This window comes from Vibrio cincinnatiensis, from assembly GCF_022113815.1.
GTDB lineage: Bacteria > Pseudomonadota > Gammaproteobacteria > Enterobacterales > Vibrionaceae > Vibrio > Vibrio cincinnatiensis_A.
This window is the reverse complement of record NZ_SGOM01000007.1, coordinates 57,672-115,342: the sequence shown is the minus strand read 5'-3', so window position 1 is coordinate 115,342 and position 57,671 is coordinate 57,672. Positions and strand designations below refer to the sequence as shown.

Annotated in this window: 49 protein-coding genes (2 of these 49 cut by a window edge); 19 read left to right on the top strand and 30 right to left on the bottom strand. The window is 44.9% G+C overall.

Annotation, left to right across the window (positions count from 1 at the left end; all coding sequences use genetic code 11):
- From EXA13_RS10595 to EXA13_RS10550, 10 genes are all read right to left on the bottom strand, one after another.
- On the bottom strand, positions 1–103 hold the beginning of the coding sequence (locus EXA13_RS10595; protein ID WP_238133155.1) for a Fe(3+) ABC transporter substrate-binding protein. 911 nt of this gene lie to the left of the window's left edge; 103 of the gene's 1,014 nt are visible here — the first part of the coding sequence; it begins with the start codon at positions 101–103; the stop codon falls past the left edge of the window.
- A gap of 138 nt (positions 104–241) precedes the next feature.
- Entirely contained in the window at positions 242–1,471 is a 1,230-nt protein-coding gene (locus EXA13_RS10590; protein WP_238133154.1) for an ammonium transporter, read from the bottom strand.
- Between the two features lie 26 nt (positions 1,472–1,497).
- Positions 1,498–1,836, bottom strand: coding sequence for a P-II family nitrogen regulator (glnK, locus tag EXA13_RS10585; RefSeq protein WP_078926064.1), 339 nt, complete (start codon positions 1,834–1,836; stop codon positions 1,498–1,500).
- Positions 1,837–2,033: 197 nt separating this feature from the next.
- Positions 2,034–2,405: a YacL family protein gene (locus tag EXA13_RS10580; protein WP_238133153.1), complete on the bottom strand. Its 372-nt coding sequence runs from the start codon at positions 2,403–2,405 to the stop codon at positions 2,034–2,036.
- A gap of 124 nt (positions 2,406–2,529) precedes the next feature.
- On the bottom strand, positions 2,530–5,127 hold the full coding sequence (gene acnB, locus EXA13_RS10575) for a bifunctional aconitate hydratase 2/2-methylisocitrate dehydratase (RefSeq protein ID WP_238133152.1): 2,598 nt from the start codon (positions 5,125–5,127) through the stop codon (positions 2,530–2,532).
- Between the two features lie 238 nt (positions 5,128–5,365).
- Positions 5,366–7,636: a patatin-like phospholipase family protein gene (locus EXA13_RS10570; RefSeq protein ID WP_269136922.1), complete on the bottom strand. Its 2,271-nt coding sequence runs from the start codon at positions 7,634–7,636 to the stop codon at positions 5,366–5,368.
- A gap of 79 nt (positions 7,637–7,715) precedes the next feature.
- Positions 7,716–10,043 (bottom strand): penicillin-binding protein 1B, encoded by a 2,328-nt coding sequence (gene mrcB / locus EXA13_RS10565; RefSeq protein ID WP_238133151.1) that lies wholly within the window; start codon positions 10,041–10,043, stop codon positions 7,716–7,718.
- Positions 10,040–12,502, bottom strand: a complete 2,463-nt coding sequence (gene hrpB, locus EXA13_RS10560; protein WP_238133150.1) for an ATP-dependent helicase HrpB — start codon at positions 12,500–12,502, stop codon at positions 10,040–10,042. The genes mrcB and hrpB overlap by 4 nt, the downstream gene beginning before the upstream one ends.
- A gap of 127 nt (positions 12,503–12,629) precedes the next feature.
- The gene (locus EXA13_RS10555; protein WP_238133149.1) at positions 12,630–12,947 is read right to left on the bottom strand and encodes a universal stress protein; all 318 of its coding nucleotides are present in this window, start codon (positions 12,945–12,947) and stop codon (positions 12,630–12,632) included.
- Positions 12,899–13,570 carry a universal stress protein gene (locus EXA13_RS10550; RefSeq protein ID WP_238133148.1) on the bottom strand — a complete coding sequence of 224 codons (672 nt, stop codon included), beginning with the start codon at positions 13,568–13,570 and terminating at the stop codon, positions 12,899–12,901. The genes EXA13_RS10555 and EXA13_RS10550 overlap by 49 nt, the downstream gene beginning before the upstream one ends.
- Positions 13,571–13,719: 149 nt before the next feature.
- Between EXA13_RS10550 and sfsA the strand changes: the two genes are divergently transcribed.
- The 7 genes from sfsA (at position 13,720) to panC (ending at position 19,721) form a co-directional block, all read left to right on the top strand.
- A complete protein-coding gene (gene sfsA / locus EXA13_RS10545; RefSeq protein ID WP_238133147.1) occupies positions 13,720–14,463 on the top strand; it encodes a DNA/RNA nuclease SfsA in 744 nt (247 codons plus the stop codon).
- Positions 14,464–14,599: 136 nt separating this feature from the next.
- Entirely contained in the window at positions 14,600–15,046 is a 447-nt protein-coding gene (dksA, locus tag EXA13_RS10540) for an RNA polymerase-binding protein DksA (protein WP_238133146.1), read from the top strand.
- 130 nt (positions 15,047–15,176) lie between these two features.
- Entirely contained in the window at positions 15,177–16,046 is an 870-nt protein-coding gene (gluQRS, locus tag EXA13_RS10535) for a tRNA glutamyl-Q(34) synthetase GluQRS (protein WP_238133145.1), read from the top strand.
- A gap of 111 nt (positions 16,047–16,157) precedes the next feature.
- Complete coding sequence (gene pcnB, locus EXA13_RS10530; RefSeq protein ID WP_238133144.1) at positions 16,158–17,531, top strand: polynucleotide adenylyltransferase PcnB; 1,374 nt, start codon at positions 16,158–16,160, stop codon at positions 17,529–17,531.
- Positions 17,528–18,037 (top strand): 2-amino-4-hydroxy-6-hydroxymethyldihydropteridine diphosphokinase, encoded by a 510-nt coding sequence (gene folK, locus EXA13_RS10525; protein WP_238133143.1) that lies wholly within the window; start codon positions 17,528–17,530, stop codon positions 18,035–18,037. The genes pcnB and folK overlap by 4 nt, the downstream gene beginning before the upstream one ends.
- Positions 18,034–18,828, top strand: coding sequence for a 3-methyl-2-oxobutanoate hydroxymethyltransferase (gene panB, locus EXA13_RS10520; protein ID WP_238133142.1), 795 nt, complete (start codon positions 18,034–18,036; stop codon positions 18,826–18,828). Before folK ends, panB begins: the two co-directional genes overlap by 4 nt.
- An 11-nt stretch (positions 18,829–18,839) precedes the next feature.
- Positions 18,840–19,721: a pantoate--beta-alanine ligase gene (gene panC / locus EXA13_RS10515; RefSeq protein WP_238133141.1), complete on the top strand. Its 882-nt coding sequence runs from the start codon at positions 18,840–18,842 to the stop codon at positions 19,719–19,721.
- A 131-nt stretch (positions 19,722–19,852) separates the two neighbouring features.
- On the opposite strand, the gene EXA13_RS10510 is transcribed toward panC, so the two are convergent.
- Positions 19,853–20,623, bottom strand: coding sequence for an ABC transporter permease (locus EXA13_RS10510; protein WP_238133140.1), 771 nt, complete (start codon positions 20,621–20,623; stop codon positions 19,853–19,855).
- Entirely contained in the window at positions 20,623–21,546 is a 924-nt protein-coding gene (locus EXA13_RS10505; RefSeq protein ID WP_238133139.1) for an ABC transporter ATP-binding protein, read from the bottom strand. Before EXA13_RS10505 ends, EXA13_RS10510 begins: the two co-directional genes overlap by 1 nt.
- Before the next feature lie 330 nt (positions 21,547–21,876).
- On the opposite strand from EXA13_RS10505, the gene can reads away from it, so the two are divergent.
- Positions 21,877–22,545 carry a carbonate dehydratase gene (gene can / locus EXA13_RS10500; RefSeq protein ID WP_238133138.1) on the top strand — a complete coding sequence of 223 codons (669 nt, stop codon included), beginning with the start codon at positions 21,877–21,879 and terminating at the stop codon, positions 22,543–22,545.
- A gap of 77 nt (positions 22,546–22,622) precedes the next feature.
- On the opposite strand, the gene hpt is transcribed toward can, so the two are convergent.
- The gene (gene hpt, locus EXA13_RS10495; RefSeq protein WP_238133137.1) at positions 22,623–23,153 is read right to left on the bottom strand and encodes a hypoxanthine phosphoribosyltransferase; all 531 of its coding nucleotides are present in this window, start codon (positions 23,151–23,153) and stop codon (positions 22,623–22,625) included.
- A gap of 361 nt (positions 23,154–23,514) precedes the next feature.
- Here hpt and EXA13_RS10490 point away from each other — a divergent pair, with 361 nt between their 5' ends.
- Positions 23,515–24,147 (top strand): LuxR/HapR/OpaR family quorum-sensing transcriptional regulator, encoded by a 633-nt coding sequence (locus tag EXA13_RS10490; protein ID WP_238133136.1) that lies wholly within the window; start codon positions 23,515–23,517, stop codon positions 24,145–24,147.
- Positions 24,148–24,210: 63 nt separating this feature from the next.
- Here the strand turns inward: EXA13_RS10490 and lpdA are convergent, their stop codons facing one another.
- The 7 genes from lpdA to xerD all read right to left on the bottom strand — a co-directional run bounded on the left by lpdA (position 24,211) and on the right by xerD (position 35,064).
- Complete coding sequence (gene lpdA / locus EXA13_RS10485) at positions 24,211–25,638, bottom strand: dihydrolipoyl dehydrogenase (RefSeq protein WP_238133135.1); 1,428 nt, start codon at positions 25,636–25,638, stop codon at positions 24,211–24,213.
- Between the two features lie 251 nt (positions 25,639–25,889).
- Positions 25,890–27,764, bottom strand: coding sequence for a pyruvate dehydrogenase complex dihydrolipoyllysine-residue acetyltransferase (aceF, locus tag EXA13_RS10480; RefSeq protein ID WP_238133134.1), 1,875 nt, complete (start codon positions 27,762–27,764; stop codon positions 25,890–25,892).
- 19 nt (positions 27,765–27,783) lie between these two features.
- Positions 27,784–30,444 (bottom strand): pyruvate dehydrogenase (acetyl-transferring), homodimeric type, encoded by a 2,661-nt coding sequence (aceE, locus tag EXA13_RS10475; RefSeq protein WP_238133133.1) that lies wholly within the window; start codon positions 30,442–30,444, stop codon positions 27,784–27,786.
- Between the two features lie 50 nt (positions 30,445–30,494).
- A complete protein-coding gene (pdhR, locus tag EXA13_RS10470) occupies positions 30,495–31,265 on the bottom strand; it encodes a pyruvate dehydrogenase complex transcriptional repressor PdhR (protein WP_238133132.1) in 771 nt (256 codons plus the stop codon).
- 329 nt (positions 31,266–31,594) lie between these two features.
- Positions 31,595–33,334 carry a single-stranded-DNA-specific exonuclease RecJ gene (gene recJ, locus EXA13_RS10465; RefSeq protein ID WP_238133229.1) on the bottom strand — a complete coding sequence of 580 codons (1,740 nt, stop codon included), beginning with the start codon at positions 33,332–33,334 and terminating at the stop codon, positions 31,595–31,597.
- 62 nt (positions 33,335–33,396) lie between these two features.
- Positions 33,397–34,140, bottom strand: coding sequence for a bifunctional protein-disulfide isomerase/oxidoreductase DsbC (dsbC, locus tag EXA13_RS10460; RefSeq protein WP_238133131.1), 744 nt, complete (start codon positions 34,138–34,140; stop codon positions 33,397–33,399).
- Positions 34,141–34,155: 15 nt separating this feature from the next.
- Positions 34,156–35,064, bottom strand: a complete 909-nt coding sequence (gene xerD / locus EXA13_RS10455) for a site-specific tyrosine recombinase XerD (RefSeq protein ID WP_238133130.1) — start codon at positions 35,062–35,064, stop codon at positions 34,156–34,158.
- Between the two features lie 143 nt (positions 35,065–35,207).
- Between xerD and fldB the strand changes: the two genes are divergently transcribed.
- Positions 35,208–35,726: a flavodoxin FldB gene (gene fldB, locus EXA13_RS10450; protein ID WP_238133129.1), complete on the top strand. Its 519-nt coding sequence runs from the start codon at positions 35,208–35,210 to the stop codon at positions 35,724–35,726.
- Between the two features lie 6 nt (positions 35,727–35,732).
- Here fldB and ampD read toward each other — a convergent pair whose 3' ends face one another.
- Positions 35,733–36,278 carry a 1,6-anhydro-N-acetylmuramyl-L-alanine amidase AmpD gene (gene ampD / locus EXA13_RS10445; RefSeq protein WP_238133128.1) on the bottom strand — a complete coding sequence of 182 codons (546 nt, stop codon included), beginning with the start codon at positions 36,276–36,278 and terminating at the stop codon, positions 35,733–35,735.
- Positions 36,279–36,474: 196 nt separating this feature from the next.
- On the opposite strand from ampD, the gene nadC reads away from it, so the two are divergent.
- The 8 genes from nadC to yacG all read left to right on the top strand — a co-directional run bounded on the left by nadC (position 36,475) and on the right by yacG (position 43,473).
- The gene (nadC, locus tag EXA13_RS10440) at positions 36,475–37,365 is read left to right on the top strand and encodes a carboxylating nicotinate-nucleotide diphosphorylase (protein WP_238133127.1); all 891 of its coding nucleotides are present in this window, start codon (positions 36,475–36,477) and stop codon (positions 37,363–37,365) included.
- A gap of 196 nt (positions 37,366–37,561) precedes the next feature.
- Complete coding sequence (locus EXA13_RS10435; RefSeq protein ID WP_238133126.1) at positions 37,562–37,987, top strand: pilin; 426 nt, start codon at positions 37,562–37,564, stop codon at positions 37,985–37,987.
- A gap of 2 nt (positions 37,988–37,989) precedes the next feature.
- Positions 37,990–39,678: a type IV-A pilus assembly ATPase PilB gene (gene pilB, locus EXA13_RS10430; protein ID WP_238133125.1), complete on the top strand. Its 1,689-nt coding sequence runs from the start codon at positions 37,990–37,992 to the stop codon at positions 39,676–39,678.
- Positions 39,679–39,698: 20 nt separating this feature from the next.
- Positions 39,699–40,925 (top strand): type II secretion system F family protein, encoded by a 1,227-nt coding sequence (locus EXA13_RS10425; protein ID WP_238133124.1) that lies wholly within the window; start codon positions 39,699–39,701, stop codon positions 40,923–40,925.
- 40 nt (positions 40,926–40,965) lie between these two features.
- Complete coding sequence (locus EXA13_RS10420) at positions 40,966–41,832, top strand: prepilin peptidase (RefSeq protein WP_238133123.1); 867 nt, start codon at positions 40,966–40,968, stop codon at positions 41,830–41,832.
- A gap of 5 nt (positions 41,833–41,837) precedes the next feature.
- Positions 41,838–42,452 (top strand): dephospho-CoA kinase, encoded by a 615-nt coding sequence (gene coaE / locus EXA13_RS10415; RefSeq protein ID WP_238133122.1) that lies wholly within the window; start codon positions 41,838–41,840, stop codon positions 42,450–42,452.
- Positions 42,453–42,477: 25 nt separating this feature from the next.
- Positions 42,478–43,218, top strand: a complete 741-nt coding sequence (zapD, locus tag EXA13_RS10410) for a cell division protein ZapD (protein ID WP_238133121.1) — start codon at positions 42,478–42,480, stop codon at positions 43,216–43,218.
- Between the two features lie 57 nt (positions 43,219–43,275).
- Positions 43,276–43,473 (top strand): DNA gyrase inhibitor YacG, encoded by a 198-nt coding sequence (gene yacG, locus EXA13_RS10405; RefSeq protein WP_238133120.1) that lies wholly within the window; start codon positions 43,276–43,278, stop codon positions 43,471–43,473.
- Between the two features lie 61 nt (positions 43,474–43,534).
- Here the strand turns inward: yacG and parC are convergent, their stop codons facing one another.
- The 6 genes from parC to nudF all read right to left on the bottom strand — a co-directional run bounded on the left by parC (position 43,535) and on the right by nudF (position 50,434).
- Positions 43,535–45,808: a DNA topoisomerase IV subunit A gene (parC, locus tag EXA13_RS10400; RefSeq protein ID WP_238133119.1), complete on the bottom strand. Its 2,274-nt coding sequence runs from the start codon at positions 45,806–45,808 to the stop codon at positions 43,535–43,537.
- Positions 45,809–47,701 (bottom strand): DNA topoisomerase IV subunit B, encoded by a 1,893-nt coding sequence (gene parE / locus EXA13_RS10395; RefSeq protein WP_238133118.1) that lies wholly within the window; start codon positions 47,699–47,701, stop codon positions 45,809–45,811. It abuts the gene before it with no gap.
- Between the two features lie 216 nt (positions 47,702–47,917).
- Complete coding sequence (yqiA, locus tag EXA13_RS10390; protein WP_238133117.1) at positions 47,918–48,505, bottom strand: esterase YqiA; 588 nt, start codon at positions 48,503–48,505, stop codon at positions 47,918–47,920.
- 4 nt (positions 48,506–48,509) lie between these two features.
- Positions 48,510–49,331 carry a 3',5'-cyclic-AMP phosphodiesterase gene (gene cpdA, locus EXA13_RS10385; RefSeq protein WP_238133116.1) on the bottom strand — a complete coding sequence of 274 codons (822 nt, stop codon included), beginning with the start codon at positions 49,329–49,331 and terminating at the stop codon, positions 48,510–48,512.
- Between the two features lie 10 nt (positions 49,332–49,341).
- Positions 49,342–49,797, bottom strand: coding sequence for a DUF1249 family protein (locus tag EXA13_RS10380; protein WP_238133115.1), 456 nt, complete (start codon positions 49,795–49,797; stop codon positions 49,342–49,344).
- 1 nt (position 49,798) lies between these two features.
- The gene (gene nudF / locus EXA13_RS10375) at positions 49,799–50,434 is read right to left on the bottom strand and encodes an ADP-ribose diphosphatase (protein ID WP_238133114.1); all 636 of its coding nucleotides are present in this window, start codon (positions 50,432–50,434) and stop codon (positions 49,799–49,801) included.
- 319 nt (positions 50,435–50,753) lie between these two features.
- Between nudF and tolC the strand changes: the two genes are divergently transcribed.
- The gene (gene tolC, locus EXA13_RS10370; RefSeq protein WP_238133113.1) at positions 50,754–52,076 is read left to right on the top strand and encodes an outer membrane channel protein TolC; all 1,323 of its coding nucleotides are present in this window, start codon (positions 50,754–50,756) and stop codon (positions 52,074–52,076) included.
- A gap of 132 nt (positions 52,077–52,208) precedes the next feature.
- On the opposite strand, the gene hldE is transcribed toward tolC, so the two are convergent.
- The 3 genes from hldE to EXA13_RS10355 form a co-directional block, all read right to left on the bottom strand.
- Positions 52,209–53,639, bottom strand: coding sequence for a bifunctional D-glycero-beta-D-manno-heptose-7-phosphate kinase/D-glycero-beta-D-manno-heptose 1-phosphate adenylyltransferase HldE (gene hldE / locus EXA13_RS10365; protein WP_238133112.1), 1,431 nt, complete (start codon positions 53,637–53,639; stop codon positions 52,209–52,211).
- 64 nt (positions 53,640–53,703) lie between these two features.
- Complete coding sequence (gene glnE, locus EXA13_RS10360; protein ID WP_238133111.1) at positions 53,704–56,550, bottom strand: bifunctional [glutamate--ammonia ligase]-adenylyl-L-tyrosine phosphorylase/[glutamate--ammonia-ligase] adenylyltransferase; 2,847 nt, start codon at positions 56,548–56,550, stop codon at positions 53,704–53,706.
- A gap of 121 nt (positions 56,551–56,671) precedes the next feature.
- On the bottom strand, positions 56,672–57,671 hold the 3' portion of the coding sequence (locus EXA13_RS10355; protein WP_238133110.1) for a methyl-accepting chemotaxis protein. Its footprint extends 257 nt past the window's final position; 1,000 of the gene's 1,257 nt are visible here — the last part of the coding sequence; its start codon lies off the right edge, out of view; the stop codon is at positions 56,672–56,674.

Genomic DNA, 57,671 nt, shown 5'->3' with positions numbered 1-57,671 from the left:
GAAAAGGCTGACGATAGGAGTAGACGTTCACTTCCTGCGCAGCCATGACCATCGGCGATAAGGTACTGCATGCAATAGCAGTGAGAGTGAGCAGTTTTTTCATGGTTCAGTCCCTTAAGATTAGTAATGATAACACTTATCAATTTCACTTATTATATTACCCAAACCAGATAAAACAATCATGAGAAATAAAAAACCTGCCACAAAAGGCAGGTTTTTTAGATGCATTTGTAACTAATTATTACTTAACTGTAACAAACTCAGGATAAGCATCAACACCACAATCATGCATGTCCATCCCTTCCATCTCTTCTTCCTCAGAGACACGAATTCCCATGGTGGCTTTAAGAATTCCCCATATCACTAAGCTTGCAATGAATACCCATACAAAAATGGTGGCAGCCCCCAAGAATTGAGCACTGAACGTTGTCTCACTATTGCTAAGTGGAACAACCATCAAACCAAAGAAGCCACACACACCATGTACAGAAATCGCCCCAACAGGGTCATCAATTTTTAACTTATCGAGAGCGATAATGCTAAAGACAACAATCACACCAGAAACAGCACCAATGGCCACAGAATAAAGTGGTGATGGCGACAGAGGATCCGCAGTAATGGCGACTAAACCAGCCAATGCACCATTGAGAACCATAGTTAAATCCGCTTTACCCCAAGTGGTTTTACATACCAACAGAGAGGCAATCGCACCCGCTGCTGCTGCTGCATTAGTATTCAGGAAAACTTGCCCTACCGCTGTGGCATTCTCAAAATCTGACACCATCAGTTGTGAGCCACCATTGAAACCAAACCAGCCAAACCACAAAATGAAGGTACCTAATGTTGCAAGTGGCATATTTGAGCCTGGAATTGGATAGATTTCGCCATTTTTACCGTACTTGCCTTTACGAGCCCCCAGCAATAATACGCCAGCCAGTGCAGCCGAAGCTCCAGCCATATGTACAATGCCTGAACCAGCAAAGTCACTAAACCCAGCCTCCGCTAAGAAACCGCCACCCCATGTCCAATAACCATGTATTGGGTAAATGAAAGATGTCAGTACAACGGCAAAAATCAAGAATGCCCACAACTTCATGCGTTCAGCTACCGCACCTGAGACAACCGACATAGCTGTTGCAACAAACACCACTTGAAAGAAGAAGTCTGATTCTAACGAGTGATCAGCCCCTGCATCTTGGCTACCGATAAGCGTACCAATTGAAGGTAACCACCCCCCTTCACTGTTCCCTATATACATGATGTTGTAGCCAACAATCAGGTACGTTGTACATGCTATTGCATATAGAACAAAGTTTTTCGTTAAAATTTCTGTCGTGTTTTTTGAACGAACTAATCCGGCTTCTAACATGGCAAATCCGGCTGCCATCCACATGACTAACGCGCCTGAAATCAGGAAAAAGAAGGTATCCAGTGCATAGCGCAGTTCTGTTACTGTCACTGACAAGTCCATAGTTATTATCTCCAATCCTTTGAATCTTAAAGTGCTTCGCCATCAGTTTCGCCAGTACGGATGCGAACTGCGTGGCTTAAGTCGTAAACAAATATTTTTCCGTCACCAATTTTTCCCGTATGAGCGGCTTTAATGATCGCTTCTAATACTCGATCAACATTATCCGCTTGGGTGGCGATTTCGATTTTGACTTTGGGAAGAAAGTCCACTTGGTACTCAGCTCCACGATAAAGCTCAGTGTGTCCTTTCTGGCGTCCAAAACCTTTGACTTCAGAAACCGTCATGCCTTCAATGCCAACATCGGCTAAGGCTTCACGTACATCATCTAATTTGAAGGGTTTAATTATGGCGTTAATCAGTTTCATCGTATCCTCTCTGAAGCAGTAGTCCATTTACTCTTCAGTTAATCCAAGGTGCGTGCCAACTTATTAACTGATTGAATATAAATAAAAATATGATTTTTTATTGTCAGTAAAAATAACAAACGCACCATCATAGTGCGTCCATTTCCCTGATATAAAGCAAGGTAGTTCATTTTCACCACACGAGTGCAAGCTTTTGCTCAACGCCCCGTGACAAACTCTCGCCATTGATCCAATAATTGCTGAAAATCATGTAAGCCACATTGAGCAAAACTTTCACAATCATAGAAATCAAACGCTTCTTCACTGGGTAATTCCTGCTCTTGTAGCAAGGTATTTTCTTGAACCGTTACTTCATCATCACTAAACAACAAGGAGATTTCTCGTCCAAGCCAACGTAATTCTTGGTTAGGTTGCTGTTGGGCTCGCTTAATTAGGTGCATAACTTGATCGATCTTTGTGCAATCTGTCGCTATTTCTTCTTGCAACCAACGAGCAATAACTTCAAACCCCATCTCACAGCGTACACTGTACTGATCCAGTAACGTATTACGGGTAAATTGATATTCCATCGTTTATCGCCATCATCATAAATTGAATGCACATCATACAAAAAACCCTTGTCTATGTAGACAAGGGGAAAATTAAAATCAAAAAAAACCGCCTTCAAAGAAGGCGGCTGGATTGAAAGTGAGCTTATACCGCTTGTTGAATAATGACACTGTCTGCTTTATCGGTATAACTCGGCATCAAGTGGAAATTCAAATAACGATAAGTATCAGCGGCGGTAGCATCAATTTGCTTTGCGTACTCAAGGTATTCATCCATGGTCGGAATTCGGCCAAGAATTGCACCAACAGCAGATAATTCCGCTGAAGCTAGGTAGACGTTTGCTCCTGTTCCAAGTCGGTTCGGGAAGTTACGCGTTGATGTTGACATAACCGTTGCTTTATCAGCAACACGTGCTTGGTTACCCATGCAGAGTGAACATCCCGGCGTTTCAATACGAACCCCTGCACGCCCAAAGATGCCGTAATAACCCTCTTCAGTCAGTTGATCTCGGTCCATCTTAGTCGGCGGCGCAACCCAAAGGCGCGTCTCAAGCTGGCCATTATATTTTTCAATTAACTTTCCGGCGGCACGGAAATGACCGATGTTTGTCATACAAGAACCGATAAAAACTTCATCAATTTCAGTTCCAGCACAATCTGACAGCAAACGTGCATCATCAGGATCATTCGGCGCACACAGAATCGGCTCTTTAATCTCAGCCAAGTCTATCTCGACGACATGCGCATATTCTGCATCTTTATCGGCTTCCATCAACTGTGGATTGGCCAACCATTCTTCCATCGCTTTAATTCGGCGTTCTATCGTACGACGATCGCCATACCCTTCTGCAATCATCCACTTAAGCATGGTAATGTTGGAGTTAAGGTACTCAGCAATGGATTCTTTGGATAACTTGACGGTACACCCCGCAGCGGAACGCTCAGCAGAAGCATCAGATAGCTCAAACGCTTGCTCAACAGTTAAATGTTCCACCCCTTCAATTTCTAGCACTCGACCAGAAAACTCATTGATTTTTCCGGCTTTTTCAACAGTCAGTAACCCTTGCTTTATCCCGTAATAAGGGATCGCATGGACTAAATCACGCAGGGTAATACCTGGCTGCATCTTTCCTTTAAAGCGGACCAAAATCGATTCTGGCATATCCAACGGCATCACACCCGTTGCAGCTGCAAACGCCACTAAACCCGAGCCTGCTGGGAATGAAATCCCCAGAGGGAAACGAGTATGAGAGTCTCCCCCCGTACCAACCGTATCTGGCAGTAGCATACGGTTTAACCAAGAGTGGATAACGCCATCCCCTGGACGTAGTGAAACCCCACCACGATTCATAATAAAATCCAGTAACGTATGGTGTGTATTCACATCAACAGGTTTAGGATAAGCTGAAGTATGACAGAAAGACTGCATCACAAGATCAGCTGAGAAGCCCAGACAAGCAAGATCTTTGAGTTCATCACGAGTCATAGGCCCTGTTGTATCTTGTGAACCGACGGTCGTCATCTTAGGTTCGCAGTAAGTGCCGGGACGAATTCCCGCGACACCACACGCTTTACCCACCATTTTCTGCGCTAGAGTGAACCCTTTGTTGCTTTCTGCAACGGGTGATGGGCGACGAAATACTGTCGAAGGTTCAAGGCCCAATGACTCACGTGCTTTATCGGTTAAACCACGGCCGATAATCAACGGAATACGACCACCAGCACGCACTTCATCAATTAACACATCGGTTTTTAGTTTAAAACGAGCCAGTTCTTCACCCGTTTGGTGATGGCAAACTTTTCCTTCATAAGGATAGATATCAATCACATCCCCCATATTGAGCTTAGAAACATCCACCTCAATAGGTAGAGCGCCAGCATCTTCCATCGTATTAAAGAAAATAGGCGCGATTTTTCCACCTAGGACATACCCGCCTGCCCGTTTATTAGGCACAAATGGGATATCATCGCCCATAAACCAAAGCACGGAGTTTGTGGCTGATTTCCGTGAAGAGCCTGTACCAACCACATCGCCCACATAAACCAACTGATGGCCCTGCTCTTTTAAGGTTTCAATCTGTTTGATTGGTCCCACTTTTCCGGCGTCATCAGGCTCAATCCCCTCACGCTCATTTTTCAGCATGGCTAATGCGTGCACAGGAATATCAGGACGAGACCAAGCATCTGGAGCTGGTGATAAATCATCAGTATTCGTTTCGCCCGTTACTTTAAATACGGTCAGTGTGATTTTTTCAGCTAATGCCGGTTTGGAGAGAAACCATTCTGCTTCAGCCCATGATTGCATCACCTGTTTGGCGAAGGTATTTCCATTTTGAGCTTTCTCTTCGACATCGTAGAAGGCATCAAACATTAATAAGGTGTGAGAAAGTGCAGTGGTGGCAATCGGTGCAAGCTCGTTATCATCAAGCAGTGAAACCAAGGGTTCAATATTATAACCACCTTGCATGGTGCCAAGCAGTTGTGCTGCTTTTTCACGACTTACCAAAGGAGAGGAGACCTCACCTTTTACTACTGCTGTTAAAAATCCGGCTTTTACGTAAGCAGCTTCGTCAACACCAGGGGGAATACGGTTTTCAAGCAGGTCAAGAATAAACGCTTCTTCACCTTGTGGGGGATTTTTCAGTAATTCAACAAGTCCAGCAACTTGCTCAGCGTCTAAAGGTCTAGGTACAACTCCTTCAGCAGCACGCTCTGCGACGTGTTTACGATAGGCTTCAAGCACGACTTTTTCCTCTCATTGCGGTTCACCCAAATTATTATTGAAAGGTGAGTGAACATCCTTGGAAACTTGGCTCTCCGTTGCCCATGTTTTCATTCAAATTGACTGAGAAACAGCGCCCTAGAGGCCAAACTGTGGGCCACAGAATAGCAAAATTAACGATAAATTAAAATCTCATCATGTTGACCAACATAGCAAGTTAAGACGAAAGTTTAATCTTGTCGCTTCCTATTTATCTGAATTAAAACGTGGTCCCGACAATCAGATAGATAGAATCAAAATTTTGTTCTGTGCGCCCATAACCAAACATCACGGGACCAATGGGTGAATCGACTCCGGTAAAAATAGAGCCAGCAAGATACATAGGAGCCGTATCAACATTCAATTCTGGATCAGACCAGATCCCCCCATATTCTAATGAGGTCCCCAAATACACGGGGGAGGTAAATAAGCCGAAATCGTTATCAAACCAACGATAGCGATAAACTAAACTCGTATACGCCTTATTCTGCCCCATTAGACTATTACGAGGGATCCCTGATAGGTTTAAAAAACCACCAATCGTTTTGGGATCAATAGGGGTGAGGGAGTTTTTACTTCTTACTTCTCCATAATCTAAATTTGCGACCAAAGTATGGCGTCCAAAGCTATGCGCCCCCATCAATTTTGCCGACATTTCGAATACGGTATCGGTTGAATGTTCAACTAATCCATCCACATCTGCATCAATATCATCATGGGAAACGACATATTCTAAATTCAGATAGAGCCCTTCACGTGGCAAACTAAAATCGTCTAACGTATCAACTCGATAATTAAAGAAGACTCCTTTACGTTTAAATTTCACATCCGCATAATCAGGCAATGTCGCATAACCCGCTGACCCATCCGTGTAGCGCCCCCCCATCTTAAACTCTCGCCAAAGGGTGTGCTGGTAACCGAGTGCCAATTCTGTAGTAAAGGTTCGATAACTGGTTGGAATATAATTACGAGAAGCCGACAAACTCGTGTCATCAAAACCGGAATACGGTACATTTCGATTGTCGTCCGTATAACGTACAGCCAGCGTTGTGAAGGTTTTTTGGCTCGATAAAAACGGGGAATACAGTTCAGCTTCGAGCTTTTTATCCGTGCCAATATCCATATTCAGAGCCAACTCTGCCCCATGGGTATTGATGTCGGTAAAGTTGAGTGAAGCGCCGATGGAATACTGGCTATCTACATTAAAATCATCTTCTAAGAAAAAGCGGAAATTCAGGTAATTGGGGCCCCACGGTTTCTCATGGACATCAATCAGCAGGTTGGTTTCCTCATCTTGCTGCTCATACTGATAGCGCACCAACTTAAAACGATCCAAAGCATAAAGATCTTGTACGCTAGACTCAATATCCTCTGTCGATGGGGTATCTTCTGCCCTTAGGTTGAGCCGATTTTGCAGTAAACGATCACTGTAGTGGGAGTGATTACGAATGTTCACATTATTGATGGTTAATGCGTCAGTATAGTGAAGCTGGCTGCGTCGAACAGCTTTCGCATTTTGATACGCTTGATATTGTTCGGAACTGAGAGCTAATGCTTTCAAACGTGCTTGATTTTCAATCGCAACCTGAAAACCCTCAGCAAAGGCATCCGGCATTTTGTCAAACTCCGTTGTTTCCATCAAGCCAACATCGGGATGAAGTAAAATATCGTGCTCGGTTAAGGTGTTAGCCTGACGCTCTGTTGTTCTACGGACTAAGTAATTGGAGATTTGATTCGCCGCACTCAAAAAACTACTGAACGTATCTTGCTGCTTATAATCTGAACTAATATCCACCGCAATAACAATGTCAGCCCCCATCTGGCGGGCAATATCGACGGGCATATTATTGGTTATGCCACCATCGACTAACCAGCGTCCATCCATCTCATAAGGTGGCAGAGCTCCGGGTACAGACATACTGGCCATCATTGCATCAACTAAATAACCGTGATCCAACACCACTTGTTGCATCTGAATAATATCGGTTGCAACCGCTCGATAAGGTATGACTAAGTCATCAAATGAGGCAAAGGGCAGTAAATTTCCTGATGTTTCCCGCAAAATACGCAGCATACTCTGCCCTTGCACCACTCCACGAGGCACACGGATCCCATCCCAACTGACACCAAGATCCGTGGTTAATTGATAACGGTCTTCATACTCTTTATCTCTAACTCGGCGTTGACTACGACTAACGCGATCACGATAACCTGAATTCCAGTTAACACTGTAGATAACATCTTCAATCTCATCGGCCGACATGCCAGTAGCATAAAGCCCCGCGACATATGCCCCCATACTGGTTCCCAGTACAATATCCACGGGTACCTTCATCTCTTCCAGCGCTTTGATAACGCCCATATGGGCAGCCCCCTTAGCACCGCCTCCAGCCAGAACCAGAGCAATCACCGGACGAGGGTGACTTAAGGGCGTTTGTTGAACATTCTTCGCTTGAGCCCAAGAATGCCAAGGAAACATGATAACCATCATCCCTATGATACCGAGTTGCCAACGCCTCACATCGAGTTCCTCTAATCCTTTAAAATCAAGTTACTATAAACGCGCCCATCTACCACCGGAAGAGATTTTTCAACCATTCTTTGGGGCGATTCTCACACTGTTGTTTCAAAGCGCCCGACGTATCCCAAACTGGCAAAGTAAAACGATTATCACAATCCAGTTTCAATGCTCCAGATGGTGTTTTCTCAAACCCAAAGGTACTCATCCCTTGCGGCCAAGGGAGCAGTAATTTTTCCGGAATTCTATGCTGTAAATATTCCGCATAGACTCGCAAAGCTCCGCTCGATCCAGTTAACTGAGTTGGTTGGTTATCATCTCGCCCAAGCCAAATGGTGGTCACTTCCCGCCCATCGACTCCGACAAACCAACTATCACGACGATCACTACTGGTGCCTGTTTTTCCCGCTAAAGCGGCCCAAGCGAACTGATTATTCAAATAGCGCCCAGTTCCTTGTATCACCCCTTGTTTCATTGCATAAGTGGTAAGCCACGCAGCTTGCTGATCCACCACCGGTGACGCTTTGGGAATGGATTGATAAAGCACATTTCCCTGTATATCTAACACCGATCTCAGCGCTGAAAGCGGCGCTTTTTTACCCGAATTGGTGATAGCTTGGTACATCTGAGCAACCTGATAAGGCGTAAGAGAGAAGGATCCCAAAAACATAGAAGGGACCGGGCGAATTTCATTTCGATTCACCCCTAACTGTTGCAATGTTTTAGAAACAGCATCGATTCCAAGAGACATTCCTAGCCGCACCGTAGGGACATTCAAGGACTGAGCAAGAGCCTGATACAAAGGCACTTCGCCTCGATATTGGCGATCAAAATTGCGGGGCGTCCATACGGTGCCGCCACTGCCTTTTAGGCTGATCGGCTTATCCATTAAGGTCGTCGCAAGGTGATATTTTTCTGGCTGTGCTAATGCGGTGAGGTAAACCGCCGGTTTTACGAGTGACCCAATCGGACGGCTGGCATTCAATGCCCGGTTAAAACCATCATATCCAGTACGCTTTCCTCCGACCATCGCACGAATTTCACCACTGGAACGATCGACCGCGATCGCTGCGGCTTCTAACTCATTTCCTGCTTTTTTGGCCAATAGTGAGACTTGATGAGAAATAGCTTGTTCCAATTTTGCCTGTGAAACAGGATCTAAAGAGGTAAACACTCGTAACCCTTTATCTGTTTGAAACCGCTCACCAACCTTCTCTTTCAATTCAATAGACAGTTGTTGGAAGTAAGCCGGCTGTCGGCTGGCAATATGGGGATGCTTTTGTACATCCAGTGAGCGAGAAACGGCCTGTTCATACTGCTTCGCGGTGAGGATATTTTGTTCCAACATCAGCTTTAATACTAAATCCCGTCGTTCTTTGGCTCGTTCAGGATAGCGTAGCGGATGGTAATAAGAAGGTCCTTTTACCATCCCCACTAACAGAGCAAGCTGATCAATACGTAACTCTTGCAGAGGCTGACCAAAATAAAGCCGAGAGGCAAGTCCAAAACCGTGAATGGCTTCTTTCCCATTCTGTCCCAAATAGACTTCGTTTAGGTAAGCCTCCAAAATACGATCTTTGCTGTAACGGTAATCAATGATCAAAGCCATATAAGCTTCGCGCAATTTACGCCATAACGTTCGATCACTAGACAAAAAGATATTCTTCGCCAACTGTTGAGTCAGGGTACTCCCGCCTTGTACCGTTCGCCCCGCCTTAATATTGGCTAACATGGCCCGAGCAATCGAGAAAGGAGAGATACCATCATGCTGATAGAAATAGCGATCTTCCGTGGCTAATAACGCATCAACCATCACTTCAGGAAATTGTTCACGCCGTAAAAAGAGCCGCTGCTCAATCACATCTCTTTCTAACATGCCCAACATTTTCGGATCGAGACGCAGGTAACCAAGCTGACCTCGCTGTTCAAGAGATTGAATATGGGTTAATGCTTGTTGATCAAAAGAGAGCATGACATGGCGATCCGGCTCCGGGCCATCAGAAAATTCAAATGGGCGACGAATCAACTCGATCTTAGTCGAGGATGAAGAGTACTCTCCGGGAAAGCGAGGATGCGCGACTTTTCGATAATTCAACACATCCAATTCATTACGCACTTCCATCAAGGTAACTTGATCCCCAGGCTGTAAGGTTAAGATCCGAGCATAAACAACGGTTGGCAAATCGAATAATTGCCCTTCAAAGCGTTGCTTAACCACACTGTTTAGGTACAAGCCACTAAACAGCAGCACCGCCGCAAGTGCGAATGATCCTTTCCAAACCACTCCCCATAAACGTAACCACCATGAGGTTTTCTTGGCTTTCGAATGGGGCTTTTTTCTGCTGCTCGACCGTTTGGTCGGCGTTTTTTTCTGTGTCATTGGTTTAAGTGCCGTTTGGTTTTTGTTGTTGCACTGTGATTGGCTGGGTCATCTGGCCAAACATGTTTAGGATAGCGACCTTTCATCTCTTTTTGGACCTCACGATACGCCCCTTGCCAAAAACTGGCTAAATCACGCGTCACTTGTAAAGGCCGTTGAGCCGGTGATAATAACTCCATCACAATCGCAACTCGTCCTTTCGCTATCAGCGGTGAACTTTGCTCCCCAAACACCTCTTGCATACGAACCGACAGTATTGGATCGCAGCCGGCTTGGTAGCGAATCTTCTTTCGATTTCCCGTCGGCAGTTGATGATGAGTCGGTAACCAATCATCTAATTGCTGATTCAACGGCCAAGCCACATAGGCTATCAAGGCATCAAGCACGGAGACGCTATGTAGCTCTTTTACTGAGCGAATACCTATTAAATAAGGCGCTAACCACTGCTCTAATGCCGTTAACAACCCTTCATCACTCATATCAGGCCATGCTTCTTCGGGTAACCATTCACAAGCACAACGCGCTCTTGCTAGCCACTCTTGGCTTTCTGGATTCCAATTCAACACGGAAAGCCCTTTGCGTTGGACATAATTAAGCAAAGCTTGGGTCATTTTTTCTAAACTGGGCTCAGCAAGAGCATGACGATGAATGACCAAACGCCCAATGCGTCGTTGACATTCAGCGACTAAACGCCCTTGTTTCTCATCCCAATCAACCCATTCTTGTTCAGAAAAGAGCGTGGGAATTTCTTTAAAAAGTTGTTCAATATCGACCGTTAATGCGGAGAATATCTGACTCGATTGTTGCTGGCCTCGCATCAAGTCTACGGCCAGTAAGTAACGCTGGCTGCCTAGCGGGTGGGTTTCATGAACAAATGCACCATGCCCATTCGCCAGTAAATAATGCCCATACTGTCCCCGCTGTTGTGCAATACGTTCAGAAAAAGCAAAACAAGCCGCCATGGTCATTCGATCAGGATCAACCTTCTGCAGTGAAAACTGACCTTGTAACTGCTGCGCTAATGTTTGGGCTCGTTGCTCCATAGGTTGACTTTTACGGTGCTCCCCTTGTTGCCAGCGATGTAGGCTATGTTGAAGGTCTAAAACTTGATGCTCAGGTTCTTCCACTAAAACGGCCAGCGCCAAAGCAGAGTGTAAATATTGAGAGCCTTTTTCCTTCGCCCACAACAACATAGCAGCCATACGGGGTTCAATACCTAAGCGATGAGCCGCTTGTCCATTTGACGTTAACTGACCTCGTCCATCCATCAGTTGTAATGCCGTTAATACATCACGCGCCTGACTTAAGGCGGCAGATGGCGGTAAATTTAACCACTTAAGTTCACTGGCTTGTTGCGCCCCCCATTGAGCTAACTCTAAAGCGAAAGCGGTTAAGTCACTGTGTAAAATTTCTGGAGCCGGAACCGATGGCTGCTGATTAAATTGCGCTTCGCTATAAAGCCGAACACACAACCCGGCTTCCAACCGCCCAGCACGCCCAGCTCTTTGCTGCGCAGAAGATTGTGCAATGCGAACTTGCTCTAAGCGCGTGATCCCGGTTTTGGGGTCAAAACGAGCACGACGTTCCCATCCGCTGTCGACAACCAGTCGAATGCCTTCTATCGTCAATGAGGTTTCAGCAATATTGGTAGCAAGAACCACTTTACGCCGTCCATGAAGCGCTGGGGTTATCGCTTGTTGTTGCAGAGCAAACGGTAATTGACCATATAAGGGGCAAACATCAATATCACTCGGGAGATCATTCAATCGCTCTTGCAGTTGGCGAATCAGCCCACTCCCCGGTAAAAATACCAATAACGATCCCGGTTGCTGAGCCAGCAAGGCCCGGATCTGCTGTTCAACACCATGAATCAGTGGGAAATGTTCTTTCAGTGGTTGGTAGCGAATCTCTACCGGATAACAGCGGCCTTGAGATTCAATATAACGCGCTTCTGGTAGGAGGCCTTGTAAGGCTTGCTGATCTAACGTAGCCGACATCACCACAATGGTTAGCGTTTCTCGTAGTGCCATTTGCACTTCTAAACTTAAGGCCAGCGCCATGTCAGCATGTAGACTACGCTCGTGAAATTCATCAAAGATTAAAAGGTCAATCCCAGTCAATTCAGGGTCATGTTGAATCATCCGAGTCAGGATCCCTTCTGTGACGATCTCCAATCGAGTCTTCGCGCTGACCTGACTTTCTCCTCGAATTCGATAACCGACACTTTCCCCCACATTCTCACCCAATTGTTGAGCCAGATAGCGAGCAATATTACGAACGGCTAATCGTCGAGGTTCCAGCATCACAACCTTTCCCTTCACTTGCGCAGAACGCAGTAAAGCTAAAGGAAATTGCGTCGATTTACCCGCACCGGGAGGCGCTTTAAGAATCACTTGTGGAAAATGTTGAATCGCCGTCAATAACTCAGGGATCACAACATCAATGGGCAGATCTGACAAAGTGGCGTCCTTTCTAAAATGGGCGTCACATTGTACATAAGAAGCTTAGGGAATAAATAGCCTCACGTTCCTTATCAAATAAAAGATCCACACTATTTGCGCCGCAAGAAGCTCGCCCACAAACGATTTAACTTGAATAGGGAGGCTCTAGCGTAACTGGTGTTTCAAAGTGATCCGGTTTTAAGGCCAAAACAGAACAATTTAACTGACTGATGATCTCTTCTGAGGTATTGCCAATTAACATGCCGCTGATTCCGGTGCGAGAAAGCGTCCCCATCACCACCAAATCAATCTCATGAGCGGCGATTAAAGGAGGAAGAACATCTACGGGTTTTCCTTGTGGCAAATGCACTTGTGTCTGAGCGAACCCTTCTGTTTGTGATACCAAAGGCTGAATCAGTTGCTCAATCTGCTGATAGCGACGCTGCTGCTCTCCTTGCCACATCCGAGCTTCACTTTCTTTGTTTTCCGCCCCCAAATGCTGGCAAAACCGGCATAAGGGATATCCCAAGCATTCGCAACGTGTAGTTGAGCAAACTCTCCTAATGCAAGCTGAAAGGCCATCTGGCAAATTTTGTTATTAAGATGGTTCTGTTGCTCAAACACCCCAAAGTCAACGGTCGCAAGAATATTTTTATACCCAGATAAGGGCAGGTTCGGTTTGGTCAATAACAGAGGACACGGACACTTTCTCAACAGATGAATATCATTACTTCCAAATAAACTGTCTGACCAATGCGGGTTTTCGGCTTCCTTAATGACTAAATCGACCTGTTCTCTTAATGCTGCACGAATCACTTCTAGATACAACTTGCCCATCACTAAATGAACTTGCACAGAGGGATCCAGTGCCAAGTGTTGACATTGTCGGGTAATCTTGTCTCTTTGAAAGACAAGGATGCTGTGCTCAATTTCATCCAATTTACCAAAATCATGGTTATCTTTTTCTAGCACATAAATAATGGATAACTTGGCTTGTGAATTCGAGGCTAAATGGGCGGCATGAGCTAAAGCTTGTTCATCAGCCTGCTCAGTACAGACATACAAAATATGATTAAAAGGATACATAATGCCCTCCTGCTCAGGCCTGTATATCACTCTCCATTACCTTGTACCTTGCGTCTATTTTTGTCCAGCATCTCGGTTCAGGATTGTGGAACAATCCGCGATATTATGGTTAAACTCCCTCTTATTCTTCTTAGTCACAGGCCGACCCGATGCAGTTTATTCCTCCACTGAAAAAAGCACTATTAATTCAGCGTTATAAGCGTTTTCTTGCTGATATTACATTAAGTAACGGAGATCAATGCACCATTCACTGTGCCAACACCGGAGCCATGACTGGATGTGCCGAAGTAGGAAGCACCGTCTGGTATTCCACTTCCGATAACCCTAAACGTAAATATCCTCATAGCTGGGAGTTGACAGAAACCACCGCCGGACATCGTATTTGTGTCAATACCACCCGCGCAAATGCCTTAGCCGTTGAGGCCATTCACAGTGGGACGATAAAAGAATTACAAGGCTATGAACAGCTACTCACAGAAGTGAAATATGGCCAAGAAAATAGCCGAATTGATATCTTGCTCACCGCACCACAACGACCCAATTGCTATATAGAAGTGAAAAGTGTCACCTTGCTGGACGGGCATTCTTTCACGAACAATGGGCTCGAATCATCCATGGGCCAAGGCTATTTTCCCGATACGGTCACCACTCGAGGTCAAAAACATTTACGTGAATTGGCAGAAATGGCGAAAAATGGAAGCAGAGCCGTACTTTTATTTGCTGTTTTACATTCAGGGATTGAAAAAGTCTCTGCTGCTCACCATATAGACGCGAACTATTCACAATTATTAACAATGGCTCAAGAAGCGGGCGTAGAAGTACTGTGTTACAAAGCACAACTTTCAGAGCAAGAAATCCGTTTAATATCACCAATAGAATTTGTACATCCATAGTAAAAAAATGATGTCACCTTCACATTGACGATAACTTTACGATTCAGTGTTTGCCTCGCCCACTTCTTTTTGCTATAGATACCCGCCTTAAATTAACTGCTCTCGCAGTTGACTAGGTGTTAGTAGGAGATGCTGTATGCCAGAATCCAAAAAGAAAACGCTAGGCATCCTAGCCATTGCAGGTGTTGAGCCGTATCAAGAGAAAGCCGGTGAAGAGTATATGTCACCGGATCAGATCGCTCATTTTACAAAAATCTTAGAAGCTTGGCGTAACCAGCTTAGGGAAGAGGTCGATCGTACGGTCCACCACATGCAGGATGAAGCGGCAAACTTTCCCGATCCCGTGGATCGCGCATCTCAGGAAGAAGAATTCAGCCTGGAACTGCGTAACCGAGATCGTGAACGCCGTTTAATCAAGAAAATTGAAAAAACGCTCGATAAGATCAAAGAAGACGATTTCGGCTTTTGCGAATCTTGTGGCGTGGAAATCGGTGTTCGTCGCTTAGAGGCCCGTCCAACGGCTGATTTGTGTATCGATTGTAAAACACTGGCTGAAATCAAAGAAAAACAGATGATGGGTTAACCTCTTCTGTGAGGATGGTCAATAATAAAAAGGGAGCAAAATGCTCCCTTTTTGCTTGTATTACAGGCTACAATCCCTGCGCTTTCGATGAGTTAGCCCTATCTTTTCATTGAATTTGATTGTGACAACTATGAATTATCTTGGTCGTTTTGCCCCATCACCATCTGGCCCATTGCATTTTGGCTCACTGATTGCAGCACTAGGCAGTTACTTTCAGGCGCGCAGCCAACAAGGTCAATGGATTGTACGTATTGAAGATCTCGATCCCCCCAGAGAAATGCCCGGTTCCGCACAATGGATTTTACAAGCGTTAGAGGCTTATGGTTTACACTGGGATGGCGAAGTGGTTTATCAGAGTCAACGCCATGAACTTTATCAAACCCAAATAGAGACATGGTTACAATCGGGACAAGCTTACTATTGTCAGTGCTCTCGTAAAGAGGTAAAACAGGCAGGAGGCTACTACCTTGGCACGTGTCGCCATTTAGCGCTAGATAAAACGCCATCGAGTGCGATTCGTTTGCGAATGGATCACCCCGTCTACTCATTCATCGATTTGAAACAGGGAAAAATTACGATTCCCCATGCCTTAGCGGAAGAAGATTTCATTATCAAAAGACGGGATGGACTGTTTGCTTATAACCTTGCGGTCGTGATTGATGACATTCAGCAAGGCGTCACACAAGTGGTACGTGGAGCAGATTTGATTGAACCTACGGGGCGGCAAATCAGCCTATATCACAGTTTGCAACAAAAGCCGGTTAGCTACTTACATTTACCATTGGCGATGGATAACAACGGAAATAAACTTTCCAAACAAAACCATGCAACGGCCATTAATATTGACCAGCCAAAACCGACATTAATTCGGGCAATGACGTTTTTAGGCTTTGATATACCAAAAGATTTTATGGATGCTCGACTCGAAGAAATGATCACTTGGGGCAGCCAGAACTGGCAGATAGAACAATTGCCAGAAGAGACAGAGATCACACCGTGATTCTCAAAAGGCGCTGTGTACGCTATTATTAGCCGAAATTTCGGCCCATTTAAGCCAGAAAAGGTGCACCACAACGCTTGAATAGCCAACACCAATCATTGTCAGATGCACATGAATAATAATGAACTAGAACCACGCGAACCTCACGGTTATCCTGAGTTAGCGCTCAATATCATCACTCGCCAAGAGCACAATATCTCTCGGCAGTCGATCAGTGAAAATGCACTCAAAGTCTTGTATCGGTTACATGGTGCAGGCTTTGAAGCTTATTTAGTGGGAGGCGGCGTCAGAGACTTATTACTCGGCGCCACTCCAAAAGATTTTGATATCGCCACCAATGCGACACCAGAGCAGATTCGTCAGCTCTTTCGCAACTGCCGCTTGATCGGACGTCGTTTCCGTCTTGCTCATATTATGTTTGGACGCGATATTGTTGAAGTCGCCACCTTCCGTGGGCACCATCAAGAAACCAACCAACATATCGCGGCTCAATCAGAGGCAGGCATGTTACTGCGCGATAATGTCTATGGCACCATTGATGAAGATGCTGAACGTCGTGATTTCACCATCAACGCCATGTATTACAGCATCGCAGATTACAGTATCCATGACTATGCTGGGGGGATGGAAGATCTTGAAGATAAACTGGTTCGCCTTATTGGTGATCCTGAAATACGTTATCGAGAAGATCCTGTCCGAATGTTACGAGCGATCCGATTCGCCGTTAAGCTAGACTTTGATATCGAAGAAGATACCGCAGCCCCTATTGAACAATTAGCACCGCTGTTACGAGATATTCCATCAGCTCGTCTCTATGAAGAGTCATTGAAAATGCTACAAACTGGTTATGGGTTAGAAACCTATCACCTGATGAGAGAGTACAATTTGTTCCAACAACTCTTCCCACAGGTAGCCGAGCATTTTACGGATGATGATTCCTCATTAACGGAACAAATGCTGGATTTAGCTCTAGATTCTACCGATATCCGTATTGAAGAAGGGAAACGAATTAACCCGGCCTTTATGTTTGCCGCCTTCTTCTGGTATCCGATGATTAAGCTGGCCGAACAGATAATGGAAACGCATCAATATAATTTCTACGATGCTGTGATGGAAGCCAGCAATAAGATCCTCGATCAAGTGGTAAAATCCATTGCGATTCCACGTCGTCATACCACAACGATTCGCGAAATTTGGCAAATGCAGCTTCGCTTGCCACGCCGTACCGGTAAACGAGCATTCCGACTACTTGAATTAAATAAATTCCGAGCTGGATTCGATTTTCTGGAAATGCGGGGAGAAATTGAAGGTGGAGAGGTCAAACAGCTAGCGAATTGGTGGCAGACTTTCCAAAATGCTGGACGCAATATGCGCCAAGCCATGGTCGCTGACCTAGGTAACAGTACTGAAAGTAATAAATCAGGGCCTCGCCGACGTAAACCTTCAAATCGGAAACGGAAACCGAAAGGTAAAAGCGAATCATGATCACCGCTTATATCGCTATCGGTAGCAATATTGGTGATCCGGTAAGTCAAGCTAAGCAAGCCATTGAGGCTTTAAAAACACTGCCTCAATCCCAATTTATTGTCGCATCATCGTTGTACTCCAGTACACCGATGGGGCCACAAGATCAGCCCGATTACATCAACGCCGTTGTGGCCATAAAAACACAATTAAGCCCACTTGAATTGCTCGATTGCACTCAAACCATTGAACAACAGCAAGGGCGTGAACGTAAAGCTGAGCGCTGGGGACCTAGAACGCTCGATTTAGACATTGTGCTCTATGGACAGGAAGTGGTGGATTGTGAGCGATTAACCGTACCACATTATGGTATGAGTGTTCGTGAATTTGTCCTTTATCCACTGTATGAAATAGCCCCGAATTTACAGCTTCCCGATGGAACTAAGCTTAGTGATCTACTGAGCCAAGTAGCACGTAATGGGCTTAGTATTTGGCCGTCGCCAACGGCAAGTAAGGATATCGAATGAAAAAAATCACCATTAATGATCTGATGAAGTGGAAACAGGAAGGCCACAAATTTCCAACGTCGACCGCTTATGATGCAAGTTTTGCCCAACTGTTTGAAAGCCAAGAAATGCCCGTGTTATTAGTCGGTGACTCACTGGGGATGGTTCTACAAGGCAAAAGTGACACGCTCCCCGTCACAGTAGATGAGATAGCCTATCATACGCGCTGCGTTCGTGCAGGTAGCCCCAATTGCCTATTAATGGCAGACATGCCCTTTATGAGCTATGCAACCCCAGAGCAAGCCTGTGAGCAAGCGGCTACCTTAATTCGGGCCGGTGCCAATATGGTAAAAATTGAAGGGGGAGACTGGCTGGTCGATACGGTAAAAATGCTCACTGAACGGGCGGTTCCTGTTTGTGCTCACCTAGGCCTGACCCCTCAATCTGTCAATATTTTTGGTGGTTATAAAATCCAAGGCCGCGAACAAGATAAAGCCGATCGCATGGTTAAAGATGCGATCGCCCTACAAGAAGCCGGGGCCCAAGTGATATTACTGGAATGTGTCCCCGCAAGCCTTGCAAATCGAATCACTGAATTGCTGGATGTTCCTGTCATTGGTATTGGTGCAGGAAATGGAACAGACGGACAAATTTTGGTTATGCACGATATGTTTGGTATTTCGGCCAACTACATGCCAAAATTCTCGAAAGATTTTCTCGCAGAAACCGGTGATATGCGCCAAGCCGTTGCTAAATATATGGCTGATGTCACCAGCGGCGCATTCCCTGATGATGCACACACTATTGCCTAAAGGAGTACTCCATGCAGACTTTTGCTGATATTTCAGCTCTTCGTGAGCAGATCAAACAGTATAAGCGTGATGGTCGCCAAGTGGCTTTTGTTCCGACAATGGGCAATTTACACGAAGGTCATTTGACCCTAGTCCGTAAAGCACGCGAGCTAGCTGACATCGTTGTGGTCAGTATTTTCGTCAATCCGATGCAGTTTGATCGAGCAGATGATCTCAATAACTACCCGCGTACACTGGATGAAGATCTGAACAAATTAAACAGTGAAGGGGTTGATCTCGTCTTTACGCCCACCCCAGATGTGATGTATCCCCATGGATTAGATAAACAAACGTTTGTCGAAGTTCCAGGACTTTCGCATATGCTTGAAGGGGCATCTCGCCCAGGCCATTTCCGCGGCGTTGCCACCATTGTTAGCAAACTATTTAATATTGTGCAGCCCAATATCGCCTGCTTTGGCGAGAAAGATTTCCAACAATTGGCGATCATTCGCCAGATGGTGAACGATCTCTGTTTAGATATTAATATTGTTGGTGTCGCGACAGTCCGAGAAATGGATGGGCTAGCCATGAGCTCTCGCAACAATTTACTGACCATAGATGAACGTCAGCGCGCCCCCGTTCTCGCAAGAACCATGCGTTGGATGAGTAGTGCTATCCGGGGAGGACGTGATGATTACGCCTCTATTATTGAGGATGCGGTTGATCAGTTACGCGCTGCAGATATTGAACCGGATGAAATTTTTATCCGAGATGCGCAAACATTGCAACCCATCAGTAGCGAGAGTAAACAAGCGGTTATTTTGATTGCGGCTCACTTAGGTAAAGTCCGTCTAATTGATAACCAAGTTCTTGATCTCTCCGGCGACAGCAAAGAGAGTTCTGAAGAAGAATAGTTCGACACTTTCCCCGCAAATACAAAATGGTCATTCTCACTGTTGTGGGAATGACCATTTTATTAAGAGCACATGCATAACAGAAAGAAGCGATGTCAATAGAATAGTCCCATCACTCCACAGTTCAGCGTTTAACTGCGTAACCCTTTTCCTTTCGTAACCAGATAATGCGCAATGGCATAAAGCATCACAACAAAGATCCCCAGTACACTGAATGACGTCACAATATCCACATCAGACACACCCAAGAATCCATATCGAAACGCATTAACCATATAAACTATAGGGTTTATTTTCGAAACACCTTGCCAGAAATCGGGTAATAAACTGATCGAATAAAACACACCACCTAAGTAGGTCAGCGGTGTTAGGACAAAGGTCGGAATAATGGAAATATCATCAAATGTTTTGGCAAAAACGGCATTGATTAAACCGCCCAGAGCAAAAACCACCGAGGTTAAAAAGACCGTTGCACAAATGATTCCCCAATGCTCCACACTTAAATTCACAAATAAGAGTGAAACCGTTGTGACTAATGCCCCAACCAATAAACCTCGAGTCACGCCCCCCATCACATACCCAGCGATAATAACGTAATTGGGAACGGGGGCGACCAAGAGTTCTTCAATATTTTTTTGAAACTTAGCACTAAAAAAAGAAGACGCCACGTTGGAGTACGAGTTGGTGATCACCGACATCATAATCAAACCGGGTACAATATATTCCATGTAGCTAAAACCATTCATCTGCCCGATCCGAGAACCGATCAAGTTGCCAAAAATCACAAAATATAAGCTCATGGTGATCACTGGCGGAACTAACGTCTGAACCCAAATCCGTGTAAAACGTGTAATTTCTTTACGCAGCAAGCTACAAAAAGCGGTCCAATAGATTGAATACATTACGCTTTCCCCTGACTTTGATCACGAACGATGCTAACAAATAACTCTTCTAAACGGTTTGCCTTGTTACGCATAGAAAGAACGTTGATCCCCTGTTGAGTCAATTGTGTAAAGACAGCGTTCAGCCCTTGGCTTTTTTCTAGCTCAATCTCTAATGACCCATCAACAATCTGCTGAGAAATCACATCGTTCAGTGGCTGTAATAGACGTTCGTCATCAATATCCAGAATAAAGGTTTCTACACTTAGCTTACTCAGCAACCCTTTCATTGTAGTATTTTCGATTAGCTCCCCCCGATTAATGATGCCAATATGACGACAGAGCATCTCAGCTTCTTCAAGATAGTGAGTTGTTAGAATGATGGTAATCCCCTGCTGGTTGATCTGCTTTAAAAATGCCCACATTGAGCGGCGCAACTCAATATCAACACCCGCAGTCGGTTCATCAAGAATCAACAGTTGTGGCTCATGCATTAAGGCACGAGCTATCATCAACCGGCGTTTCATCCCCCCAGAAAGGTTACGAGCCCGCTCTTTACGCTTATCCCAGAGATCTAACTGAGTCAGATAGGTTTTTGCTCGCTCTTTCGCTAGCGACTTTGACACCCCATAATAGCCCGCTTGCTGCATCACAATCTGTTCAACCGTTTCAAAAGGATTGAAGTTAAACTCTTGCGGCACTAAACCTAAATGTTGTTTGGCTTGTTCAAGATGGGTATCGATATTGTGACCAAAAACTTTTACCTGACCGGAGGTTTTATTCACTAAGGAGGAAATAATACCAATGGTGGTGGATTTACCTGCGCCATTAGGGCCAAGTAAAGCGTAAAAGTCTCCCTTTTTAACGGTTAAACTGACCCCTTTCAGCGCCTCAAAACCACCTTGATAGGTTTTACGCAACTGATCGATTTCTAATGCATACATAATGGTGGCAAACTCTTACAGTGATAACTTGATAGATGTGCTGCTTAGCCACTGTATTTTCAACCCTTGAATACAAATATATCCATTTATAATGCCGTCAAAAAACATTACATCAAACCAATCTATCAACCAAGCAAACGCATTGACCAAGGCAATGTACCTTACATAAAAATCTACCTATAATGTGTTTCGGTTCTCATACTTCTCAACAATATCTTGCAAAAAATTGACTTACATTAACTGCTCAGATGAGTAGGCTGTTAACACTTTTTTCAGAGAATCACGTAATGACATTGTGTATAGTTGGCTCAATCAATAAAGGGAACTAAGATGCCAGAACTTAAACAGCTTTTTGAAAATAATTCACGTTGGTCAGAATCGATCAAATCAGAACGACCAGAATACTTTGCCAAACTCGCTAAAGGGCAAAATCCTGATTTTTTGTGGATTGGTTGCTCAGATAGCCGAGTACCAGCAGAAAGGCTTACTGGGCTTTATTCGGGAGAATTATTTGTTCACCGAAACGTTGCTAACCAAGTGATCCATACAGATTTAAACTGCTTATCCGTCGTTCAGTATGCAGTGGATGTGCTTAAGGTAAAACACATTATTATTTGTGGCCATTATGGTTGTGGTGGTGTGACTGCAGCGATAGATAACCCCCAATTAGGCCTCATCAATAACTGGCTGCTACATATTCGAGATCTCTACTTTAAACACCGCGCCTACTTAGAAAAAATGCCAGAGAAAGATCGTTCCGATAAACTGGCAGAACTCAATGTTGCCGAACAAATGTATAATTTGGGTAATTCAACGATTATGCAAAATGCTTGGCAGCGTGGGCAGGATGTGGAACTGCATGGTGTTGTTTATGGTATTGAAGATGGAAAATTAGAATATCTCGGTCTTCGCTGTGACTCTCAAGAGTTGGTAGATGAAAGCTACCGTAATGCTTTAGAGAAGATCCTCAACCCACAACATACACTCTTGTGCCGTTAAACAAGATAACGTTGTGCTCTTGAGTTCAAAAAACACAATGCCCACTTTCGTGGGCATTGTGTTATCGAAATAAGCCACTATTCCTGAGGGATCACTTTGCCTATAAAAGGTAAATGGCGGTATTTTTGTGCGTAATCAATCCCTACGCCAACCACAAATTCATCAGGGATTTCAAAACCAACCCATTGAACATCGACATTTACTTCACGACGAGAAGGCTTATCAAGCAAAGTACAAATATTGATTGATTTAGGTTCACGCAGAGACAAAAAGTCTTTCACTTTATTAAGCGTATTTCCGGTATCAATAATATCCTCTACCAGCAAGACATCCTTACCTTTAATATCATCATCCAGATCTTTTAATATTCTGACATCTCGGGAGCTTTCCATACTATTCCCATAGCTAGAGGCCGTCATAAAATCCACTTGATGAGTCAACGAAATGGCCCGTGCCAGATCCGCCATAAAGACAAAGGAGCCACGTAAAAGACCGACCAGAACGAGGTCTTCGCTGCCTTGATAATATTCGGTAATTTGTTGACCTAACTCACGAATTCTTTCCTGAACCTCTTGTTCAGAAATCATTACTTCAACTGTATGTTTCATACCTATCTCGTTGGTTAGAGCGATACACCTCTAAAAAGTGGCACATCGCCAAATTGTTCGGCGCGTATAGTACCATTGCACACGGTGAGTGTTAACCTTTGTACGCCACAAGATCTTACGAGAAAAGTGTCAGAAAAGCAGCCATCATTCTACTCTACTCCCTACAACACTGTATTTCCGAACCATCAAGAGAACGTTTTAAAAATGAAACAGCCCCCTCTCCGTGGCGATTATTTAAACAGAACATATTGACCTGACACATATGCACCATTACACTCATAGCGTTTTTCAAACAACTTATAAAAAAATCATTAGCGTAACAAAAAACGCAACAACTCCGTCAAGTGGCAAGGATATAACTATGGACGCATCAATTGAGAAACGCCCCAGAACGAGGCTTTCTCCACAAAAACGTAAACAACAACTCATGGACATCGCACTGGAAGTGTTTGCCAAACGAGGAATTGGACGTGGAGGACACGCGGATATTGCCGATATCGCCCAAGTCTCTGTGGCCACCGTATTTAACTACTTTCCAACCCGTGAAGATCTAGTGGATGATGTTTTAATCTTTGTGGTTCGCCAATTCTCAAATTTTCTAACCGATCATATCGACCTTGAGATCGATGCCAAAGAAAACATGCATAGCATAGCTTCAGCAATGGTTAACCTTGCTATCGATGACTGCCATTGGTTAAAAGTGTGGTTCGAATGGAGCGCCTCAACCCGAGACGAAGTCTGGCCTCTATTTGTGTCGAGCAATAAAACCAATCAGCTACTGGTTCGAAATGTTTTTGTGAAAGCTATCGAGCGTGGCGAAGTCTGTGCTCAACTTGATGCAGAAAATTTGGCCATGCTGTTCCACGGAATTTGCTATTCTCTCTTCGTTCAGGCTAACCGAGTTCGAGATGAGCAGAAAGTTTGCAAGTTAGTAAGCAATTATTTAGATATGCTGTGTATCTATAACCGAGAGCATTTATCTGTCGCTTCTTAACGCTTTATTTTCAAATAAAAAAGCCGCTTAATCATCAGCGGCTTTTCCTTTCTCTGGTATCAATTACTTTTTCTTTTTCGCTTTCGCGTTCGGTAAATCAGTAATCGTTCCTTCAAAAACTTCAGCGGCAAGGCCAACAGACTCATGCAATGTTGGGTGAGCATGAATGGTCAGTGCGATATCTTCGGCATCACATCCCATCTCAATGGCTAAGCCAATTTCACCCAGTAGTTCACCACCATTGGTTCCGACAATCGCCCCACCAATCACACGATGAGTCTCTTTATCAAAGATAAGCTTAGTCATACCATCAGCACAATCAGAGGCAATGGCACGCCCTGACGCTGCCCATGGGAAGGTGGCCACTTCATAGCTAATACCTTCAGCTTTCGCTTCTTTTTCTGTCTTACCCACCCAAGCGACTTCTGGCTCAGTATAGGCGATAGAAGGAATCACTTTTGGATCGAAGTAATGTTTCTTACCTGCGATAACTTCAGCGGCAACGTGGCCTTCGTGCACACCTTTGTGCGCCAACATAGGCTGGCCGACAATATCACCAATCGCAAAAATATGAGGAATATTGGTACGCATCTGCTTATCAACATGAATAAAACCACGTTCATCCACTTCTAAGCCCGCTTTCTCTGCATCCATCAATTTACCGTTAGGAACACGGCCAATCGCAACTAACACCGCATCATAGCGTTCCGCTTCTTCCGGTGCTTTTTTACCTTCCATCGAGACGTAAATACCATCTTCTTTCGCTTCAACGGCGGTGACTTTGGTTTCTAGCATCAAGTTGAATTTATTTTGGATACGTTTGGTATAGACTTTAACAATGTCTTTATCTGCGGCAGGGATCACTTGGTCAAACATTTCAACCACATCAATCTGTGAACCAAGAGCGTGATAAACCGTCCCCATTTCTAGACCGATGATTCCCCCACCCATGATCAGCAGTTTTCCAGGGACTTCTTTCAGTTCCAGCGCATCGGTTGAATCCCAAATACGAGGATCTTCATGTGGAATAAAAGGCAATTTAATTGGGCGAGAACCCGCGGCAATGATGGCGTTGTCAAAGTTAACGACGGTTGTCCCCTCTTCACCTTCCACTTCAATGCTATTGGGGCCAGTAAATTTGCCAAAACCGTTAACCACATTCACTTTACGCATCTTAGCCATACCGCCAAGACCGCCCGTTAATTGGTTAATCACTTTCTCTTTCCATAAACGAATTTTATCGATATCCGTTTGTGGCTCGCCAAAGACAATGCCGTGTTCCGCAAGCGCTTTGGCTTCTTCTATCACTTTCGCAACATGAAGTAGGGCTTTTGAAGGGATACACCCAACATTGAGACACACGCCGCCAAGCGTGTTGTAACGTTCGATAAGTACGGTATCCAGACCTAAATCGGCACAGCGGAAAGCTGCGGAGTAACCAGCAGGACCGGCACCAAGTACAACAACTTGGGCTTTAATTTCTTTGCTCATTTCGACCTCTTATAGTCAATATCCCTAACAGGCTAAGTGGAAGGTTCTATCTTATGTTTAAAACTCTATAGCTTTAAAACGATTATTTTCAGACCGTAACAGTTTACAGAGATGTTAATGGTGTGAAAAGTAAATCCATGTAGCCTGTGAGCTAGACAACAATTCAATGACAAAAATATTCCTTATCATCAAATTGCAAGATTATGCTTAAATCAAGGCGGCTCAACGCCGCCTTATTGTTTATGTCATGCTTATAATACTAAGCGACGAATATCGCTCAAGCAGCCATTTAAGTACGTGATAAAACGTGCACCTTCCGCACCATCAATCACTCGGTGATCGTAAGAAAGAGAGAGCGGAAGTTGTAGGCGTGGCGCAAACTCTTTGCCATTCCATACTGGTTTCATTTCTGATTTAGACACCCCTAAAATCGCCACTTCAGGAGCATTAACGATCGGCGTAAATGCCGTACCGCCGATACCACCTAGGCTTGAAATAGTGAAACAACCGCCTTGCATATCTGCTGCGGTTAACTTACCCGCACGGGCTTTTTTCGATACTTGCGCCAGCTCTTCAGACAGTTCATAAATGCCTTTCTTATTCACGTCTTTGAAGACAGGAACCACAAGGCCATTTGGTGTATCAACGGCAATGCCGATATTCACGTACTTTTTCAGAATTAAGCTTTCGCCATCTTCTGACAGGGAAGAATTAAAGGCTGGGAAAGCTTCAAGCGCTTTCGCTGCCGCTTTCATGATGAACACCAATGGGGTGATCTTCATTCCTGTGTCTTTCTTCGCTTCGATCGCATTTTGTTCTTTACGGAAGTTTTCTAGCTCAGTGATATCCACGTTATCCCACTGGGTTACATGAGGAATCATTACCCAGTTACGATGCAGGTTAGCACCAGAAATCTTCTTAATACGAGAAAGCGGTTGAACTTCAGTATCACCGAACTTACTAAAGTCCACTTTAGGCCAAGGTAAGAGACCTAGCGCAGCCCCATCCCCTTTAGCTGAAGCCGAAGAACCCGATTCAAGACGTTTCAATGCTTCTTTCACGTAGTTCTGAACGTCTTCTTTTAGAATGCGGCTCTTACGACCTGATCCTTTTACTTTCGCTAAGTTTACACCAAACTCACGCGCTAGACGGCGAACCACTGGAGAAGCATGAGCGTACTCATGATTTTCTTGGAAGTCACTGGTTGTTGTCGCCGGAGTGTTAGAGGTTTCAACTTTTTGAGCTGCCGCCGCTGGCGTTGCTTGAACCGCTTGAGCCGGCGCTGCCACAGGCGTTGCACCCGCAACTTCAAACACCATGATCAGTGACCCAGTAGAAACTTTATCACCGGCTACCACTTTAATGGCTTTCACTTTACCCGCAAACGGTGCAGGCACTTCCATCGACGCTTTATCGCCTTCCACCGTAATTAACGATTGCTCTTCTTCCACCATGTCGCCAACGGCAACCATGATTTCTGTCACTTCAACTTCATCACCACCGATATCAGGAACATTCACTTCTTTATCTGCCGCTACGACAGGAGCCGTAGTGGGAGCTTCAGCTTGTGTCGTCGGTGTAACTGATGCGCTAGAGCCTGCGACTTCAAAGACCATGATCAGTGAGCCTGTGGTCACTTTATCACCAGAAGCAATTTTAATTTCTTTGACCGTACCCGCAAACGGCGCAGGCACTTCCATTGACGCTTTGTCGCCTTCAACGGTGATCAGAGATTGCTCTTCAGTAACACTATCGCCGACAGCCACCATGATTTCAGTGACTTCAACTTCATCGCCACCAATATCAGGCACTTGAACTTCTTTCAGCTCAGCACTAGCAGGGGCTGCGGCTGGCACAGCCTCTGTCGTCGGTGTAGGAGCGGCTTGTGCCGCACCTTCTGATTCAAAGACCATGATCAAAGATCCCGTCGTGACTTTGTCACCCACAGCGATTTTGATCTCTTTTACGATCCCTGCTTGTGACGCAGGGACTTCCATAGAGGCTTTATCACCTTCAACGGTGATCAGTGACTGTTCTTCTTCGACCTTGTCGCCAACGCTGACAAGAATCTCAGTAACTTCAACCTCATCCGCACCAATATCCGGTACATTAATTTCGATTGCCATTATTCTTTCCTACCTTCAATTAAGCGTATAACGGGTTTGTTTTTTCGGTATCGATATTAAATGCCTTAATCGCATCAACCACGACCGATTTATCTAGTTCACCACGTTTAGCCAACTCGCTAAGTGCGGCAACGACAACATAACTCGCATTCACTTCGAAGTGACGACGTAAGTTTTCACGGCTGTCAGAACGGCCAAAACCATCGGTTCCCAACACTTTATAAGATTGTGCTGGAAGATAAGCGCGTACTTGCTCTGCATAGTTCTTCATGTAGTCGGTTGCAGCAATCGCTGGCTCGGAGCCCATCACTTGCGCAATATAAGGAACTTTCGCCTCCGCTTCGGGGTGAAGCATTGCATCACGCTCACACGCTTGACCATCACGGGCCAATTCGTTAAATGAAGTCACCGAGTACACATCGGAAGCCACACCGTACTCATCACTTAGAATTTGCGCGGCTTTGCGCACTTCATTCATGATCGTCCCTGAACTCATTAATTGAACTTTGCCTTTCGAGCCAGTATAGGTTTCTAGCTTGTAAATACCTTTACGAATGCCCTCTTCCGCTCCTTCTGGCATCGCTGGCATTGGGTAGTTTTCATTCATGAGTGTCAAGTAGTAGTACACGTTCTCTTGCTCACCATACATGCGACGAATACCATCTTGAATGATGACAGCAACTTCATAAGCAAAAGTAGGATCATAAGAGATGCAGTTAGGTACCGTGCTCGCTAAGACATGTGAATGACCATCTTCATGCTGCAGCCCTTCACCATTTAGCGTTGTACGCCCTGCGGTTGCACCTAATAGGAAACCACGAGCTTGTTGATCACCCGCCATCCATGCCATATCACCAACACGTTGGAAGCCAAACATAGAGTAGTAAATATAGAACGGGATCATCGGTAAATCATTTGTGCTGTAAGAGGTTGCTGCAGCAACCCATGAAGACATCGCACCCAGTTCATTGATCCCTTCTTGCAGTACTTGCCCCGCCGTATCTTCTTTATAGTAAGAAACCACGCTACGGTCTTCTGGTGTGTAAGTCTGACCTTGAGGGTTGTAGATACCAATTTGACGGAATAAACCTTCCATACCAAAGGTCCGTGCTTCATCTGCAATAATCGGTACGATATTTTGGCCGATATTTTTATCTTTCAACAAAATGTTCAAGGTACGAACAAACGCCATGGTCGATGAAATATCACGTTTTTGTTCTTCAAGCAGTGGCTTGAACTCTTCCAGTTCAGGGGTAATAAAGGCTTGAGTAAACTTAGGCAAACGCTGTGGCGTATAGCCATGCAAAGCTTTACGGCGTGCATGCAGATATTCGAATTCTTTAGAACCTTCTTCCAATTTCAGATAAGGGAGTTTGTTCACCTCTTCATCTGAAATCAAATCTTGTAGGCCAAGGCGGTTACGCATCGCAAGTACATGGGTCATATCCATTTTCTTCACTTGGTGTGCGATGTTTTTCCCTTCAGCAGCATCCCCCATACCATAACCTTTGACGGTTTTCGCTAGAATAACGGTTGGGCGGCCTTTGGTTTGCTGAGCATTTTTAAAGGCAGCAAACAGTTTTGACGGCTCATGACCACCACGTTTTAACGCGAAGATTTCGTCATCCGTCATGTCCGCAACCAAGGCCGCGGTTTCTGGGTATTTACCAAAGAAATGTTCACGAACGTAAGCACCATCTTTCGCTTTAAAGGTTTGGTAATCGCCATCAATGGTTTCATTCATCAATTGCAGTAGCTTACCAGAGGTGTCTTTCGCTAATAGCGCATCCCAGTTGTTGCCCCAAATCACTTTCACCACATTCCAGCCAGCGCCTTTAAATAGGCCTTCTAGCTCTTGAATGATCTTGCCGTTACCCATCACTGGGCCATCTAGACGCTGTAGGTTACAGTTGATTAAGAAACAGAGGTTGTCCAGTTTTTCACGGGCAGCAAATGAGATAGCACCGCGTGATTCTGGCTCATCCATTTCACCATCACCAAGGAAGGCGTAAACACGTTGTTCGGAAGTATCTTTTAGCCCACGGCCATCTAAATATTTCAAGAAACGCGCTTGATAAATTGAAGCGATCGGGCCAAGTCCCATCGAAACGGTTGGGAATTGCCAGAACTCAGGCATCAATTTAGGGTGTGGGTAAGAAGGAATCCCTTTACCATCCACTTCTTGACGGAAGTTATCTAACTGATCTTCAGTCAAGCGGCCTTCTAGGAAAGCACGAGCATAAATCCCTGGAGAAATATGACCTTGATAATAAACCAGATCGCCACCGTCCTTCTCGTTAGGCGCACGGAAGAAATGGTTGAAGCAAGTTTCATAGAATGCGGCTGAAGATTGGAAAGAGGCCATATGCCCTCCCAAGTCCAAATCTTTCTTAGAAGCACGCAACACGATCATGATCGCGTTCCAACGAATGATGGAACGAATACGTTTCTCAATCGTCGTATCACCGGGATATGCGGGCTCTTGGGCGGCCGGAATCGTGTTGATATAGTTTGTGTTGATACCAGTGGGCATATCAACGCCATCGAGACGGGCTTTCTCTAGAACTTCTTCTAATAAGAATTGCGCACGCTCTACACCTTCTTCACGTACAACTGACTCAAGGGCGGAAAGCCACTCCTGAGTTTCCAGTGCATCTACGTCATGCTTCATGTCAGACATGGCGATCTATCCTTCTGTTGGTTGGATTTATTTAGAATCGCAATGGACCGCTATTGCGGTTCATTACCCTGTTGGATACGGCGCAGAGAACGCTCACGTCGAGACTCTTCTCGGGTCAAATCCAACAATGTTTCTTCAATATAAGCTAAGTGTGAATGTGACATCTCACGAGCCTTTTCTGGCTGGCCAGATACGATCGCGTCCACAATATTAGCTCGGTGCTTACTTACTTTCTCAACCGCTTCGGGGCGGCGATGTAATAATTTAAAATTTTGCAGAATGTTTTGCTCAAGCAATGGAGCGAGACTACGAACGATATGCAATAAAACAACATTATGGGCCGCTTCGGTTATCGCAATGAGAAATTTCATTACACTGACCGCTTCAGCTTCAACATCCTGTTTCTCTTGCATTTCACCGATTCGCACCACACTGGCTTGAATACGAGCAAAATCTTCATCAGTACCACGCAATGCAGCAAAATAAGCGGAAATACCTTCTAGCGCATGGCGCGCTTCCAGTAAATCCAACTGAGTTTCCGAGTGACTAGACAATAAATTTAGCAGAGGATCGGAGAAACTTTGCCAGATATGCTCACTGACGAATGTACCACCGCCTTGGCGACGCGTTAAAAGACGTTTGGCTTCTAAACGCTGTATGGCTTCACGAACGGAAGGTCGAGAGACATCGAACTGCTTTGCTAACTCACGCTCGGGAGGGAGTTGCTGTCCAGGCGTCAATGTTCCTTCCACAATCAACCGCTCTAATTCTTGCTCAATCACATCGGAAAGTTTCGGCTGACGGATCCTTTGATAAGCCATAATTTATTGTTCTTTTGCTCTTTAATTTTACCGTTGGCAATTGGTAATACCAATTTCAAGTTGAGGTAGAAATTAACATAATTAAAACGTAATTGTCCAGCCGAAAATTGATGTAAATCATAGAACAGGGCTAACCAAAACACTTTGATAACAATAGCACACTAAAACGGAAATAGGATTGGTCAGACCAATTACAAAAAACATACAGATGGGAAAATGGCGGGCTACATGCCTTTTATTGCACAATAAAGGGAGAAAAATTTAAGAATAACAGGAAGATAAAACTTGAGAGGGTCATAGGCTTCCCCCTCAAGTTATGAGCGTAAGGGTTATTGGGCTTCGATATGATCAATCAATAGCTGTAAAGATTGGTTGCCACGAAATTCATTAATGTCCAACTTATAAGCCAGATGGACCGTTTTCACTGAAGCATCCGGCCAACGGCGTAAATCCACGTTAAAGGCGATGCCATCGATCATAATATGGGTCGGATGCCCTTTAAATAATGGTTCCAACATCAGTTTGAGGTGTTTTTCTCCCACTAATTTTTGATGAAGCACTTTAAATTCACCATCAAATAAAGGTTCAGGAAATGCTTGGCCCCATGGGCCCCCAGCACGTAAGGTTTCCGCCGTATGCATTGAAAACTCTTCTGGCTTGAGTTCACCATCACTCAGTAATATTCCTTTTAGGCTGGCTTCGTCTAACTGTTCACTGACAGCTTGTTCAAATAGCTGCCGAAAACGTTCAAATTGACGCTCAGCGATGGTTAACCCAGCCGCCATAGCATGACCACCGAATTTAATGATCATGCCCGGATTTTGCGTATCAATGTTATCTAAAGTATCACGCATATGCAGGCCAGGAATGGAGCGACAAGAACCTTTCATTAGCCCCTCTCCACCATCAGCAAAAGCGATCACGGGACGGTGGTATTTATCTTTAATACGAGAGGCCAATATGCCAATAACGCCTTGATGCCAATCTCTTTGAAATAACACTAAACCAGCTGGTAATGTGCTATTTTCACCAAATTGTAGCCGCTCACAAAAAGCCAGCGCTTCTTGCTTCATCCCTTCTTCGATCTCTTTACGTGTTTGATTAAGCGCATCCAATTCATTCGCCATTCGGCGAGCGGCATGAATATTGTTGGTCAGCAAAAGTTCGACCCCAAACGACATATCATCTAAACGCCCAGCTGCATTAATTCGAGGCCCTAAAGCAAAACCAAAATCAGCTGCAATCAATCGACGAGCATCACGTTTCGCCACTTCAATCAACGCTTGGATTCCCGGACGTGCCTTACCCGCTCGAATACGTTGTAAGCCTTGATGTACAAGGATTCGGTTATTTTCATCCAACGGCACAACATCAGCAACCGTCCCCAACGCAACCAGATCGATCAGCTCCATTAATTTAGGTTCTGCCATTCCTTGCTGATGAAACCAACCTGACTGGCGCATGTGCACACACAGTGCCATCATGAGATAAAAAGCCACCCCTACGCCAGCCAGAGCTTTCGAAGGAAAAGCACACTGCTGTAAATTAGGGTTAACCATGGCATCAACCTCAGGTAATGATTGCCCGGGTAAATGGTGATCCGTCACCAATACGGTTAACCCATGCTGTTTGGCATAACGTACGCCTTCAATAGAAGAAACACCGTTATCCACCGTCATGATCATCTCAGCACCAAGCGCTAAGGCTTGGTCAACCACTTCTGGGCTTAATCCGTATCCATCTTCAAAACGATTAGGAACCAGATAATCCACATTACGGCAACCAAGCATACGTAAGGCTAAAACCGATAGCGCACAACTGGTTGCCCCATCAGCATCAAAGTCTCCGACGATAATAATACGTTGTTGTTGTTGAATTGCATTGAACAGTAATTCAACCGCTTTCTCAATACCGTGTAATTGTCGGTAGGAATGCAAAGCTTTTGCTGCCTTTTCCAGTTGTTCAGTCGTGGTTATCCCACGATTAAGATAAATTCGTTTGAGTAAGTCGGGAATGGAATCTGGCAACTGACTCAGATCAGGATCGGGTCTTCTTTGGATCTCTATCATAAAAATAATCAGGCTTGGATAAACCAAGCCCGCTTCCTAAGTTAGTCGATAAGGCGAAATACTTACTGCTGTTGCAGGCGCTTTTTGAGTTGATCGGCAGGCAAATATCCTCCGACCATTTCACCATTGGGAAGAAAAATAGCTGGCGTTCCGGAAATACCCAGTTCTCGGCCTAGCTGATAATGTTGTGCAATCGTCTGCTGACATTGTTTAAGATCGCCTTTGGCCAAGGCTGATTGTCTTTCAATTTTGACATTATGCATTGCGGCTTTAGGATCATCAGCGCACCAAATCGCGGCCATTTGATCCGCCACTTGCCCAACGGGTCCTTGCCGTGGATAAGCCAAATAACGCACCGTAATTCCCAAATCGTTATACTCTTTCATTTGGCTATGTAGACGCACACAATAACCACAAGTGGTATCGGTAAAGACCGTCACCACATATTGCTCATTGGGTGCTTTATACTCAATCATACTGGTTTTTAACTGTTCTATTTTCTTAGCGTTGATCGGAGCTTGTCGTTTCGCAAGCACATCCACATAGCTACCATTATCCTTTAACGCATACAATGTTCCGGCAATAAAATGCTGACCATCTTCAGAAGCAAACACAACCCCACCTGGTGTTTGCACTTCGACCAAACCGGCAATATCCGCAGGCGTAACGGAAAGCACTTCCAGCCCCAGTGGCGCAAAGCGTTTTGCAAACACATTTTTATCAATACCTGTCGCCCCACCCTGCGCGTAGCAGGCCGTTGTAACAATCGTTAGAAGCAGTAATGGTAACCGGTATAAAACCTTCATAAAAAATCCTTTCTATCAAGCCCTTGGATGGTGCTCGCTGTGTATTTGTTTAAGTCGTTCAGTGGCGACGTGAGTATAAATTTGTGTGGTGGATAAGTCACTATGGCCAAGTAACATCTGTACGACGCGTAAATCTGCCCCGTAGTTAAGTAGATGAGTGGCAAAAGCATGACGCAGCACGTGAGGGGAAAGTTTTTCCACATCAATACCAGCGATCACCGCATAATATTTAATACGATGCCAAAAGGTTTGCCGGGTCATTTGTTGAGCGCGTTTACTGGGAAAAACCACATCAGACGTCTGCTCGCCCAGCAGGTAAGACCGCCCTTGAGCAAGAAAAGTTTCAATCCATTCAATGGCATTTTCTCCCATCGGGACTAAACGTTCTTTGCCTCCTTTACCGATCACCCTGACCACCCCCTGCCTTAAACTCATGTTTTCCATCGTAAGGGAGACCAGCTCCGTCACCCGCAGCCCTGTTGCGTATAACAGCTCAAGCATCGCTTTATCACGTAGCTCTAGAGGATCACTAGGATTGGGAGCATTTAATAGAGATTCCACTTGCGCTTCACTGAGATCTTTCGGTAACCGTTGCGGCAGTTTGGGGCTGACCAACAAAGCACTGGGATCGTCACTGCGAATCTTTTCACGATGTAAATATTGGAACAAACGGCGCATCGCTGAGATCATTCTCGCCCGCGAAGTTTGCTTATAATTTTGATCAGTCAGCCAACTTTGATATTCCAATAAGCCCGCTAAGCTGATGAAATCTAACCGATAGTGGTGTTGCTGCATCCAGTTCAGTAATTTATTAAGATCATTACGATACGAGCTTAACGTATTTTCCGCTAACCCTCGCTCCATCCACATCGCATCTAAAAACTGCTCGATCAGCCCTTGATCGGCCGACAATTGCTCTGACACCGTTGATTCTCATTATATATTGTTAGGATAACCCCAACTTAATACCACAAATTCTTCACCACTCCTAGGTCGTCGGCTCTGGTATCTCCTGTTGTGTTAGGTATAGAATTCCCTCATCAAAAGAAATAAAGAATAGAAATCCTATGAAAATCGGTCTGTTTTACGGCTCAACGACTTGCTACACCGAGATGGCAGCAGAAAAAATGCGCGCTATTATTGGTGAAGAATTACTTGATATCCACAATGTCAAAGACACGCCACTTTCTCGAATGCGCGACTATGACTTGTTGATTCTGGGCATTTCCACTTGGGATTTTGGTGAAATCCAAGAAGATTGGAGCGCGATATGGGATCACATCGATGGCGTACCGCTAAACGACAAGTTCGTCGCATTGTACGGCTTAGGCGATCAAGAAGGCTATGGCGAATGGTATCTGGATGCGATGGGAATGCTGCACGATGCAGTCAAGAAGAACGGAGCTAAACTCATCGGCTACTGGCCAACTAAAGGGTATCAGTTTGAAGCCTCCAAAGCGCTTACCGAAGATGGTCAGCATTTTGTTGGGCTAGCGCTTGATGAAGACTCACAATACGAGCTAAGTGATGAACGAATTGCCACTTGGATTGAACAGATCCTCACCGAATATCAGCCATTTACATAACCTCTATTATGGCTGAATTTGGCTAAGAAAGTAGCGCCAATCAAAGACTAACCCAGGGTCTGTTTTTCGCATTGGCGCAATGTACTGATGGCCAGTAATGCGCTCCCGAGTCAAGGTGGGGTAGTGCGCCATCAATTGCTCCGTTAAACTCACCAATGCTTGATACTGTGCTTGGGTATAGGCAATAAAATCACTCCCCTCTAGTTCAATGCCGATTGAGTAATCATTACATCGTTCACGCCCAGCAAAAGAAGATTGCCCAGCATGCCAAGCTCGGGCTGAAAAAGGAACAAATTGCACCACTTCTCCATCTCGACGGATCAAACAGTGCGCCGAGACTTGCATCTTCTCAATCACTTTAAAAAAAGGATGAGCTTGGCTCGCTAACGTGCCACTAAAAAACTGTTCAATATAAGGCCCACCAAATTGACCGGGAGGTAAACTGATGTTGTGCACCACCAGTAGTGAAATATCACGCTCATCTGGCCGTTGATCGTAAAACGGAGATTCGACACGCCGTGCCCCTTGATACCAACCATGTTGATCAATCATAACGTTACTTCTGCTCTTGTTATTTCCCATCAGTATACTCGAGAAAAAAAGCTTATCACTGCTCCTTTTCGCCTATGTTTAATGAGAAAATCTTTTCCCTACCGCCTCATAAAGCCAGAATGGGAGATTAACAGCTGAATTTCCAAGCGACTCATCGTATCATGCCCCTTTCTTCCACAAACAAAGATGATTTGCGATGAAACACCCCCACAATAGTCAACAACGCTTAGATTATCTCAAGCAGCAACTGCCGTTAGAAATCACGCGATCCGTGACTGATAGCTTAAAAGAAGATTTAGGTGGAACCCTTGATGCTACTGCGGATATCACCGCCAGTTTGATCCCTGCTGATGTCCATAGCCACGCCACACTCATTACCCGAGAGGCGGGTGTTTTTTGCGGAAAGATGTGGGCAGAAGAAGTGTTTAAACAGCTAGGTGGTCAAGTCACCATTGAATGGCAAGTTGAAGACGGTGATATTCTGACCGCCAATCAAACACTCTGCACGTTAAGTGGGCCTGCCCGTATTTTACTCACGGGCGAACGTAATGCGATGAACTTTATTCAAACGCTGTCGGGCTGCGCAACGACAACCGCTCAATACGTGGATGCTTTACAAGGCACATCGTGCCGACTACTCGATACCCGTAAAACCATTCCAGGCTTACGTAGCGCATTAAAATATGCCGTGGCTTGTGGCGGCGGTTTTAACCATCGAATTGGCGTTTTTGATGCCTATTTGATCAAAGAGAACCATATCATTGCCTGTGGTGGCATCACCCAAGCTATTCATACCGCAAAACAACTCAACCCCGGTAAACCCGTTGAAGTAGAAACCGAAAGTTTAGCCGAATTATCTGAGGCAATTAACGCAGGTGCGGATATTGTTATGCTCGATAACTTCTCATTTGAGATGATGCGTGAAGCCGTTAAAATTAATGCCGGACGCATTGCATTAGAGAACTCCGGTAATATCACCCTAGAGACGATTCGTGATTATGCAGAAACAGGCATTGACTACATCTCGGTCGGCGCGCTCACCAAACACATTAAAGCATTAGATTTATCAATGCGTTTCCAACAATAAATAACCTAGAATTTAAAGGCTTAGGTTTCATTCCTAAGCCTAGCCTTTTAGCTGACTCGCAAACTTTATGTAACGTTTTTTACGCCTCGACCAAAAACGTCGCCTGACTCGAAGCTCATTCTTGAAGCCATTCTCTCAACTCTACGCTGTGCTTATTCTCTGTCTGTCTTAACTACACAACGAGGATGACAGTGTAATGAAAAAGAATCCAAACCATAAACAACAAGGTTTTACCTTAATTGAACTGATGATTGTGGTCGCAATCATTGGCGTTTTATCCGCCATTGCTGTTCCCGCCTATAAAGACTACGTAACGAAAAGTGAGTTGGCATCTGGGTTTGCTACCATAAAATCCGTTATCACTCCTGCTGAGCTTTATATACAAGAAACAGGTTCGTTATCTGGAGCAGTGACCACTCTTGGAATTGCAGAAAAAGCTAATCCATTAGGTGAACTCCGTTTTGGTGAAAACAATAGTATTATCTTTGAACATAAAGATGGCGCGGCTAAAGGGGCTACATTTACCTATACAAGAGACAATGATGACGGTTGGGGATGTACTCTTTCAGGATTAACTGATGACAAGAATGCGCCCAAAGGTTGCCCAGCCACCAAATCATAACCATGCTTACCAACCTTATTGCTATTTTGCGTCAGGCTCAACTTATGAGTTTGGCGCAAGAGCAAGCCGTAGTCGACCATATCCAAACTTCCGGTGCCAGTGTACCGGAAGCTTTATTGACTCTGGATATTTTTCACCATCATGATTTAACCGAACACCTAAGCCAAATATTTGGTCTGCCCGAAACCGATTTAACTCGCTTTGACTACGCTTCATTGTGTCAACAGCTGGGTTTGCGAGAGCTAATAACACAATACCAAGCCTTACCATTACAGCGGAATGGACAGGTGCTGACCTTAGCTGTATCCGACCCCACACATCTACAAATTGAAGATGAATTTCGCTTTGCCACCGGGCTACAAATTGAACTAGTACTGGCGGACTATAAAGCCTTACAAGCGGCCATTCGTAGATTGTATGGTCGAACAATCAACCATGCTACGGCGCAAGGTAAAGAGATCAGTCAAGATGAACTGGCCGATTTGGTACAGATCTCGGATGATGAAAAGCAATCCGTTGAAGATCTCAGCCAAGATGACTCTCCAGTGAGCCGCTTTATCAACCAAATATTATTGGATGCCGTCCGTAAAGGGGCCTCCGATATACACTTTGAGCCTTACGAACAGCAATACCGCATTCGCCTACGCTGTGACGGAATTCTGGTGCAGATCCAGCAGCCCGCAAGCCACTTAGGGCGACGGCTTGCTGCACGGATCAAAATTCTCTCTAAACTGGATATCGCTGAACGCCGACTCCCACAAGACGGGCGAATAAAACTGCGCTTAAATGCAGATACCGCCATCGATATGCGTGTTTCAACCCTTCCTACATTATGGGGAGAGAAAATCGTCCTGCGCTTACTCGATAGCAGTAGCGCAAGTTTAGACATTGATAAGTTAGGTTATAACGACACACAAAAACAGCTTTACCTAAACGCGCTGAAACAGCCGCAAGGGATGATTCTAATGACGGGGCCAACAGGGAGTGGTAAAACGGTTTCACTCTACACGGGCTTAAGCATTCTTAATACTGAAGATGTTAATATCTCTACCGCAGAAGATCCGGTTGAGATCAACCTTCCCGGCATTAATCAAGTCCAAGTTCAACCCAAAATTGGCTTTGGCTTTGCCCAAGCGCTACGCTCATTTTTGCGTCAAGATCCTGATATTGTGATGGTCGGTGAAATCCGCGATTTAGAAACCGCAGAAATCGCAGTCAAAGCCGCCCAAACAGGGCACTTAGTTTTGTCGACGTTACACACTAACTCTGCCGCAGAAACCGTTATTCGCTTAGCCAACATGGGCATAGAGCCCTTTAACCTCGCCTCATCACTCAGTTTAATCATTGCTCAGCGCTTGGCCAGACGGTTATGTCCACACTGCAAAGAAGCCTATTTTCCAAGCTTAACCGAGCAACAACAGTTTGCGTTAGACGCCGATCAAACCATTTACCGAGCCCATCCAAATGGCTGTAACGAATGCACCAATGGTTACAGTGGACGAGTCGGTATTTATGAAGTGATGGCCTTTGAGCCTCAACTGGCTCAAGCCATTATGCAAAAAGCTTCCATTACTCAAATTGAAGCCATCGCTCAAACCAATGGCATGCAAACTTTGCAGCAATCTGGCATAGAAAAACTCAAAATCGGCATCACCAGTATTCAAGAATTACAGCGTGTACTCTATTTCTAACTGATTGGAATTGATCTGTTATGCATTCATCTAAAGTTTATGAACTGAAAAATTACCGTTGGAAAGGCATCAATAGTTCTGGGAAAAAAGTGGCTGGGCAGTTACTCGCGCTCAGTGAACTGGAAGTGCGCGATAAACTCAAAGAACAGCATATTCAGATCAAGAAAATTAAAAAAGGAGGTGTTTCACTCCTCACCCGCTTAACTCACCGAGTTAAAGCAAAAGATATCACCCTACTTACCCGCCAATTATCGACCATGTTAACCACGGGGGTTCCCATTGTCCAAGCACTCAAATTGGTCGGTGATAATCACCGTAAAGCAGAAATGAAATCGATTTTGGCTCAAATTACCAAGAGTGTGGAAGCCGGTACGCCGATATCAAAAGCAATGCGTACCGCCAGCAGTCACTTTGATCCACTCTATGTCGACTTGATTCAAACGGGAGAACAATCTGGAAATTTAGCCGAGGTCTTTGAACGCCTTGCTACCTACCGAGAAAAAAGTGAGCAGTTGCGTGCTAAAGTCGTCAAAGCGCTGATCTATCCGAGTATGGTTGTTTTGGTTGCATTAGGCGTTTCCTACTTGATGCTAACTATGGTGATTCCTGAATTTGAAAGTATGTTCCAAGGCTTTGGCGCAGAGCTACCTTGGTTTACACAACAAATTATTAAACTCTCCCATGCCGTACAAACTTATAGTTTATGGGCCTTCTTACTGATCATCAGTTTATTTCTAGCACTGAAAACGGCTCGTAAAAAGTCCTTTCTAGTTCGGCTTAAAACCAGCCGCTTAGGCTTAAAATCTCCGATTATTGGTGGCGTCCTAGCGAAAGCAGCCATAGCCAAGTTTAGCCGTACTCTTGCTACCAGCTTTGCGGCGGGTATTCCTATCCTGGCTAGCTTAAGAACCACCGCAAAAACCGCGGGTAATGTGCATTTTGAAACCGCGATTGATCAAGTACACCGAGATACCGCATCGGGAATGCCTATGTACATTGCCATGCGCAATACAGAAGCCTTTCCCGAAATGGTGCTACAAATGGTCATGATTGGAGAAGAATCGGGAAAACTGGATGATATGTTGAATAAAATTGCGACCATTTACGAATTTGAAGTGGATAATACCGTAGATAATTTAGGGAAAATCCTAGAGCCGTTGATTATCGTCTTCCTAGGAGTGGTAGTAGGAGGATTAGTGGTGGCGATGTATCTTCCCATCTTTAACTTAATGAGTGTATTAGGTTAGTATACGACCTTTCCCTGATCCTGCGATTTCGAGCGCCTAAATGGATATTTTCTATTATTACCCTTGGTTATTTCCGGCCTTAGCGACCCTGTTTGGTTTAATGATTGGCAGTTTTCTCAATGTTGTCATCTACCGTTTACCTAAAATAATGGAGCGAGAATGGCGTAAAGAGTGTGCCGACTCTTTTCCTGAATATGGCATCACACCACCCAAAGGAAAGTTAACGCTAAGTACACCTCGCTCTACCTGTCCTCATTGCCAAACACAGCTCAGGATCCGGGATAATGTCCCGCTATTCAGTTGGCTATGGCTAAAAGGGCAATGCGCGCACTGCCAAGCTTCGATCAGCGCTCGCTATCCTTTGATAGAACTGCTCACCGCACTCAGCAGTTGGGTGGTCGCATCCCACTTTGGGCTCAGCGGCTATAGCCTTGCCTTACTGTTCTTTACCTATGTATTAATCGCTGCCACATTTATTGATTTTGATTGCATGTTATTACCCGATCAATTGACATTACCCTTAATGTGGGCAGGAATCAGCTTAGCGTTACTCGGTATTAGCCCTTTATCACTGACGGATTCAGTGATAGGGGCCATCACGGGTTATCTCTGTCTTTGGTCTATCTACTGGCTATTTAAAGGCTTAACCGGCAAAGAAGGCATGGGGTATGGGGATTTCAAACTATTGGCGGCGCTAGGCGCATGGTTCGGCTGGCAATTGCTCCCGCTTATTATCCTGCTCTCCTCTTTTGTTGGGCTTATCTTTGGTATTGTTCAATTACGCCTGCAAAAGCGAGGCATAGACAAAGCCTTTCCTTTTGGCCCTTACCTAGCTATGGCAGGATGGTTAGCCATGCTATGGGGCGATAAGCTCATTACTTGGTATTTACACTCATTAGTAGGATAACCTTTATGCCTTTGATCGTCGGCCTTACGGGAGGCATTGCAAGCGGAAAAACCACCGTCGCAAACTTGTTTCAACAACATTTCTCGATTGATATCGTCGATGCCGATATCATCGCCCGAGACGTAGTTGCCCAAGGAACAAAAGGGCTTGCCGCAATTGTGGAGCATTTCGGCCCAGACATCTTACATCGTGATGGCAGCTTAAATCGCACCGCATTACGCGAGCGTATTTTTACCGATGCGACGGAGAAAAGCTGGCTAAACCAGCTGTTGCATCCCCTAATTAATCAAAAAATGAGCGAAGCACTACAAAAAGTCACCTCCCCTTATGCTCTATTGGTTGTGCCCCTCCTGATTGAAAACCAGCTACAGTCAATGGTCAATCGTATTTTGGTGATCGATGTGGATGAGCAAACTCAAATTGAACGAACTCAGGCCAGAGATAAAGTGAGTAAACAACAAGTACTCGCCATCTTATCCGCTCAGGCAAGCCGAGCTGAGCGGCTCGCTTTTGCTGATGACGTGATTGAAAATAATTCACAAAACCAGAGACTTTTGCCACAAATCACGAAATTGCATAAAAAGTATCTAGCCATAAGTAGTACAAATCGGTCAGAATAGCCTCAAATACACCAAGGCTAGTTTCATGATTACACATAAGTTTGAACATCCGCTCAATGAAAAAACTCGCATTTATTTGCGGGTAGAAGCGTTGCTCAATCAAATGGAGCAAGCATGCCAATTAGCGGACAAACTCCAGCATCAATTACTGTTTCGCGCTCTTTTTGATCTGCTTGATATTTTTGATCAAATGCAACTCAAGAGTGAATTAGCCAAAGATATAGAAAAGCAGCGCCTTGCTTATCGCCAGTGGAAAGGCATTGAAGGCGTTGATCAAGAGATGCTCATGACTTTATTAGCTGAAATTGACGAAGTGCACCGTAATTTATTGGCGGGAGAACGATTTGGACAATCTCTGAAAGAAGACCGCTTTCTGAGTACCATCCGACAGCGATTTAATTTACCCGGCGGCTCTTGCTGCTTCGATCTTCCAGCGCTCCATTATTGGCTCCACCTTACCATTGAACAGAAAATCCAAGACGTTAAACAGTGGATGTCCGCCCTTCAACCTCTGTCTGATGCTCTGAAATTATGGCTCAAACTGACCCGAGAGACCGGCCATTATAAAGCCCATATGGCCCAATCAGGCTTTTATCAAAGTGATGCGGAAGGGGCGAATATTCTTCGTTTATCCATACCTCTGGAATATGGGGTTTATCCAATGATCTCCGGGCATAAAAATCGCTTTGCAATTAAATTTATCGACTTTCACTCCGGCCAAGCCAGTAGCCAAACGGTTCCTTTCGATCTTGCGATATGTAGTTAGTCTTGCAATATACAGCTAATCTTGCAAAATGTCGGTTTTTACCAAGAGGAGAATCCCATGTCTAAGAAGCTGACGGTGGTAAAATGCCCACAATGCGGTGTGTTGGTAGAATGGGGAGAACAGAGCCCTTACCGCCCGTTTTGCAGCAAGCAGTGTCAAATGATTGATTTTGGTACTTGGGCCGATGAAGAAAATGCGATTCCCGGTGCCCCTGATATGTCTGACAGCGACGGCTGGTCAGAAGAACATCACTAGCTCATTCCTGTTTATAATAATAAAGCCCCAAAATGGGGCTTTATTATTTGTTCATACGGATTTATTCTTCACTCGACTCTTGGCTTGGGTCTGCTTCAATATCGATACTCGTGACACGCTGCAAACCTCGAGGAAGTAAACTTCCCCGACGACCACGCTCACCTCGGAAGTTATCTAAATCTGTCGGTTTTAAGCCTAACTTACGTTTGCCCGCATAGAGAGTAATGGAAACACCCGCTGGCAACGCCATTAAATGAGAAACCACCTCTTCCCGAGCCTTCGCTTTTGCACTTGGAATATTGATGATCTTATTCCCTTTACCTTTACTCAATTGCGGTAGATCTTTAATTGGGAAGAGCAGCATGCGCCCTTGGTTAGTGATCGCTAAGATTTCATCATGATCCAAATCATTCACCGCTTGTGGTGCTAAAATCTCTGAATTCTCAGGCAAATTGACTAAAGCTTTACCACTGCGGTTTTTTGAAAGCAAATCCGTCCCTTTACAGACAAAACCGTATCCGGCATCGGAACCAACCAGCCATAACTGTTCTTCTTCACCCATGATCACTTGGCGAATAGAACTGCCTTCGGTAATGTTTAGCCGTCCCGTGATAGGCTCACCTTGCCCTCGGGCTGATGGCAAGGTATGGGACTCAAGGGAATAACTCCGACCATCACTACCTAATAGCACGACAGGAAGGTTACTCTTACCACAAGCGTGCGCTAAATAGTTATCTCCCGCCTTATAACTCAAGCTCTGACAATCAACGTCATGACCTTTCGCATGGCGGATCCAACCTTTCTCAGATAAGACAACTGTGATGGCTTCACTTGGCATTAAGTCACGTTCGGTTAATGCTTTTGCCTCCGCTCGCTCCACGATAGGAGAACGGCGATCATCACCATATTTCTCGGCATCCGCTTTGAGCTCTTTTTTCAGTAAGGTATTTAAGCGACGCTCGGAGCCAAGCAGTTCTTCTAACTTTTTGCGCTCTTTCTCTAGTTCCTCTTGTTCCGCACGGATTTTCACTTCTTCTAGTTTAGCTAAGTGACGCAACTTGGTATCAAGAATAGCATCGGCTTGAATATCGCTAATTCCAAAACGTTGCATTAACACCGGTTTGGGTTCATCTTCACGGCGGATAATTTCAATCACTTCATCAATGTTGAGATAAGCGATTAATAAACCTTGTAAAATATGTAAGCGTGCCAGTACCTTATCCAGACGGAATTGCAAACGAGAACGTACGGTCGCACGACGATACTCAACCCACTCAGAAAGAATTTGTGTTAATCCTTTCACTTGAGGTCGGTTATCAAGGCCGATCATATTCAGGTTAACTCGATAACTTTTCTCAAGATCCGTCGAAGCAAATAAGTGGTTCATCAAGGTATCGCAATCTACCCGATTGGAACGAGGTACGATCACGATACGCGTGGGGTTTTCATGATCCGATTCGTCGCGCAAATCTTCCACCATCGGCAGCTTTTTCGCCCGCATCTGGTTGGCAATCTGTTCTAATAATTTTGCGCCTGACACTTGATGAGGCAAAGCGGAAATGACGATATCAGACCCTTCTTTATGCCATACCGCACGCATTTTTACGCTACCACGCCCGGTTTTGTACATTTTCTCTAACTCAACCTGAGGCGTGATGATCTCCGCTTCCGTTGGGAAATCAGGTCCCTTGATGTACTGCATTAAGTCAGGTAAAGATGCATCAGGATGCTCGATTAAATGAATCGTTGCATCAACCACTTCCCGCACGTTATGTGGCGGGATATCGGTAGCCATCCCCACCGCAATCCCTGTTACCCCATTGAGTAAGATGTGCGGCAGACGTGCTGGTAGCATTTTTGGCTCTTTCATCGTGCCATCGAAGTTAGGCTGCCACTCAACGGTTCCTTGCCCTAATTCACCCAGTAAGATCTCAGCAAATTTCGATAACTTTGCTTCGGTATAACGCATAGCGGCGAAAGATTTAGGATCATCCGGAGCCCCCCAGTTACCTTGTCCATCAACCAGCGGGTAACGATAGGAGAAAGGCTGGGCCATCAATACCATGGCTTCATAACAGGCGGAATCACCATGTGGGTGGTATTTACCCAATACATCACCAACCGTACGAGCCGATTTCTTGTATTTCGCTGCGGCTGAAAGCCCCAGCTCAGACATCGCATAAATAATACGTCGTTGAACCGGTTTTAGCCCATCACCAATATAAGGTAGAGCACGATCCATGATGACATACATGGAGTAATTCAGATAAGCGTCTTCAGTAAACTTACGCAGTGGCAGTTGTTCGACGCCGTCAAAATTAATTTCTGTCGACATTTATTGTACCTCTGCCATATCGGCCATATCACCGTTGCGTTGTAGCCAACTGCGACGATCATCGGCGCGTTTTTTACCTAACAACATATCCATCATTTCGTCAGTTTCTTTATCATCATCAATGGTTAATTGCACCAAACGACGTGTGTTTGGATCCATGGTAGTTTCCCGTAATTGGAGCGGGTTCATTTCCCCTAGACCTTTAAAGCGCTGGACGTTGATCTTAGCTTTTTTCTGACTCAAACGTTCAAGAATGGCGTCTTTTTCACCGTCATCCAAGGCATAATGCACTTCTTTACCACAGTCGATACGATAAAGTGGTGGCATCGCTACATAGACATGACCAGCACGAACTAAAGCCCGGAAATGGCGAGTAAACAAGGCACACAGCAGTGTGGCAATATGCAAGCCATCAGAGTCCGCATCCGCTAAGATACAGACTTTGCCATAACGCAACGCCTCAAGATCATCACTGTCAGGATCAATGCCCAAAGCAACTGAGATATCATGCACTTCTTGTGAAGCTAACACTTGATCAGCAGACACTTCCCACGTGTTTAAGATCTTACCGCGCAGGGGCATAATGGCCTGAAACTCACGGTTACGCGCCTGTTTCGCGCTGCCACCGGCGGAATCCCCTTCCACTAAGAAAAGCTCAGTACGGCTAAGATCTTGCTGCGAACAGTCGGTTAATTTTCCCGGTAACGCTGGGCCTGAAGCGACTTTTTTCCGAACGACTTTTTTACTGGCTCGCATACGGCGATGAGCATTCGCAATGCAAGTTTCAGCCAATAATTCAGCCAGTTGAGGTTTTTCATTGAGCCACAAGCTAAACGCGTCTTTTACCACGCTAGAAACAAAGGAAGCAGTTTGACGAGAAGAGAGCCGCTCTTTAGTTTGCCCAGCAAATTGAGGATCTTGCATTTTGATCGATAAGACATACGCACAACGATCAAATACATCTTCACCAGTTAACTTAACACCACGCGGCAGCAGATTGCGGAACTCACAAAACTCCCGCATTGCATCCAGTAAGCCTTGGCGTAATCCGTTAACGTGCGTACCGCCCTGAGGGGTAGGAATCAAGTTAACATAACTTTCGGTAATTAAATCGCCCCCTTCAGGAAGCCAAATAACGGCCCAGTTGGCCGCTTCAATGTCTGTTTTTAACTCACCAGTAAATGGCTCTTCGGGCAATAAGGTATAGCCTTTAACGCCCTCCGCCAAATAGTCTTTTAAACCATCTTCATAGAACCAGCGGTACTCTTTATCGTTCACCTTATCGGTAAAGGTGACTTCTAAGCCTGGGCACAAAACCGCTTTAGCGCGTAAATTATTGATTAATCGAGAAACGGAGAAGTTGGCGGAGTCAAAGTAACGAGCTTCGGGCCAAAAATGTACAGAAGTTCCTCGATTACGCCGACCACAAGTTCCGGTAACCGTAAGATCGGAAACTTTGTCACCGTGTTCAAAGGCAATGTCATAAACCTGCCCATCACGACGAACGGTGACTTCAATACGTTTGGATAATGCGTTAACAACCGAAATTCCCACCCCATGCAAACCACCAGAAAATTGATAGTTCTTATTAGAGAACTTACCACCGGCATGCAATTTACATAAGATCAGTTCCACACCAGAGACTTTCTCTTCTGGGTGAATATCAACGGGCATACCACGCCCATCATCAATAACTTCTAATGATTGATCGGCATGAAGAATCACCTGAACCTTAGTGGCATATCCGGCCAACGCTTCATCGACGCTGTTGTCGATAACTTCTTGCCCTAAGTGGTTAGGGCGCGTGGTATCCGTATACATCCCAGGTCGGCGACGTACTGGTTCTAAGCCATTTAAAACTTCAATGGCTCCAGCATTATATTGTTCAGTCATAATACGGAATGCTTTTATCGAAAAATAATTGGGTTACTTTACTACTCGTTTATGCTCTATCTACAAGGAAATTGCTCTGAAAAACACACAATTACTCGTGATGTAGAGCCATAAGCGAAGAAAGAACAAGAGAAACATACTCAGGAAGAGCCCTTGAGATGTCAAGCGACATCCGTCAGCAAGGGATAAATTTATGACTCTTCCCTCAAGACATCCTCAAAGATTTAAGAATTGGATGATTTGCTGAGGATAACGTTCAAAATCGACAAAACTATGATCACCACTTGGTTCCACCGTTTGTCGAGCGTGCTGATACTTCGCTACCGCTTGGCGATAGTCTAACACTTCATCACCCATTTGTTGTAGTAACCAAAAGTGATCAGGGTTTTGAATCTCGGGGACATCCAGCGCTATTAGCTCTTCAATGTGCGAGTGATCTAACACATAGTGTTCACCAGTATAGGGATTTTGTTGCTCACCAAGAAAATCGGCAAGCAGCTCATAAGGTTTCACTGCTGGATTCACCAATACTGCGGGAAAAGAGAACTGAGCATTCAGCCAAGTGGCCAAGTAGCCCCCCAATGAGCTGCCAACCAGTCCAATACGATATTGACCTTGATAATCCGTCACGAGACGAGATAACAAATCTGCCGCTTGTTTGGGGAAATGAGGCAATTTAGGCACCACAACTTTGATATCAGGCCGATAATTAGTGCAATACTGCTGCATCACTTGTGCTTTATGCGATTTTGGAGAACTGTTAAAACCGTGAATGTAGAGCAATAGCGAAGGCAGTGATGACATAACATTAATATCCATTAGAGGTAAAATCAGGCACAAACGCCCCTTTCATTAACCGTTTGACTTGCGTTGTTACTTGTCCATCCTGATGAAGCTCTAACTCTCGCCAACCCGGCGAACAGAGATCAAGCGCAAAATCATCTGAATTAGGTTTAAACTGGACACAAGTTGACGGAGTTGCCATGACTCTCACTCCTTGATGCTCACGATCCATATTTTGATGCACGTGACCACACAGTACCGCACGAACATTTTGGTGCTGGCTGACCACATTCCAAAACGCATCACTGTCTTTTAAGGTGTGCTGATCAAGCCAAGCACTACCAACCAATAAAGGATGGTGATGCAGTAATACCAGTGTAAAGCGATCAGGGTATTGAGTGAGTTTTTCGTCCAATAAGGTGAGTTGATAATCACTTAAACGGCCATGAGGAACACCTACGACCTGAGAATCCAGTAAAACCATCTGCCAGTGCTCCCCTAACAAGACATGCTCTAGCGCATGAATTTGCTCTGATGGCATCACACTGCCCATATTGGGTTTATAATCGTGGTTGCCCGGTAGCCAAAAACACGGCTTTTGCAATTCACGGATCCCCAAGGCAAAACGCTGGTAAGATTCTGCACTGTGATCTTGTGAAATATCTCCCGTCGCAAGAATGGCATCAAATGGCATTTGTTGCTCATTAATCGCTTGGACAATAGCACGAAAACTGTCTGCGGTATTAACACTGAGTAAACAACCATCATCAGGCGCAAACAGATGCGTGTCCGTAATTTGGACAAGCTTGATATTCTCTGATGGGTCTAAACTGGGCGACACGTTCAAAGCGATAAACCTAATGCTGTTGATGGTTAATATTCATGGGAGTTCGACTTATCCCTCTTTTTAAACAAAATGTGAGCCAATCCCCTAAAAAGCGATTCACTTGAGCTTTCTCATCTTTTTGTACCATTTTGTCATTTGGATAGTCATAGCGAGCATCAATACGACCAACCTGTTCACTGGCACAAACTTCGGCAACCCGAGCATCGTGATACAGCCTGACAGACATTGTCGGCAATGGAAATATCGAAATATCATCGCTTTGACAAATCTCCACCAAAGTTGTGTACTTTGTGACCTCCAGCACCTGAAGTTGATAGGTTAAATGCGCAGCTTGATAACAGCGCACATCACCAATATTCGGTTGGCGAGGGATCAGAGCATTCAACTTAGCATAGTTGGTTTCATAAGTGCGCATCAATTCAGCGAGGTCAACGTGGTACGGCTTCGCTGCCATTAATACCGACATATTAAACGCCACTCCGCCATTGCGATTGTAACTGCTGATAATTCAGTTCTAACCACTGCAAAGCAATAATAGAGGCTCCATTTTCAATTCTGCCCTCTTTCACCAACTGATAAGCATCGAACCGATTCATAACATGGACCTTGATGTCTTCCCCTTCCACAGCCAAACCATGCACGCCCCCCGCTTGTGTACTATCCACTTCGCCAACATAGACATCCAATTTTTCAGAACATCCCCCTGCCGAAGGATAATAAGTGGTAATTTTCTCTAGGCGCTCTACCTTCAATCCGGCTTCTTCTTGCGCTTCCCGACGAACGACATCGGGTGCGACCTCACCTGGCTCGATAATGCCAGCAACAATCTCTAACTGCCAAGGCTGGGCATGTTCTAATGCCCCAACTCGAATTTGTTCGATAATCACCACTTCATCACGTAGAGGATCATAAGGCAACATCGCAGCGGCATGACCGCGTTCAAACATTTCTCGCTCAATCGGTTCGCTCCATCCACCTTGAAACAGACGGTGTTTAAAGCGGTATTTCACCATACGGAAAAAACCTTGAAACAATGTCTGTTTTGAGACGATATCAATATCATCCGCAGTAAACGGGCTTTTCAATGGATCAGATGGTTGCATTCGAGCTCCTTGTTGGTGAATCTTATAGTTTACTCAGGAAGTTTTGCCTCTGCCAACGACATTGCTCAACTTTTTATACAAAAATTGTATTTATATTTAAATTACGAGATTGAGATAATGATAACAAGTAATGAGATAGCTTGGTTTCATTGGCAACTCTGGCTATTTTTTCTTTTTTCAAACCCAAGTGGAGCAAATAATTATATTGCACACGTGGATAATTAAGTGTAAAAAAGTGCAAACTTTCGCATGAAATACCAGCAATTTGAGTTACACTCTGTCAAAGTAACTCCTTTCATATTAGGCAGGAATAGGACCGATGAAAAAACTGCTTCCTTTATTAGTAAGTGCAACCCTTGGTGGCTTGAGTGTGAGCGCATGGGCAGACGATCTTGCACAAATTTATGACCAAGCAAAAGAAAATGATCCTCAGCTACTGAGCGCAGTCGCTCGTCGTGACGCTGCCTTTGAAGCGGTCACTTCCAGTCGTAGTACACTTTTACCACAAATTAATTTAACGGCTGGCTATAACTTAACCCGCAGTGATGAAGACAGTCGTGAAAGTGATCGTCTCACGGCTGGCATTAGCTTTTCACAAGAGCTGTATAATCGTTCCAGTTGGGTGACTTTAGATACCGCAGAAAAACAAGCTCGCCAAGCAGATGCTGAATATGCGGTCATTCAGCAAAATTTGATTCTACGAGTTTCTCAAGCTTACTTTGAAGTGTTAAGCGCACAAGACAACCTAGAGTTTGTACGAGCAGAAAAAGCGGCTGTCGCTCGTCAACTCGAACAAACCAAGCAACGTTTTGAAGTTGGGTTATCAGCCATCACTGACGTTCATGATGCCCAAGCTCAATACGACAGCGTATTAGCCGATGAAGTCTTAGCAGAAAACACGCTCACAAACAGCTATGAATCTTTACGTGAAATTACCGGGCAAGATTACGCAGACCTCAACATTCTTGATACAGAGCGCTTCTCAGCCAGCCGTAGCACAGAATCAATGGAAGCTTTGATCGAACGAGCACAGCAACAAAACTTATCCCTACTGTCTTCTCGTATTGCGCAAGATATTGCCAAAGATAATATCTCGTTAGCCAGTTCAGGCCATTTACCGTCGTTGACCTTGGATGGTGGATATAATTACGGCCATGAATCTAACAGTGACAGCGGTTCATACAGTTATAGTGGCCACGATTACAATGATTTTGCAATTGGTCTAAATTTGAACGTTCCCCTCTATACTGGTGGTAATGTCACGTCACAGACAAAACAAGCAGAATACACCTATGTCGCCGCTAGCCAAGACTTAGAAGCTTCGTTTAGAACGGTTGTGAAGAATGTTCGCGCTTACAACAACAATATCAATGCCTCGATTGGTGCTCTACGCGCTTACGAACAGACGGTTATTTCCGCTCGCTCAGCTCTAGAAGCAACAGAAGCCGGCTTTGAAGTGGGCACTCGTACTATTGTGGATGTATTAGATGCCACTCGTCGCCTCTACGATGCAAACCGTAACCTATCTTCTGCTCGTTACGATTACATTCTTAACGTATTACAGTTACGCCAAGCGATTGGTTCACTGAATGAGCAAGATATTCTAGATATTAATTCAGGGTTAAAAACCGCGAAAAAATAGTCTCTTTAGTCACTCATCAATACATAAAGGGCTCAAATGAGCCCTTTATTCATGCCTGGTTAATCCCTCGCTGAATGCGCCTCAACACTTACGCATTCAAAGTCGCACGATGAGGAAAACAGAGTCCAACGATTAACCTTTTCCACCTCGGATAGCCTGAATAATTTCTGTGGTTGAGCAGCCATCTTCAAAGTTCAATACTTTCACTTCGCCCCCAGCTGCGATCACTTCCGCACCACCCGCAATGTCTTCTGGTTTATAATCGCCACCTTTCACTAATAAGCTCGGCAATACTTCACCAATCAGGCGTTGTGGCGTCTCTTCTGCAAACGGAACAACCCAATCCACCGCTCCTAATCCAGCCAGTACCGCCATACGACGATCCGTTGGGTTAACCGGACGTCCCGGTCCTTTTAAGCGTTTTACGGACTCATCGGTATTCACGGCCACAATAAGTCGATCACCAAGCTCTGCGGCATGATTCAGATAAGAAACATGGCCAGCATGTAGAATGTCAAAGCAGCCATTGGTCATCACCACTTTCTCACCACGAGCTTTGGCTTTTTTTACTGCTTCAATCAAGGCTTGTTCACTGATAATACCAAATTCAGAATCTTTACTGCCATGAATCGCTTCAGCTAACTCAATCGTAGAAACCGTTGAGGTGCCAAGTTTACCGACGACAACGCCCGCAGCCGCATTGGCTAGTGCACAAGCATCATCTAAGGATTTTCCAGCGGCAACCGATGCCGCTAATACAGAAATGACCGTATCACCAGCCCCAGTCACATCAAACACTTCTTTTGCTTGCGTTGGTAAATGAAACGGTTCCATCCCACGACGCAGCAAGGTCATGCCATGCTCACTTCGAGTAATCAACAAGGCTTCAAAATCAAACTGTTCGATCAAGGCTAACCCTTTCTCAACCAAATCTTGTTCTGATGTGACTTTACCAACCACTTGCTCAAATTCTGCCATATTAGGAGTGAGCAGTGTTGCACCTCGGTAGCGTTCAAAATCAGCCCCTTTAGGGTCGATAAAAACAGGCAGGTTCGCCGCACGAGCACGTTGAATCAGTACCTGAACATGCTCTAAAGCCCCTTTTGCGTAGTCAGATAAAATGACCGCGTTCACACGAGGTAAAGCATCTTCCATCCGAGATAACATTTGTTTGGCGTCGTTTTGTTCAAATTTTTCTTCAAAATCCAAGCGAATTAACTGCTGGCCTCGGCTCAATACGCGTAATTTTGTGATCGTCGGATAATCAGCCAATGCGACAAAATCACACGCTACATTTAATGAGGTGAGTTTTTCTTCCAAGACTTGAGCAGGTTCATCCATACCGGTTAAGCCAATGATGGTTGCCTGACCGCCTAAAGAGGCAATATTCATCGCAACGTTAGCAGCCCCACCCGGACGCTCTTCATGATGCTCCACTTTAACGACCGGAACAGGAGCTTCTGGTGAAATACGCCCTGTAGGGCCATGCCAATAACGATCAAGCATGACATCACCGATGATCAACACGCCTGCTTTGTTGTAGTCAGGTAGGATCGGTTTCATTATGGAATCTCCACTATTAATCTCGTCGCGCAGTGTAGCACAGGCCTTTGAGTCGCTAAAGATTTCACCCCAGCCACTGATGCCAAATTTGTGTCACAATTTTCCGTTCATCAATAAACTTTCCTCCATCAACATCAGCCTCTAAATTAAGTAAATTACGATGATGGATCTGGTCGCGCATACAGGTATAGGCATGAGTAAGAGCCATTGCAGAAGATTCATCCAAAACACCCAGTTTGATCAAAGATTCAAAAATACGCACATTGTCAGACCAACGAGTTAACTTCGGCAACTGATGGCTATATAACAACACCCAGTATTGCGCTAAAAATTCAATATCGGCAATGCCCCCTTCATCTTGTTTGAGCATAAAGCGTCCTGCTTTTTTACTGCCTAAGTGCTGGCGCATTTTTTTCCGCATTTCAATCACTTGTTGTTTCAGCGTTTCTTGATCTCGCGGTAAAGATAAAATGGTATGTCTTAGCTGATTAAAATTGTGTTGTAAGGGCATATCGCCATAAATCATGCGAGCACGGACTAAAGCTTGATGCTCCCATGTCCATGCTTCTTCTTTCTGATAAGTAGCAAAGGCATCTAAGGGGGAAACCAATAACCCAGAGGCACCTGAAGGACGCAACCGGGTGTCTACTTCATATAAAATGCCAGAAGTGGTACGTGTTGAAAATAAGTGAATCACTCGCTGAGCGAGGCGCAAATAAAATTGGCGACCATCGATCGATTTCTTACCATCCGTCATAGAGGAAGTGGGGCAATCATGCACAAAAACAATATCTAAATCTGAGTTGTAGCCTAGTTCCCACCCCCCAACTTTACCGTAGCCGATGACTGCGAACCCTTTTCCTTCTCGTTCAGCAAGATGATCCGGCACTCCATATTTCGCGCTCACTTGTAACCATGCCTGATGAATCACAGCTTCTACGATGGCTTCCGCTAAATAGGTGAGATGATCACTGACCTTCATGACTGGCAATACACCTGCAATATCTGCCGCAGCAATTTTTAAAATACAGATTTGCTTGAACTGACGCAGCGCTTCCATTTGCTGCTCCATATCCTCTTCAGGAATCCGAGCCAGAAAATCACGCAACTCGGTTTTATAGCTCTCTAGCGCAATCGGATGATAAAGCTGCTGTGGATCAATCAACTCATCTAACAAAATAGGATAACGCGCTAACTGCTCTGAAATCATCGGGCTGGCAGTACATAGACGAACCAGTTGGTTCAGTGCTGCAGGATATTCATCCAGCAACTCTAAATAGGTGGTACGCGTCGCAATACGATTGAGTAAAGAAAGCACTCTGGCTAAGCCAAACTGGGCTTCTGGATGTAAAAAAATCACCTGATAAACTTTGGGCATCAAACGGTTCAGCACTTCCCGTCCTCGTGGACCGATGGTTTTTTTTGCGAGATCCTGCTTAAAATCAATACAAGTATTTGCCACCGTTTCAGGATCCGAAAGCGCCAAATCGTGCTCCACAATATGAACAACAACCTCTGGTTTATGGGCCATATCCCAAAGCTCATGAAAATGTTGAGCAATGAGGTGATCGTCTTCGTCTTCCTCTTCACCAATAAGAGCGACAAAGACCTGATGCACGCGGGCCATTTCCAACTGTATTTGCTCAGTTAACGCCTCCCAAGAGTAATACCCCATTGCGAAAGTTAGCCGCAGTTGATCATCGCTTTTATCCGGTAACGTTTGAGTTTGTTTATCTTCTATCGCTTGCAGTATATTTTCTAGCCGACGTAAAAAACGGTAAGCGCCCGTCAGTTGCTCGATTTGATCTGAGGTCAGTAATTCCAATTCACCAATCGCTTGTAGTGTTTCTAGCAAGCCTCGGTGGCGCAAACTGGGCTCTCGTCCGCCTCGAATCAATTGAAAAACTTGTGCGATAAACTCGATTTCTCGAATCCCCCCCGCGCCTAACTTGATATTGTTACTTAACCCTCGCCGACGGACTTCACTGCGTATCATCGACTTCATTCTGCGCAATGACTGAATAGCACTAAAATCGATATAACGGCGGAACACAAAAGGACGCAACATTTGACGCAGCTCTTGATACTGTTCGTACATTTCACAGCCCATAACCCGCGCTTTTACCATGGCATAGCGCTCCCAATCACGCCCTTGCTCTTGGTAATAATCTTCCAGTGCGGCATAGCTCATCACCAAAGGACCGCTCTCTCCAAAGGGACGTAAACGCATATCGACTCGGTAACAAAAACCATCAAATGTCTGCTGATCGAGCATTTTGATAATACGTTGGCCAAGACGAGTAAAAAATTGAGCGTTATCAATTGAACGTCTAGCCCCTTGAGTTTGACCGTTCTCCGGATAGGTAAAAATTAAATCAATATCAGAGGAAAAATTTAGCTCACCCCCCCCCAATTTTCCCATGCCAATAATTAACATTGGTTGGGCTTGCCCCTGGGCATTACAAGGGATTCCCCACTCTTGACAACATTGTGCGTACTGCCATTGATAGGTTTCAAAAATAAGCGCTTCAGCCAGTTCAGACAGGTGAGCAAGACTCTCTTCTAATGACCAATCCGCTAGAAAATCACGCCAAGCGATATAGACCATTTCTCGGTTACGGAACTGGCGCAAAATACGCTGGCCACAAGCATCATCCCCACACGATGAAAGTAATTGATTTAATTGCTGACGATAAGCCGAGCTCCGTTGCTTTTCTTGTAGTCTTTGGGGGAGTTCTTGGCATAAAAGCTCATCACGCAGCAGGACTTCGGCAATAAAAGGACTCAAACCAAGCAAAGTACGTAGTGTGTTGAGCAATGGTTGAGGCCAGGTGGCGATAACGCAATGTTGAGTAAGAAGTTGCTGATAGTATCGTTCAGCCTGCTCTTCTAACGGTTGGGGTAATGGCATGGTTCATCCTTGTCTGCTTACTGGGAAAACCCAAGACGATCACTTTATCCCAGTCCGGTAAAAATAAAAACGCCCACCTTAAACAAGTGAGCGTTTTTTATTGACTAATGAATGGAGAAGGTCACACCTTAAAGACGGTAATCTTACTATCCAGCTCTTCCGCATTGTTTTGCATGATTTCAGAGGTTTCAAGTAACTCACTCACCACGGTAACGGAAGCTTCAACCAACTCACGCACATTGGTTAAGTTTTGGTTCATCTCTTCTGCAACACTACTTTGCTGCTCAGCGGCAGTAGCAATTTGGAAGTTCATGTCATTAATTTGTTGGACTTGGAGCACGATACCATCTAGCTCACTCCCCGCGTTGGTCACCAATTCCACACCATCCGCAGCTTCTACTACACTTTTTTCCATTAAATCGACCGCAGAATTAGCACTGCTTTGTAGCTGAGAAATCATGTCTTGGATCTCGACCGTTGCCGATTGAGTCCGTTGAGCCAAATTCCGCACTTCATCCGCCACGACAGCAAACCCCCGCCCAGCCTCGCCAGCACGAGCTGCTTCAATGGCTGCATTCAACGCAAGTAAGTTGGTTTGTTCTGAAATGCCTTGAATGGTCCCCACGACACTACCAATAGCAATAACTCGTTCTTCAACTTGATTGACCGCAGCAGCCGAGGCAGCAATATCTTTAGACAGTTGATCTATCTTACTAATGGTTTTTTGTACAAACTGTTGCCCAGTCTTCGCTTGTTGTGACGTATTTTCTGTCAATGAAGAGGCATTTTGGGCATGTTCAGCAACGGTTTGTACCGTAGAAGACATTTCACTCATCGCAGTGGCAAGCTGATCAATCTCATTAAACTCTTCTTGCGCTGAATCTTTGGTTTCAGACATGCTGATGGTCATTACTTCTGTCAAGGCAGTCAGCTCTTGTGACGTGTTGATCTGTACTTTGATCAGTTCTTGCAGTTGATGGCGGGTGATCTCAAGTTCTCGAGCCACATCCCCATATTCATCCTTACATTCCATCACAATCGGCTGAGATAAATCTCGCTGAGCCATTTGCTTGATAGACTCACTAAGAAATTGAGTTTGACGAAGCATGACCCGTGCTGCA

Bases quoted from the DNA above. Each gene is read 5' to 3' on its own strand.
- lpdA (WP_238133135.1), bottom strand. From the start codon at position 25,638: ATGAGCAAAGAAATTAAAGCCCAAGTTGTTGTACTTGGTGCCGGTCCT.
- EXA13_RS10490 (WP_238133136.1), top strand. From the start codon at position 23,515: ATGGACGCATCAATTGAGAAACGCCCCAGAACGAGGCTTTCTCCACAA.
- dksA (WP_238133146.1), top strand. From the start codon at position 14,600: ATGCCAGAATCCAAAAAGAAAACGCTAGGCATCCTAGCCATTGCAGGT.
- tolC (WP_238133113.1), top strand. From the start codon at position 50,754: ATGAAAAAACTGCTTCCTTTATTAGTAAGTGCAACCCTTGGTGGCTTG.
- fldB (WP_238133129.1), top strand. From the start codon at position 35,208: ATGAAAATCGGTCTGTTTTACGGCTCAACGACTTGCTACACCGAGATG.
- panB (WP_238133142.1), top strand. From the start codon at position 18,034: ATGAAAAAAATCACCATTAATGATCTGATGAAGTGGAAACAGGAAGGC.
- zapD (WP_238133121.1), top strand. From the start codon at position 42,478: ATGATTACACATAAGTTTGAACATCCGCTCAATGAAAAAACTCGCATT.
- EXA13_RS10505 (WP_238133139.1), bottom strand. From the start codon at position 21,546: ATGTATGCATTAGAAATCGATCAGTTGCGTAAAACCTATCAAGGTGGT.
- hldE (WP_238133112.1), bottom strand. From the start codon at position 53,639: ATGAAACCGATCCTACCTGACTACAACAAAGCAGGCGTGTTGATCATC.
- aceF (WP_238133134.1), bottom strand. From the start codon at position 27,764: ATGGCAATCGAAATTAATGTACCGGATATTGGTGCGGATGAGGTTGAA.
- sfsA (WP_238133147.1), top strand. From the start codon at position 13,720: ATGCAGTTTATTCCTCCACTGAAAAAAGCACTATTAATTCAGCGTTAT.
- parE (WP_238133118.1), bottom strand. From the start codon at position 47,701: ATGACTGAACAATATAATGCTGGAGCCATTGAAGTTTTAAATGGCTTA.
- yacG (WP_238133120.1), top strand. From the start codon at position 43,276: ATGTCTAAGAAGCTGACGGTGGTAAAATGCCCACAATGCGGTGTGTTG.
- gluQRS (WP_238133145.1), top strand. From the start codon at position 15,177: ATGAATTATCTTGGTCGTTTTGCCCCATCACCATCTGGCCCATTGCAT.
- hpt (WP_238133137.1), bottom strand. From the start codon at position 23,153: ATGAAACATACAGTTGAAGTAATGATTTCTGAACAAGAGGTTCAGGAA.
- nudF (WP_238133114.1), bottom strand. From the start codon at position 50,434: ATGCAACCATCTGATCCATTGAAAAGCCCGTTTACTGCGGATGATATT.
- parC (WP_238133119.1), bottom strand. From the start codon at position 45,808: ATGTCGACAGAAATTAATTTTGACGGCGTCGAACAACTGCCACTGCGT.
- EXA13_RS10555 (WP_238133149.1), bottom strand. From the start codon at position 12,947: ATGTGGCAAGGAGAGCAGCAGCGTCGCTATCAGCAGATTGAGCAACTG.
- can (WP_238133138.1), top strand. From the start codon at position 21,877: ATGCCAGAACTTAAACAGCTTTTTGAAAATAATTCACGTTGGTCAGAA.
- folK (WP_238133143.1), top strand. From the start codon at position 17,528: ATGATCACCGCTTATATCGCTATCGGTAGCAATATTGGTGATCCGGTA.
- EXA13_RS10580 (WP_238133153.1), bottom strand. From the start codon at position 2,405: ATGGAATATCAATTTACCCGTAATACGTTACTGGATCAGTACAGTGTA.
- EXA13_RS10425 (WP_238133124.1), top strand. From the start codon at position 39,699: ATGCATTCATCTAAAGTTTATGAACTGAAAAATTACCGTTGGAAAGGC.
- yqiA (WP_238133117.1), bottom strand. From the start codon at position 48,505: ATGTCATCACTGCCTTCGCTATTGCTCTACATTCACGGTTTTAACAGT.
- mrcB (WP_238133151.1), bottom strand. From the start codon at position 10,043: ATGACACAGAAAAAAACGCCGACCAAACGGTCGAGCAGCAGAAAAAAG.
- EXA13_RS10435 (WP_238133126.1), top strand. From the start codon at position 37,562: ATGAAAAAGAATCCAAACCATAAACAACAAGGTTTTACCTTAATTGAA.
- glnK (WP_078926064.1), bottom strand. From the start codon at position 1,836: ATGAAACTGATTAACGCCATAATTAAACCCTTCAAATTAGATGATGTA.
- EXA13_RS10590 (WP_238133154.1), bottom strand. From the start codon at position 1,471: ATGGACTTGTCAGTGACAGTAACAGAACTGCGCTATGCACTGGATACC.
- glnE (WP_238133111.1), bottom strand. From the start codon at position 56,550: ATGCCATTACCCCAACCGTTAGAAGAGCAGGCTGAACGATACTATCAG.
- EXA13_RS10420 (WP_238133123.1), top strand. From the start codon at position 40,966: ATGGATATTTTCTATTATTACCCTTGGTTATTTCCGGCCTTAGCGACC.
- dsbC (WP_238133131.1), bottom strand. From the start codon at position 34,140: ATGAAGGTTTTATACCGGTTACCATTACTGCTTCTAACGATTGTTACA.
- pilB (WP_238133125.1), top strand. From the start codon at position 37,990: ATGCTTACCAACCTTATTGCTATTTTGCGTCAGGCTCAACTTATGAGT.
- aceE (WP_238133133.1), bottom strand. From the start codon at position 30,444: ATGTCTGACATGAAGCATGACGTAGATGCACTGGAAACTCAGGAGTGG.
- panC (WP_238133141.1), top strand. From the start codon at position 18,840: ATGCAGACTTTTGCTGATATTTCAGCTCTTCGTGAGCAGATCAAACAG.
- pcnB (WP_238133144.1), top strand. From the start codon at position 16,158: ATGAATAATAATGAACTAGAACCACGCGAACCTCACGGTTATCCTGAG.
- ampD (WP_238133128.1), bottom strand. From the start codon at position 36,278: ATGATTGATCAACATGGTTGGTATCAAGGGGCACGGCGTGTCGAATCT.
- nadC (WP_238133127.1), top strand. From the start codon at position 36,475: ATGAAACACCCCCACAATAGTCAACAACGCTTAGATTATCTCAAGCAG.
- EXA13_RS10550 (WP_238133148.1), bottom strand. From the start codon at position 13,570: ATGTATCCTTTTAATCATATTTTGTATGTCTGTACTGAGCAGGCTGAT.
- pdhR (WP_238133132.1), bottom strand. From the start codon at position 31,265: ATGGCTTATCAAAGGATCCGTCAGCCGAAACTTTCCGATGTGATTGAG.
- EXA13_RS10510 (WP_238133140.1), bottom strand. From the start codon at position 20,623: ATGTATTCAATCTATTGGACCGCTTTTTGTAGCTTGCTGCGTAAAGAA.
- EXA13_RS10570 (WP_269136922.1), bottom strand. From the start codon at position 7,636: ATGATGGTTATCATGTTTCCTTGGCATTCTTGGGCTCAAGCGAAGAAT.
- recJ (WP_238133229.1), bottom strand. From the start codon at position 33,334: ATGATAGAGATCCAAAGAAGACCCGATCCTGATCTGAGTCAGTTGCCA.
- EXA13_RS10380 (WP_238133115.1), bottom strand. From the start codon at position 49,797: ATGTCGGTATTAATGGCAGCGAAGCCGTACCACGTTGACCTCGCTGAA.
- coaE (WP_238133122.1), top strand. From the start codon at position 41,838: ATGCCTTTGATCGTCGGCCTTACGGGAGGCATTGCAAGCGGAAAAACC.